Origin of the sequence: Streptomyces sp. NBC_01429, from assembly GCF_036231945.1 — a bacterium.
Taxonomy (GTDB): Bacteria; Actinomycetota; Actinomycetes; order Streptomycetales; family Streptomycetaceae; genus Streptomyces.
In genome coordinates this window covers 1-57,049 of record NZ_CP109599.1, presented here as the reverse complement: position 1 = coordinate 57,049, position 57,049 = coordinate 1, and the positions used below count along the sequence as shown (strand labels likewise).

Annotated in this window: 53 protein-coding genes and 5 pseudogenes (1 of these 58 cut by a window edge); 34 read left to right on the top strand and 24 right to left on the bottom strand. The window is 69.3% G+C overall.

What is annotated here, in order from left to right:
- The 3 genes from OG627_RS00285 to OG627_RS00275 form a co-directional block, all read left to right on the top strand.
- A protein-coding gene (locus OG627_RS00285; RefSeq protein ID WP_329060183.1) for an alpha/beta hydrolase family protein crosses the window boundary here: on the top strand, nt 1-359 show its 3' end. Its footprint begins 859 nt before the window's first position; the window shows 359 of its 1,218 coding nt (coding positions 860-1,218); its start codon lies beyond the left edge, outside the window; it ends in the stop codon at nt 357-359.
- Between the two features lie 180 nt (nt 360-539).
- Nucleotides 540-1,445 (top strand): aminoglycoside phosphotransferase family protein, encoded by a 906-nt coding sequence (locus OG627_RS00280; protein WP_329060181.1) that lies wholly within the window; start codon nt 540-542, stop codon nt 1,443-1,445.
- A gap of 164 nt (nt 1,446-1,609) precedes the next feature.
- Nucleotides 1,610-2,257 (top strand): HD domain-containing protein, encoded by a 648-nt coding sequence (locus OG627_RS00275; protein WP_329060179.1) that lies wholly within the window; start codon nt 1,610-1,612, stop codon nt 2,255-2,257.
- 140 nt (nt 2,258-2,397) lie between these two features.
- Here OG627_RS00275 and OG627_RS00270 read toward each other — a convergent pair whose 3' ends face one another.
- A complete protein-coding gene (locus tag OG627_RS00270) occupies nt 2,398-2,766 on the bottom strand; it encodes a VOC family protein (protein WP_329060177.1) in 369 nt (122 codons plus the stop codon).
- Nucleotides 2,767-2,801: 35 nt separating this feature from the next.
- Nucleotides 2,802-3,575, bottom strand: coding sequence for an oxidoreductase (locus OG627_RS00265; RefSeq protein ID WP_329060175.1), 774 nt, complete (start codon nt 3,573-3,575; stop codon nt 2,802-2,804).
- Between the two features lie 78 nt (nt 3,576-3,653).
- Here OG627_RS00265 and OG627_RS00260 point away from each other — a divergent pair, with 78 nt between their 5' ends.
- Nucleotides 3,654-4,232 carry a TetR/AcrR family transcriptional regulator gene (locus OG627_RS00260; protein ID WP_329060173.1) on the top strand — a complete coding sequence of 193 codons (579 nt, stop codon included), beginning with the start codon at nt 3,654-3,656 and terminating at the stop codon, nt 4,230-4,232.
- A gap of 165 nt (nt 4,233-4,397) precedes the next feature.
- The gene (locus tag OG627_RS00255; protein WP_329060171.1) at nt 4,398-4,667 is read left to right on the top strand and encodes a hypothetical protein; all 270 of its coding nucleotides are present in this window, start codon (nt 4,398-4,400) and stop codon (nt 4,665-4,667) included.
- Between the two features lie 21 nt (nt 4,668-4,688).
- Here the strand turns inward: OG627_RS00255 and OG627_RS00250 are convergent, their stop codons facing one another.
- Nucleotides 4,689-5,423, bottom strand: a complete 735-nt coding sequence (locus OG627_RS00250) for an SDR family oxidoreductase (protein ID WP_329060169.1) — start codon at nt 5,421-5,423, stop codon at nt 4,689-4,691.
- 90 nt (nt 5,424-5,513) lie between these two features.
- Here OG627_RS00250 and OG627_RS00245 point away from each other — a divergent pair, with 90 nt between their 5' ends.
- The 5 genes from OG627_RS00245 to OG627_RS00225 all read left to right on the top strand — a co-directional run bounded on the left by OG627_RS00245 (nt 5,514) and on the right by OG627_RS00225 (nt 11,481).
- Nucleotides 5,514-6,419, top strand: a complete 906-nt coding sequence (locus OG627_RS00245; RefSeq protein WP_329060167.1) for a LysR family transcriptional regulator — start codon at nt 5,514-5,516, stop codon at nt 6,417-6,419.
- A gap of 795 nt (nt 6,420-7,214) precedes the next feature.
- Entirely contained in the window at nt 7,215-7,826 is a 612-nt protein-coding gene (locus OG627_RS00240) for a TetR/AcrR family transcriptional regulator (protein WP_329060164.1), read from the top strand.
- Between the two features lie 184 nt (nt 7,827-8,010).
- Nucleotides 8,011-10,227, top strand: coding sequence for an MMPL family transporter (locus OG627_RS00235; RefSeq protein ID WP_329060162.1), 2,217 nt, complete (start codon nt 8,011-8,013; stop codon nt 10,225-10,227).
- A 70-nt stretch (nt 10,228-10,297) separates the two neighbouring features.
- Nucleotides 10,298-10,948 carry a response regulator transcription factor gene (locus OG627_RS00230; protein ID WP_329060160.1) on the top strand — a complete coding sequence of 217 codons (651 nt, stop codon included), beginning with the start codon at nt 10,298-10,300 and terminating at the stop codon, nt 10,946-10,948.
- Nucleotides 10,949-11,139: 191 nt separating this feature from the next.
- On the top strand, nt 11,140-11,481 hold the full coding sequence (locus OG627_RS00225; protein WP_329060159.1) for a hypothetical protein: 342 nt from the start codon (nt 11,140-11,142) through the stop codon (nt 11,479-11,481).
- A gap of 32 nt (nt 11,482-11,513) precedes the next feature.
- Here the strand turns inward: OG627_RS00225 and OG627_RS00220 are convergent, their stop codons facing one another.
- Nucleotides 11,514-12,080 carry a TetR/AcrR family transcriptional regulator gene (locus OG627_RS00220; protein ID WP_329060157.1) on the bottom strand — a complete coding sequence of 189 codons (567 nt, stop codon included), beginning with the start codon at nt 12,078-12,080 and terminating at the stop codon, nt 11,514-11,516.
- Between the two features lie 103 nt (nt 12,081-12,183).
- Between OG627_RS00220 and OG627_RS00215 the strand changes: the two genes are divergently transcribed.
- Together OG627_RS00215 and OG627_RS00210 are read left to right on the top strand one after the other, a co-directional pair.
- Nucleotides 12,184-13,122, top strand: coding sequence for an NADP-dependent oxidoreductase (locus tag OG627_RS00215; RefSeq protein ID WP_329060154.1), 939 nt, complete (start codon nt 12,184-12,186; stop codon nt 13,120-13,122).
- A gap of 429 nt (nt 13,123-13,551) precedes the next feature.
- On the top strand, nt 13,552-13,992 hold the full coding sequence (locus OG627_RS00210) for a VOC family protein (protein ID WP_329060152.1): 441 nt from the start codon (nt 13,552-13,554) through the stop codon (nt 13,990-13,992).
- 101 nt (nt 13,993-14,093) lie between these two features.
- Here OG627_RS00210 and OG627_RS00205 read toward each other — a convergent pair whose 3' ends face one another.
- Together OG627_RS00205 and OG627_RS00200 are read right to left on the bottom strand one after the other, a co-directional pair.
- Nucleotides 14,094-14,285, bottom strand: coding sequence for a hypothetical protein (locus OG627_RS00205; protein ID WP_329060150.1), 192 nt, complete (start codon nt 14,283-14,285; stop codon nt 14,094-14,096).
- Between the two features lie 252 nt (nt 14,286-14,537).
- Complete coding sequence (locus OG627_RS00200; protein WP_329072234.1) at nt 14,538-15,971, bottom strand: ABC transporter ATP-binding protein; 1,434 nt, start codon at nt 15,969-15,971, stop codon at nt 14,538-14,540.
- An 855-nt stretch (nt 15,972-16,826) separates the two neighbouring features.
- Between OG627_RS00200 and OG627_RS00195 the strand changes: the two genes are divergently transcribed.
- Complete coding sequence (locus tag OG627_RS00195; protein ID WP_329060147.1) at nt 16,827-17,222, top strand: hypothetical protein; 396 nt, start codon at nt 16,827-16,829, stop codon at nt 17,220-17,222.
- A gap of 318 nt (nt 17,223-17,540) precedes the next feature.
- Here the strand turns inward: OG627_RS00195 and OG627_RS00190 are convergent, their stop codons facing one another.
- Nucleotides 17,541-18,116: a CGNR zinc finger domain-containing protein gene (locus OG627_RS00190; RefSeq protein WP_329060145.1), complete on the bottom strand. Its 576-nt coding sequence runs from the start codon at nt 18,114-18,116 to the stop codon at nt 17,541-17,543.
- Between the two features lie 82 nt (nt 18,117-18,198).
- On the opposite strand from OG627_RS00190, the gene OG627_RS00185 reads away from it, so the two are divergent.
- Complete coding sequence (locus tag OG627_RS00185; RefSeq protein ID WP_329060143.1) at nt 18,199-19,371, top strand: epoxide hydrolase family protein; 1,173 nt, start codon at nt 18,199-18,201, stop codon at nt 19,369-19,371.
- 473 nt (nt 19,372-19,844) lie between these two features.
- On the opposite strand, the gene OG627_RS00180 is transcribed toward OG627_RS00185, so the two are convergent.
- The 3 genes from OG627_RS00180 to OG627_RS00170 all read right to left on the bottom strand — a co-directional run bounded on the left by OG627_RS00180 (nt 19,845) and on the right by OG627_RS00170 (nt 22,890).
- The gene (locus OG627_RS00180) at nt 19,845-21,320 is read right to left on the bottom strand and encodes a glycoside hydrolase family 76 protein (protein WP_329060141.1); all 1,476 of its coding nucleotides are present in this window, start codon (nt 21,318-21,320) and stop codon (nt 19,845-19,847) included.
- 326 nt (nt 21,321-21,646) lie between these two features.
- Nucleotides 21,647-22,486: a hypothetical protein gene (locus tag OG627_RS00175; RefSeq protein WP_329060139.1), complete on the bottom strand. Its 840-nt coding sequence runs from the start codon at nt 22,484-22,486 to the stop codon at nt 21,647-21,649.
- Nucleotides 22,487-22,512: 26 nt separating this feature from the next.
- Entirely contained in the window at nt 22,513-22,890 is a 378-nt protein-coding gene (locus OG627_RS00170) for a hypothetical protein (RefSeq protein WP_329060137.1), read from the bottom strand.
- A 195-nt stretch (nt 22,891-23,085) separates the two neighbouring features.
- On the opposite strand from OG627_RS00170, the gene OG627_RS00165 reads away from it, so the two are divergent.
- From OG627_RS00165 to OG627_RS00155, 3 genes and pseudogenes are all read left to right on the top strand, one after another.
- Nucleotides 23,086-27,126 (top strand): CHAT domain-containing protein, encoded by a 4,041-nt coding sequence (locus OG627_RS00165; RefSeq protein ID WP_329060135.1) that lies wholly within the window; start codon nt 23,086-23,088, stop codon nt 27,124-27,126.
- A 120-nt stretch (nt 27,127-27,246) separates the two neighbouring features.
- Nucleotides 27,247-27,459 (top strand): annotated as a pseudogene (locus OG627_RS00160) (aminoglycoside phosphotransferase); the annotation flags it as partial.
- 709 nt (nt 27,460-28,168) lie between these two features.
- Nucleotides 28,169-29,998 carry an eCIS core domain-containing protein gene (locus OG627_RS00155; protein ID WP_329060133.1) on the top strand — a complete coding sequence of 610 codons (1,830 nt, stop codon included), beginning with the start codon at nt 28,169-28,171 and terminating at the stop codon, nt 29,996-29,998.
- A 534-nt stretch (nt 29,999-30,532) separates the two neighbouring features.
- Here OG627_RS00155 and OG627_RS00150 read toward each other — a convergent pair.
- Nucleotides 30,533-31,627 carry a DUF4037 domain-containing protein gene (locus tag OG627_RS00150; RefSeq protein WP_329060131.1) on the bottom strand — a complete coding sequence of 365 codons (1,095 nt, stop codon included), beginning with the start codon at nt 31,625-31,627 and terminating at the stop codon, nt 30,533-30,535.
- A gap of 242 nt (nt 31,628-31,869) precedes the next feature.
- Entirely contained in the window at nt 31,870-32,205 is a 336-nt protein-coding gene (locus OG627_RS00145; RefSeq protein WP_329060129.1) for a hypothetical protein, read from the bottom strand.
- A gap of 131 nt (nt 32,206-32,336) precedes the next feature.
- Between OG627_RS00145 and OG627_RS00140 the strand changes: the two genes are divergently transcribed.
- A complete protein-coding gene (locus OG627_RS00140) occupies nt 32,337-33,005 on the top strand; it encodes a DUF4232 domain-containing protein (RefSeq protein ID WP_329060128.1) in 669 nt (222 codons plus the stop codon).
- A gap of 523 nt (nt 33,006-33,528) precedes the next feature.
- Here the strand turns inward: OG627_RS00140 and OG627_RS00135 are convergent.
- The 5 genes from OG627_RS00135 to OG627_RS00120 form a co-directional block, all read right to left on the bottom strand.
- On the bottom strand, nt 33,529-34,842 hold the full coding sequence (locus OG627_RS00135) for an acyltransferase family protein (protein WP_329060126.1): 1,314 nt from the start codon (nt 34,840-34,842) through the stop codon (nt 33,529-33,531).
- Nucleotides 34,843-35,366: 524 nt separating this feature from the next.
- A complete protein-coding gene (locus OG627_RS35395) occupies nt 35,367-35,699 on the bottom strand; it encodes a Tn3 family transposase (protein ID WP_443073598.1) in 333 nt (110 codons plus the stop codon).
- Between the two features lie 636 nt (nt 35,700-36,335).
- On the bottom strand, nt 36,336-37,421 hold the full coding sequence (locus tag OG627_RS00130; protein ID WP_329060124.1) for an alkene reductase: 1,086 nt from the start codon (nt 37,419-37,421) through the stop codon (nt 36,336-36,338).
- A 70-nt stretch (nt 37,422-37,491) separates the two neighbouring features.
- Nucleotides 37,492-38,094 carry an NADPH-dependent F420 reductase gene (locus tag OG627_RS00125; protein WP_329060122.1) on the bottom strand — a complete coding sequence of 201 codons (603 nt, stop codon included), beginning with the start codon at nt 38,092-38,094 and terminating at the stop codon, nt 37,492-37,494.
- A gap of 20 nt (nt 38,095-38,114) precedes the next feature.
- Nucleotides 38,115-39,122 (bottom strand): zinc-binding dehydrogenase, encoded by a 1,008-nt coding sequence (locus OG627_RS00120; protein ID WP_329060120.1) that lies wholly within the window; start codon nt 39,120-39,122, stop codon nt 38,115-38,117.
- Nucleotides 39,123-39,229: 107 nt separating this feature from the next.
- Here OG627_RS00120 and OG627_RS00115 point away from each other — a divergent pair, with 107 nt between their 5' ends.
- From OG627_RS00115 to OG627_RS00105, 3 genes are all read left to right on the top strand, one after another.
- Nucleotides 39,230-39,838: a TetR family transcriptional regulator gene (locus OG627_RS00115; RefSeq protein WP_329060119.1), complete on the top strand. Its 609-nt coding sequence runs from the start codon at nt 39,230-39,232 to the stop codon at nt 39,836-39,838.
- A 123-nt stretch (nt 39,839-39,961) separates the two neighbouring features.
- Nucleotides 39,962-40,225 (top strand): hypothetical protein, encoded by a 264-nt coding sequence (locus OG627_RS00110; RefSeq protein ID WP_329060117.1) that lies wholly within the window; start codon nt 39,962-39,964, stop codon nt 40,223-40,225.
- 335 nt (nt 40,226-40,560) lie between these two features.
- Entirely contained in the window at nt 40,561-40,704 is a 144-nt protein-coding gene (locus tag OG627_RS00105) for a hypothetical protein (RefSeq protein WP_329060115.1), read from the top strand.
- Nucleotides 40,705-40,716: 12 nt separating this feature from the next.
- Here the strand turns inward: OG627_RS00105 and OG627_RS00100 are convergent, their stop codons facing one another.
- Together OG627_RS00100 and OG627_RS00095 are read right to left on the bottom strand one after the other, a co-directional pair.
- Nucleotides 40,717-41,889, bottom strand: coding sequence for an IS3 family transposase (locus OG627_RS00100; RefSeq protein ID WP_329060113.1), 1,173 nt, complete (start codon nt 41,887-41,889; stop codon nt 40,717-40,719).
- Nucleotides 41,890-42,009: 120 nt separating this feature from the next.
- Nucleotides 42,010-42,259: pseudogene (locus OG627_RS00095) on the bottom strand (transposase); the annotation flags it as partial.
- Nucleotides 42,260-42,940: 681 nt separating this feature from the next.
- On the opposite strand from OG627_RS00095, the pseudogene OG627_RS00085 reads away from it, so the two are divergent.
- From OG627_RS00085 to OG627_RS00055, 7 genes and pseudogenes are all read left to right on the top strand, one after another.
- Nucleotides 42,941-45,223: pseudogene (locus OG627_RS00085) on the top strand (M4 family metallopeptidase).
- Nucleotides 45,224-45,659: 436 nt separating this feature from the next.
- The gene (locus OG627_RS35390) at nt 45,660-45,971 is read left to right on the top strand and encodes a transposase (protein ID WP_443073398.1); all 312 of its coding nucleotides are present in this window, start codon (nt 45,660-45,662) and stop codon (nt 45,969-45,971) included.
- A complete protein-coding gene (locus OG627_RS00075; RefSeq protein ID WP_329060108.1) occupies nt 45,890-46,555 on the top strand; it encodes an IS3 family transposase in 666 nt (221 codons plus the stop codon). Before OG627_RS35390 ends, OG627_RS00075 begins: the two co-directional genes overlap by 82 nt.
- Nucleotides 46,556-46,687: 132 nt before the next feature.
- Complete coding sequence (locus tag OG627_RS00070) at nt 46,688-46,852, top strand: integrase core domain-containing protein (RefSeq protein ID WP_443073597.1); 165 nt, start codon at nt 46,688-46,690, stop codon at nt 46,850-46,852.
- Between the two features lie 161 nt (nt 46,853-47,013).
- The gene (locus OG627_RS00065) at nt 47,014-47,298 is read left to right on the top strand and encodes a hypothetical protein (RefSeq protein ID WP_329060104.1); all 285 of its coding nucleotides are present in this window, start codon (nt 47,014-47,016) and stop codon (nt 47,296-47,298) included.
- Between the two features lie 42 nt (nt 47,299-47,340).
- Nucleotides 47,341-48,174, top strand: a complete 834-nt coding sequence (locus OG627_RS00060) for a hypothetical protein (RefSeq protein ID WP_329060102.1) — start codon at nt 47,341-47,343, stop codon at nt 48,172-48,174.
- Nucleotides 48,175-48,575: 401 nt separating this feature from the next.
- Nucleotides 48,576-49,300: pseudogene (locus OG627_RS00055) on the top strand (IS5 family transposase).
- A 15-nt stretch (nt 49,301-49,315) separates the two neighbouring features.
- On the opposite strand, the gene OG627_RS35385 reads toward OG627_RS00055, so the two are convergent.
- The 3 genes from OG627_RS35385 to OG627_RS00045 form a co-directional block, all read right to left on the bottom strand.
- Entirely contained in the window at nt 49,316-49,666 is a 351-nt protein-coding gene (locus tag OG627_RS35385; protein WP_443073397.1) for a hypothetical protein, read from the bottom strand.
- Nucleotides 49,663-49,854, bottom strand: a complete 192-nt coding sequence (locus OG627_RS00050; RefSeq protein ID WP_329073206.1) for a hypothetical protein — start codon at nt 49,852-49,854, stop codon at nt 49,663-49,665. The genes OG627_RS35385 and OG627_RS00050 overlap by 4 nt, the downstream gene beginning before the upstream one ends.
- A gap of 507 nt (nt 49,855-50,361) precedes the next feature.
- Nucleotides 50,362-51,591 carry an IS256 family transposase gene (locus OG627_RS00045; protein ID WP_329072232.1) on the bottom strand — a complete coding sequence of 410 codons (1,230 nt, stop codon included), beginning with the start codon at nt 51,589-51,591 and terminating at the stop codon, nt 50,362-50,364.
- Nucleotides 51,592-51,811: 220 nt separating this feature from the next.
- Between OG627_RS00045 and OG627_RS00040 the strand changes: the two genes are divergently transcribed.
- Entirely contained in the window at nt 51,812-52,042 is a 231-nt protein-coding gene (locus OG627_RS00040) for a hypothetical protein (RefSeq protein ID WP_329060100.1), read from the top strand.
- A gap of 68 nt (nt 52,043-52,110) precedes the next feature.
- On the opposite strand, the gene OG627_RS00035 is transcribed toward OG627_RS00040, so the two are convergent.
- Entirely contained in the window at nt 52,111-52,830 is a 720-nt protein-coding gene (locus OG627_RS00035; protein ID WP_329060098.1) for a TetR/AcrR family transcriptional regulator, read from the bottom strand.
- A gap of 90 nt (nt 52,831-52,920) precedes the next feature.
- On the opposite strand from OG627_RS00035, the gene OG627_RS00030 reads away from it, so the two are divergent.
- Nucleotides 52,921-53,670 carry an SDR family NAD(P)-dependent oxidoreductase gene (locus OG627_RS00030; protein WP_329060096.1) on the top strand — a complete coding sequence of 250 codons (750 nt, stop codon included), beginning with the start codon at nt 52,921-52,923 and terminating at the stop codon, nt 53,668-53,670.
- Nucleotides 53,671-53,707: 37 nt separating this feature from the next.
- Here OG627_RS00030 and OG627_RS00025 read toward each other — a convergent pair whose 3' ends face one another.
- Complete coding sequence (locus OG627_RS00025) at nt 53,708-53,899, bottom strand: hypothetical protein (protein ID WP_329060094.1); 192 nt, start codon at nt 53,897-53,899, stop codon at nt 53,708-53,710.
- Between the two features lie 209 nt (nt 53,900-54,108).
- Between OG627_RS00025 and OG627_RS00020 the strand changes: the two genes are divergently transcribed.
- The 4 genes and pseudogenes from OG627_RS00020 to OG627_RS00005 all read left to right on the top strand — a co-directional run bounded on the left by OG627_RS00020 (nt 54,109) and on the right by OG627_RS00005 (nt 56,519).
- Nucleotides 54,109-55,296: a hypothetical protein gene (locus OG627_RS00020; protein WP_329060092.1), complete on the top strand. Its 1,188-nt coding sequence runs from the start codon at nt 54,109-54,111 to the stop codon at nt 55,294-55,296.
- Between the two features lie 16 nt (nt 55,297-55,312).
- Nucleotides 55,313-56,080, top strand: a complete 768-nt coding sequence (locus OG627_RS00015; protein ID WP_329060090.1) for a hypothetical protein — start codon at nt 55,313-55,315, stop codon at nt 56,078-56,080.
- Nucleotides 56,081-56,109: 29 nt separating this feature from the next.
- Nucleotides 56,110-56,340 (top strand): annotated as a pseudogene (locus tag OG627_RS00010) (hypothetical protein); the annotation flags it as partial.
- Complete coding sequence (locus OG627_RS00005; RefSeq protein ID WP_329060087.1) at nt 56,337-56,519, top strand: hypothetical protein; 183 nt, start codon at nt 56,337-56,339, stop codon at nt 56,517-56,519. The pseudogene OG627_RS00010 and the gene OG627_RS00005, both read left to right, overlap by 4 nt.
- Nucleotides 56,520-57,049: the final 530 nt, after the last annotated feature.

Sequence of the window (57,049 nt, the reverse complement as noted above, 5' to 3'; positions counted from 1 at the left end):
TGGCCGGCGACCTGGACCGGCCGTTCATGATGATGTCCGCTGTCTTCACCCGGGCCACGGACCCCGAGGCCGCCGCGTTCTGGTCGCACCTGCGGGGCCGGCGGCTGAACATCGAGGCCCACGGTGCCGCCCACGTCTCCTACGGCGACAACGAGGCGCTGTTCCCACAGGTGGCGAAGCTGCTCGGATGGAGCAGGCAGCAGCTCCAGGACGTGATCGGCACCCTCGATCCCGACCAGGCGGTGAAGATCCAGCAGGCGTACCCGCTCGCGTTCTTCAACGAGCATCTGCGTCACCGCCGGGGGCACCTGCTCGACGGGCCATCCCCGGCTTTCCCGGCAGTGACGTTCCTCCCCTGAGTACCGGGATCGCAGCACTACGGCCCCTCGCAGGGCCTTGGGGGAGCAGGACGGCTCGGCTGAGCCCCACCCGAACCGCGTCGGTTTCCACGCGTTGTGAGGCGGCTCCTACGACTCGTAAGGTCGCGCGACAAAAAGAATGGGTTTGCGGCTGAAGATCGTGACGCGGATGCTTCCACCATGAAGATGCACGCCAATCAGCTAACCGTGTCACCTGAGATGGTGCGCGAGTTGGTGGAGCAGCAGTTCCCTGAGTGGCGGAACCTGCCAGTCAGGAGTATCGCGGAGCAGGGTACGGTCAACGCCATCTTCCGCATTGGCGATCGGTTCGCAGCCCGCTTCCCTCTTGAGTCCGCAGACGTCGAGCCGACTCGGCGCTGGCTGGAGTCCGAAGCGGAGGCGGCTCGCGAGCTGGCAAGCCGTACGCGTTTCCCCACGCCCGAGCCGGTCGCGTTTGGTGAACCCGGGGCAGGCTACCCGCTTCCGTGGTCGGTGCAGACGTGGCTGCCCGGGATCGTGGCCGCCAACGAGGACCCAGGTGAATCGTCCGCGTTTGCGCACGACTTGGCGGATCTCATCGGCGACCTGCGCGCGATCGACACGCATGGCCGCGCGTTCGCCGGCACAGGTCGAGGAGGCGATCTGCAATCCCATGACCCGTGGATGGAGACCTGTTTCAGACACAGTGAGCAACTCCTGGATGTCCCTCGGCTGCGCCGCATCTGGTCAACTCTGCGCGAGCAGCCGCGAGGTGAAGCTGAGGACGTCATGGCCCACGGCGATCTGATTCCTGGCAACGTGCTCGTGTCCGCCGGCCGGCTCGCGGGGATTCTCGACGTCGGCGGCTTCGGGCCGGCTGACCCTTCGCTGGATCTCGTGAGCGCGTGGCATTTGCTCGAGGCCGGCCCGCGACAGGTGCTCCGCGATCACCTGGGCAGCGACGGCCTTGAATGGGAGCGAGGCAAGGCGTGGGCGTTCGTTCAAGCGATGGGATTGGTCTGGTACTACGTCGAGAGCAACCCGGCCATGAGCCGGATGGGTCAACGATCCTTGGAACGTATCCTGGCGGACACGTCGCTCGCGTGACGTGAAGCAGCCGGTCGCGGGTGAGGAAATCCTGATGGGGCGGTGTGCGATCACTGCCTCTTTCGCAGTACTTCATCCGCACAGCCGTGGCGCGGCGATCTGGTGATGCGGAGACTGGAGGTGTTGCCGGAGCGACCGGTGGACGGAGAGACCAGGTGGTTTCGATGACGGGTGATTCCTCAGTACTGGCCGGGGTGCGTGTGCCGGATTCGAAGCTCGCGCGGGAGGCGACCGAGCTGGTACGGGACAGCACCAGTGAACTGATCTACCACCACTCACGTCGTGTGTACTTCTTCGGCAGCCTCCAGGGGGCCAACCGGGACCTCGGCTTCGACCCCGAGCTGCTCTACGTCGCGGCGATGTTCCACGACCTGGGCCTGAGCGAACCGTTCCACGGCAGTGGGCGACGCTTCGAGGTGGACAGCGCCGATGAAGCCCGTCGCTTCCTGCAAGCACGTCAGGTACCGGAGGACAGCATCCGACGGGTGTGGACCGCCATCGCGCTGCACACCACCCCGGGCATCCCCGCGTTCATGGAGCCGGAGGTGGCGTTGGTGACCGCAGGCGTGGAGTACGACGTCCTCGGCATCGGCTACCACGACCTCGACGAGGCGGACCGTGTCGCTGTCGTCGCCGCTCACCCGCGCCCCGGCTTCAAGCAGCGCATCCTGGACGCCTTCACCGACGGGATCCGTTCCAAGCCGCAGACCACGTTCGGCAATGTCAAAGCCGATGTGCTCGCGCACTATGTGCCCGGCTTCGAGCGCGGGGACTTCGTACGCACCATCCTGGACTCCCCGTGGGCCGAGTAGTCACCCGCACCCCAACGAGTCAGACGGTCGTGGTGGCCACCTTCGACGGCGTGCAGCCGCTGGACCCCACCGGCCCGCCGAGGTCTCAACACGGCTGCGGCGATCGGCGCCCTGCCGGGGTGCCGCTCAGTTCCGCGGAATCAGGCTGAGCGGAGACAGAAGGGATGACCGGCCGGGCTGGCATACACCCGGGAACCCTGCTGGGCGGAGGGGGCGACATCGTCCGTCGGCCGCAGCCGTCGACCGCCGGCGTCGAGCACCCGCTTGTCCGCGCTCCCCACGTCGTCCGTGGCGAGGTCGAAGTGCATCTGCTGGGAGGCGCCGTCGGGCCACCGCGGCGGCACATGTTCCGGAGCCTGCTGGATCACGATCACGGGGAAGCCGTCGAGCTGCAGGAAGTGGTGCGTTGCCGTCCTCGTGATCGAGCCGCCGAGCAGCCGGTGCCAGAACGAACTCTCGCTCTCCAGGTCTGCGGCGTCCACGATCAGTGACGTCAGGCTGAAGGTCATGATGTCTCTCCTGGAATTGCGTGTCGGGGTGCGGTTCAGACCACCGGGATGATGCCGCCGTCGACGCGGAACTGCGCACCGGTGAGCCATTTGGCGCGGCCGGAGGCAAGGAACGCGATCATCTCTGCGACGTCCTCGGGTTCGCCGGGGCGCCCCATCGGCACCTTCAGGTGATCCACGATCTGCTGCTTGATGTCATCGATGCCCACACCCTGGCTGTCGGCCATCTGCTGGAGATGGCCGACAGCTCCTTCGGTGACGACGAAGCCCGGCACAACGCACACCACGCGCACGCCGTGCTGTCCCACCGCCGTCGCCAGTTCGCGGCTGTAGGCGTTGAGCGCCGCCTTCGACGCGGCGTACGACGCCTCGGCGGGCTGGGGAAGGTGACTGGCGATGGAGGAGACGTGGACCACGACGCCGGAGCCGCGCTCGACCATCTGGGGAACCAGGGCCCGGTCGAGCCGGACCGCGCCGAGCAGGTTCATTTCCAGGTCGGCGAGCCAAGACGCGTCGGACCGCTCCAGGGTCGGCACCGGTCCGGTCGCGGATCCGGCGTTGTTGACCAGGACGTCGATGCCTCCGACGTGGTCCACCACTCGCCGGCCGAGTTCCGCTGCGCCTTCCTCGGATCGCAGGTCGGCGGTGATGAAGATGGCGGGCAGGTCGTCCGCGGGCGCGGTCCGCGAGGCGGTCAGCACGGTGGCGCCGGCTGCGGCGAGACGACGAACTGTCGCCTCTCCGATCCCTCGGCTACCGCCGGTCACGAGCACGCGCAGGCCGGCCAGCTCTTCGTTCACGATCGTCACGGCGAACTCCTCCAGTAAAGTGAACCCGACTCCGGTTACTGTACACAAACGGAGTCGGACTCACCTTATGGAGGACCGTTGCCGTCACCACGTCCACTGCGTGCCGATGCCCGCCGGAACCGCGAAGCGCTCCTGGCCGCGGCGCGCGAGGCATTCCTCACCGACGACGCCGAAGACACGCACGTGGAGGAGATCGCCCGCCGAGCCGGTGTGGCCGTCGGCACGCTCTACCGCCACTTCGAAACGCGCGAGGCGCTCATCGCGGAGGTGTACCGCCAAGAGGTCACCGAGCTCTGCGCGGCCCCCACCCGACTTCTCGCACAACACGCCCCGGACGAAGCCCTGCATGCCTTCCTGCTGCTGATCGTGGAGCACGCGGCAGTGGGCAGAGGGATGGGGGAGGCGCTGGAGAGCATCATGGCGACCGACTCGTCGACCTTCGACGACACGCGCGACGAGATGGAGCGCGCCCTGGACGAACTGCTCGCCGCAGGCGCTGCGGCTGGCCTCGTCCGCAGCGGCACTGGCGGACGCATCGTGCTGCGGGCCCTCGGCGGCATCTGCGGGCTGCGCGCCAACGGCTGGAAGGACGACGCGGTACGTATCGCCACGATCCTGTACGACGGGCTGCGCCATGGCGCAGCGGGCCACGGCTGACTCGACCGCGCCACGTCCGCGCAGCGCCAGCAGAGTCGCCCAGAGCCAGTTGGGCACCGTCGTCGCCCTTCCACCAGCCGGAGGCGGCCGACCAAGCCGACTGGCAGGTGGAGGTCGCCCACCACTCCGGCCGGTTCCCTATTCCCTGGTGCCCGACGGCGTGGTGTGCTCCTGGTCGACGGCCCCGACGCGTGCGTGAAGATCGACCGCACGATGTCCTACGCCCGCCCAACCGCCAAGGTGGAGCACTACGACGCCTACCGCAACGCGCCGCCGCCCGGGCGCGGTTACGCCGCCCATGCCCCCGCGCGATCCGAGCCTGCGCGCCTTGGCCGTGGCGCTCGAAGTCGGCTCTCCCGCAGCGCGCTCCGCCTCATCCTCACCGAACAGCGCATTCCCGATCCGGCGCGGAGCGTGAACACCTACCGATCCTGAACGGTGTTCACGTGGGCGGCCTCACAATTGGGTGCCGCCACCGTCCACCGCGAGCTCGGCCCCGGTGGTGTAGGTCGCGTCGAAGGCGAAGAAAATGGCAGCACGCGCGACCTCCTCCGGATTCCCTGTACGCAGCATCGGAATCTGGGCGGCGAAACCCGCCAGCATTTCATCCGCCACCTCTGCGGGCAGATTCTTGTGCAGAATTCCTGTGTCGATAGGCCCCGGGCTCACCGCGTTAACGCGCACACCGCGTGGCAGCAGTTCACGAGCCCAGGTTCGCGCCATCGACCGGAGGGCCGCCTTGCTCGCCGCGTAGACACTGTGGTCCGGCAGCCCCAACTCGTGGGCGACGGAGGTGGTCAGCACCACGCCGCTGCCCTCGGCAAGCAGCGGAAGCAGCCGCTGCAAGGTGAAATAGGGTCCCTTGGTGTTGGCCGCGAAGATGGCGTCGTACATCTGCTCGGTCGTCGCCTCGAACGACACCGAGTCGGTGATGCCCGCGTTCAGGAATACCGCGTCCAGTCGGCCGAAGGCATCCTCGACCTTCCTCGCCAGCGCGTCGATGTCGGCTTTTGAGGTGGCATCGCTGCGAACCGCGACGAACCCTTCTTGGCTCGCCGTTTCGAGTGCAGCTTCCTTGCGCCCCGTGACCATCACCCGAGCGCCCTCGGCCGCCAGCAGACGTGCGACCGACAGACCGATTCCGCTGCTGCCGCCGGTGACGAGGGCGCGTTTTCCGTTGTATTTTCCCATGCCTCAATTCAAATCCCGGACCGGCGACGGTGTCCAAGACCTGATCCGCAACCCGTCATGCGCGCACCGCATGTTGGTACGCTCGAAAGCGTGCGCGTTCCCGGATCGGACCTCGATATGCGGCTTGTCGGCTACTTCACCGTCGTTGCAGAGCACGCCAACTTCAGCCGCGCCGCCGCGGCGCTGCACGTCGCGCAGCCATCCCTGAGTCGTCAGATCCAGCGCCTCGAGGAACACCTGGGCGTGCGCCTCTTCGACCGCACCCCGCAGGGCAGCCGACTCACGGAAGCCGGTCGCGCCTTCCTGCCGCAGGCGCAGGCGCTGCTCCAAGCGGCCCATCAAGCCGAGCTCGCCGCCCGCGACGCCGCCACCCCGCGCGAGTTCACCATCGGTTACGTCGAGGACCTGGTAATCACTCAGGCCGTAGGCCAACTGCGGCATCGATACCCCGCGGCCCGCATCCGGACCCGCCATCTGGAGTGGAACGACGCCCACGCCCTTACCGACCGCCGCGTGGACGCCCTGGTCGCTCGCGCCCCGCTGCCCTTCCCCACCGACCGCCTGCGCCTCACCGAGTTGTGGGCCGAGCCACGGGTCCTGGTCGTCCCCCAAGGCCACCGCCTAGCAGGGAAGGAGTCGGTGAGCATCGAGGACCTCGGCGAAGAAGCTCTCCCGCAATGCCCGAGCGCGATACCCCAATGGAACGACTTCGCCCGCCTGGAGCCTCGCCCGGACGGCGTTCCGGCTCGCAGCGCGCCGATCGACTACGAATCGTTCGAGGACAAGCTCGACCTCGTCGCCGAGGAACGGACAGTACTGATTCTGGCCGCCGGCGACCGGCGGCCCCAACTGCGCCCCGACCTGATCACCGTGCCCATCGAGGGCATCGCCCCGGTCCGAGTCGTCCTGGCAACCCGCGCGGCCGATGACAACCCTCTGATCAACGATCTCCGCAACGCCTGGCCATCGGAAACCCCCGCTCCTCGGGGCCGGTGAGTAGAGCATTCAGGGGACTGCGGCCGAGGCACCGGGTCGGCGTCATCCGCGGAGGCTTTTACAGCAGGCCGGGCTACGAGCCCACCCTGCGGGCCGTTGCCACAGCCCCCGAGCGACTCCGCGGCCGGGGGGCGAGGGGTGACAGAGGACCTGGGTGCCGCGGCAGCTTGGATCTGTGAAGAGCCCCTTGTCCCGTCGATCCGATCGGATGGTGTGGTCGCAGGCCATCGGCATGGTGGCCTTCCCGGTCAACCCGGCGTGATGAAGGGTGCTGCTTCCGCTGGCGGCTGATCCGGACCGGACGATGCTGGTGATGATCAACAGGGAGGAAGCGCGCCTCGTCCGCGTTGGATCGACGGGGGTGCGGTCCTTCCGAGTGCGAGATGGCCGAGGCTTCCCGGCAGAATTCGGCCCCACTCTCCGGCACGACCTTCTGGCGGAAGGGCTCGACGCCCCTGCATCCGATGAGCCGTTCGTGACCCCAGCGTCCGTGGAACCCTCGGCTCGACTTCGTCGCCCGTTGGGGGCGATCGAGCAGGGTGGCGTCCGTCCCGCGCGCGTCAGGTGTGCGCGGGACGGACGAACCGCCGACCCGTCGCGGCTCCGGCGAGGAGGAACGAGCGCCCCGTACCCACACCCGCGCGGTCACCGCGTTCCAGGCGTGCCCCCGGGCCGGATCTCCGAACCCGGGATCGAAAATCGAAGTTTCGAAAATATGCGTTTCGAAAACTTGATTTTCGTTTCTTGGGGTGGCTACAGTTCTGTTGTCATCTACGGACCGGATCAGGAGCAGCCATGGCCGAGGTACCCGCGGCGTCGCGCCGCCGCAAGCTCACCGCGGAGCGGGAGCGTGAGCTGCTGCTGGTGACGGCCGAGCTTGTGGGCGAGGTCGGTTACGAGCAGGTGACCATGGCCGCGGTCGCGCAGCGGGCCAAGTGCAGCACGGCGACGCTCTACCGGCAGTGGGAGAGCAAGCCGCGGCTGGTGATCTCGGCGTGGAAGGCCCTCACGATGGAGGACGGGAACGACCTGTCCAGTATCGATACCGGCAGTCTGCGCGGCGACTTGATGGACGTGGCGCGGTACCTGGTGGCGGACGACCTGGTCAAGGACACCTTCACCTCGGTGCCGGCCGCCATCGTCCAGGACGCGGGCCTCATGGAGATCGTGCGCGAGATCCTGATCCATCCGATCCAGCGCGATCTGGCCCAGTTGTTCGACCGTGCGGTGGCCAGGGGAGAGATCGAAGCCGGAAACCCGGTCATCGACCTGGCGGACCAGATCCTGCTCGGCCCCTGGCTCGCACAGACCATCCTCCACGGGACCCCGGCGACCCAGAAACTGATGGAAACCGTTGTCGAGCTGGTGCTTCTGCCGGCTCTCACCGCACAGCCCGCCACCGTCTGACCCGACCCCAGCCGTCCTGCCTTCCGGCCGCGCCTTTCAGCACTACCGGCGCCCCCGCACGTCCTGACAACGGCGTAACGCCGCTCGTCCATCTCCGCACGCCCTCTTCGGGCCCGCACCAGTCACCGGCCGGGCTCAGGGCACCGCACGTCCAAAAACACCATCGATCCGGAGCGTCTCCCTCATGGCTACCTTCCTGCACAAGATCGGCGGGGCCGCGTTCAAGTGGCGCTGGCTGGTCGTCCTCCTCTGGGCGCTCGTCCTGGGCGCCGTGGGCATCGGCGCCTCCAACAGCTCGGGCCCCGCCAGTACCAGCATCACCCTGCCCGGCACAGAGGCCCAGCGCGCCTTCGACCTGCTGGGCGAGAAGTTCCCGGCGGCCAACGCCGACGGAGCCACCGCCCGCGTCGTGCTGCGCGCGCCCGACGGCGAGAAGATCAGCAGCCCGGAGAACAAGGCCGCCCTCGAAGCGATCCTGGCCGACGTCAAGGGTTCCTCCACCCGTATAGGGCAGGTCGGCGATCCCTTCGCGGCCAAGACAGTCAGCGCGGACGGCACCACCGCCTACGCCCAGGTCACCTACACCGCCTCGGACTCCGAACTCACCGACGGCGACCACACCGGCCTCGACAAGGCCCTCGAATCGGGCCGCGACCAGGGGCTGACGGTGGAAGCCGCCGGTAACGCGCAGACCGTCCCCGAGGAGAGCCACACAGCCGAGGTCATCGGCTTCGCCCTGGCCGCCGTCATCCTCCTCATCACCTTCGGTTCCCTCACCGCCGCCGGCCTGCCCCTCCTCACCGCGCTCGTCGGAGTGGGCGTGAGCATGGTCGCCATCACCGCTCTGAGCGGCCCGCTCGACCTCAACAGCAACGTCTCGGCTCTCGCCACGATGCTGGGCATCGCGGTCGGCATCGACTACGCCCTGTTCATCGTCTCCCGCTACCGCTCCGAACGCGCGGACGGCTACGACGCCCGCGAGGCCGCCGCTCGCGCCAACGGCACCGCGGGTTCCGCCGTGGTCTTCGCGGGACTGACCGTCGTCATCGCCCTCGCGGGCCTCGCGGTGGTGAACCTGCCCATCCTGACCGCGATGGGCCTCGCCGCCGCCGGCGCTGTTGTCATCGCCGTCCTCGTCGCCACCACCCTGGTTCCCGCCCTCCTCGGCTTCGCCGGCGAACGCGTCCGCGGCAGGACCCGCAAGAAGGCCGCCCCCGCGTCCGACACCGCCAAGCGGGGGCTGGGGCAGCGCTGGATCTCCTACGTCCTGCGCAAGCCGGCCCAGATGCTCCTGCTGGCCGTGGTCGCCCTCGGCGTGGTCGCGCTCCCGGCCACCCAGCTCGAACTCGGGCTGCCGGACGACGGTTCCAAGGCCGCCTCGTCCACCCAGCGCAAGGCGTACGACATGCTGTCCGAGTCCTTCGGGCCCGGCTTCAACGGTCCCCTCACCGTGACCGTCGACGATCAGGACCCGGCCGTCGCCCGCGGCGGTGCCGAGGACATGGGCAAGTCCCTCGCCGGCCTTCCGGACGTGGCCGCGGTGACCCCGGCCGCCTTCAACGAGAGCGGCGACACCGCGATCATCACCGTCGTCCCCAAGAGCGCGCCGGGCAGCGACGCCACCAAGAGCCTCGTCAACGACATCCGTGTCCTGGCCGGTGACCTCCAGTCCGACACCGGTGCCCGTTCCCTCGTGACCGGCACCACGGCACTCAACATCGACATCTCCGACAAGTTCAGTGCGGCCATCGTTCCCTACCTGGCGCTCGTCGTCGGTCTCGCCGTCCTCGTGCTGATCCTCGTCTTCCGGTCCATCCTCGTCCCCGTCAAGGCGGCCCTCGGGTTCCTGCTCTCCGTACTTGCCTCCCTCGGCGCCCTCGTCGCCGTCTTCCAGTGGGGCTGGCTGAAGGACCTCGTCGGCCTGGAACAGACCGGCCCCATCATGAGCCTGATGCCCGTCCTCATGGTCGGCATCGTGTTCGGCCTGGCGATGGACTACCAGGTGTTCCTGGTGACCCGCATGCGCGAGGCATACGTCCACGGAGCCGACGCCCGCACCGCGGTCGAGACGGGCTTCAAGCACAGCGCCACCGTCGTCACCGCCGCGGCCCTCATCATGATCAGCGTCTTCGCCGGTTTCGTCGGCTCCCACGACGCCATGATCAAGTCACTGGGCTTCGGCCTGGCCATCGCCGTCGTCTTCGACGCGTTCGTCGTCCGCATGACGATCGTCCCAGCAGCCCTCGCACTCCTGGGCAAGCGCGCCTGGGCTCTGCCCGCCTGGATCGACCGCATCCTGCCCAACGTCGACATCGAAGGCGAGAAGCTCGCCAAGCACACTCCCACCACTCACGCTGTCCGTGAACCCAGCTACGCCGGCCCCACGGACCTCAACCACTGACAACCCCGTCCCACGGGCCCGCGGTTGCCACGCCGCCGCGGGCCCGTCCCCCTGCCCGAAGGACGGGCTGATGCACCGAGTACTCCTCGCGGGCGGCCCCATCCTCGTCCGAGACGCCTACGCGCGCGTCATCGCCGCGTCCCCCGCCTATGTCCTCCAGGCCCAAATCGCAACCTTCGCCGAGGCCCTGGCCACCCTGACCTCCACGACCTGCGACCTCCTGCTCATCGAGGCCCACGAACTCACCCGCACCCCATCGGCCGCAGCCCAGGTGTCACTGCGTCACGCCGCCGTCTGCACTCGAATCGCCGTACTCGGCACGATCTCGCCGGCCGAACTCCCGCTCCTCACGGAAGCGGGCGTGACGGGCGTGCTCGGCCCCTGCCTCGAACCCGACGAATTCCTCACGGCACTGGACGTCATCTGCCGCGGCGCCATGGTCATCTCGCCCGCCCCCTCCCACGCGCCTTCCGTACCCACCGCGCCCGGGGCCCTGGCGCCACTCACCCAGCGGGAACGCGAAGTGCTCGCCCTCATCGCGACTCTTCCCGACAACACCGCCATCGCCCACGTGCTCGACCTGAGCCCCCTCACGGTCAAGTCACACGTCAACCGGATCATGCATAAGCTCGGAGTGTCCAGCAGATCCCAACTCGTCGCCCTCGCCTACGAAAACCGGCTGGTCGTCCCGGGCACTCGGACTGCCTCCGGCGCGAGCTGAGCGAGCACCGTACGCGCCCTACGCCGCTCCCCGTCTCAGGTGCCGCAGCAACCGAGAGGCTCCAGCCACAGGCCCGCGGCCCGCCGCGGACAAACACCCGGTACGGGCTGGTGTGCACAGGCGGCGCAAGCGGGGCGGCTGGCCGGTGGCGGGCGAGCGGGCCGTCGGAGGGGGGGGAGGGGGTGTCCGGGGTGCCGTGGACGACGAGGCAGCGGGCCTGCTGCCGTGGGGCGCCCGACCAGACGGCAGACCCGAAGAAATTCCCGGCCAACACCACGCTGGAGGAGGCCCCGTACGAGGGAAGGCGGGCCCGCAACCACGTCCTCTGCAACGGCCGGGCCTGCGGCTGTGGCCTTGCCCTCGCCGCCCGGGAGCAGTTCGCCACCGTGATCCTCGCGCGATCTTCCGCCAGCGCCTGGCAGCGGCTCGCCTCGAAGAGCAGCCCGCTCCCGGGCCGCGGCCACGCCGTCCAGGACGGCATCGCCGGTCCCGCGCGGGTACTGCTCAGGACCGGCGCCGAAGCCACCGACTGATTCACCACCTCGGCGGCCGGAGAGCGGGCGGTTCAGTGATCGGGTGTGTGCAGTCCCGCCAGAAGCAGCCCCAGCAGGGTACGGATCGCGTCGGGCCGTCGATCGACCCGCGTGGGGTGCAGTGAGGAGATCGCCATCAGGCCGACGCGGACGTCTGTGACGGAGGTCCCTTGCCGCAGGACCCTTTGCTGGTGTGCGCGGGCGACGAGTTGTTCCAGTGCTGCGGAGTGGGCCCGCCGGTCGTCGCGGAACGCGTCGCCTGCTGTGTGTGAGCCCAGCAGGGCCTCATTGAGGCCGGGGGACCGGATCTGGTGTTCCGCGAACTGGCGGATGACTCCGCTGAGCGCGGTCCAGGCGTCCGGCTCGGCCAGTGCGGCCTGCATGTCGGCCCGGCAGGCCGCCACATGCCCGGCAAGGGCCGCGCTGATCAAGTCCGTGCGGGTGGGGAAGTGCCGGTACAGCGTCGCGATGCCCAGACCGGCACGCCGCGCGATCTCGCGCATGGGAAGGTCCACGCCCTCCGTGGCGAAGGCATCGCGGGCGGTCGCGATGATGTGCTCATGGTTGCCGGTCGCGTCGGTCCTGGTTTTCCGAGTCACTTTTCTCCCCGTCCCTCTCATCTTCCCCCGATGTGGAACAGATGCTCCGGAACGATGTTCACCTGATTCAAGCACCCGGAGACTCCGGGTGGGAGAGGTGATCATGTTTGCTGTGCAGTTCGAGCGGTTCGGCCCGCCCGAGGTCCTGAAGCTGGGTACCGCGCCCGAGCCTCATCCCGGCCCTCACCAGGTCCGCGTCGCCGTCAGGGCCACGGCTGTCTCACCCGTCGATCTCGCACTGCGCGAAGGCTCGTCCCCTGCGAGCAAGGGGCTCGCCCTGCCGCACATTCCCGGTGTCGATGCTGCCGGGGTGATCGACGAGATCGGCGCAGGGGTAACGGACTACGCCGTCGGCGACAAGGTCTTCGGCGCGGTCGACGTGGCACGGCTGGGCGGGGCGAGCGCGCAGTACGCGGTCCTGGACTTCTGGACGCACAAACCGCACGGCATGACGTGGGCCGAGGCCGGCGCGGCGGGCACTGGCATCGAGACCGCGACCCGCGCCCTCGACCTGCTCGATATCCAGGACGACACGACACTGCTGGTCGACGGGGCGGCCGGCGGCGTCGGCAGCATTGTCGTGCAGCTTGCGATGGCACGGGGCGCCCGCGTGATCGGCACCGCACGCCCCGGCAGCCACCAGTTCCTCAGGAAGTTGGGGGTCGAACCCGTGGACTACGGGAGCGGTCTGCCCGCCCGGGTCCGCGCGCTGACCGCCGCTCCGGTCGACCGGGCGCTCGACGTCGCGGGGGCCGGGTCACTGAGCGAGCTGATCGAACTGGTCGGCACCGCGGACAGTGTCGTCACTCTGGCTGACTTCGGGGCATCCACGTACGGAGTTCGGCTGTCCACGGGCCGCTTCGGCGGCCAGCCGGACGGCGTCCACGGACTCACGTCGGCCACAGCACTCGCCGACTCGGGCCGTTTCCGTGTTCCAGTCCGGGACATCTACCCGGCCCATCAGGCAGCACAGGCGCACGAGACGGCCGCACGACCGCCCCGGCGGGGGAAAATCGTCCTGGACATGACTCATACCGGTTAGACGGCGACCGACACGACTGAGCGCTCTACTGGCAGCACCCTCTATCTCCTCTGGCGCTCGCTGGGGGCGAGCGGCACGGGGAACTCCACCGGCCAAGGGTGACCCGGCACCGTGAACTAATTTGGGGAAGCGGGGAAGCGGGGAAGCGGGGAAGCGCAATGCTCAAGCGCGCACGCTGCCAGTCATCGAGCAATCATGGAAAAGCGGGGACGGCACGCTGCGGCTGATCGTCTTCATGGGAGCGGCCACCTGCGCCGCACTCACCCTCGGTGGTGGCGCCTGGCTCGCGGTCTGCTGTAGCGATGCCGAGGCGCGAGCCAGTTTTTTTCGGAGTTCGGCGGTCTGAGAATGTCGAGAACGTGCCACCGGCTCTGGCCCAGGGACATCAGCAGCCATCACCGGCCGCACGAGGAAGAGGGAGAGACCAGCATGGCGATTCAGCGGATGGACAACGTCGGCATCGTCGTCGAGGACATGGATGCCGCCATCGCGTTCTTCGTGGAACTCGGTATGGAGCTGGAGGGCAGGGCGGAGGTCGAGGGCCTCTTCGCCGACCAGTGCACCGGACTCGACGGAGTCCGCTGTGACATCGCGATGGTCCGAACCCCGGACGGTCACAGCCGGATCGAGCTGTCGAAGTACCGCAGCCCCGCGGTGATCAGCACCGGGCCGCGCAACCGGCCGCACAATATTTTGGGCACACACCGCGTCATGTTCGCCGTCGACGACATCGAGGACACCGTTGCCCGCCTGCGCCCTCACGGCGCCGAACTCATCGGCCGGATCGCCCGGTTCGAGGACAGCTATCTGCTCTGCTACGTCCGTGGCCCGGAGGGCATCATCGTCGGACTGGCCGAGCAACTGGGCTGAGAAGGAGGAAGCGAACCACGCAGCTGAACGAGATCATCGAGGTTCTGAACCACCCGATCAGCCAGGAGCGCGCTGGCTGAATACCCGAGGCGGACCGTGCGTCAGTGCCGACCGCTGCGGCTGATCAGCCCGCGCCGCTCCAGCTGTATCAGTTGGAAGGCAATGGAACGGGTGCTCGATAAGCCGCCCCGTTCGCCGATCTGCCTGATCGACGGCCCTTCGCCAGACTCCGTGATCCACTTCCGGATCACGGACAGGATCTGGATCCGGCGCTCGCGCGGGTGATCTCTCACGATGCCGCTGACTCAGAGAGACGTGCGTGCGCGCGGGCCGCGCGGCGCAGCTCCACCCGGACAGCCGGCGACCGGGCGGGCCCGGCGGCGAGGTACGGATGGCGGGCGATGGCCTCGGACAGCCGCAGCAGCCGGCGCCGCAGCGCCGCCGTGTCACCGGCCCCTGACAGCGTCAACCTTTTCGGCCCGCCACATGACCTCAGCCGTCCGGCCCCGGCGGACCGGGGCCGGACGGCTGAGGCAGTCAGGGCGTCAGATAGCCCAATTCCGCCGCATTCTCAGGGTGAGATCGGCTGGGGTGCAGTCCTCGATGACGCGACCGTCGGCCAGTACCAATACACGGTCGGCGACTTGGATCGTCGCCGGCCGGTGAGCGATGACGAGTACCGTTCGCCCCCGGAATGCCGCGCGCATCGCGCTCTGCACTGCGCGCTCGTTCGGGATGTCGATGACCGCGGTGGCCTCGTCCAGCACGATCACGGAGGGGTTCACCAGGAAAACTCGGGCCAAGGCGATCAGCTGCCGTTCGCCCGACGAGAAGCGGCCACCCCGGCCGCCGACCTCGGTCTGGTAGCCGTCCGGGAGGGCGGAGACGAACGGATGGATCCCGGTCGTCTCGGCGGAGTGCCGGATCTCGTCGAGCGCGGCGTCGGGACGCGCCAAAGCGATGTTCTCGACAACGGTCCCGGAAAAGAGGAAGCCCTCCTGGGGAACCATGACCACGCCGTGGCGCAGCTCCGCCGTCGCGAGGGACCGCAGTTCGACACCGCCGAGGAGGATACGGCCGCCGGTCGGATCGTGGAACCGCGCCAGCAGCTTGGCCAGCGTGGACTTTCCGCCGCCTGATGGGCCGATCAGCGCGACCGTCTGGCCAGCTGGGATGTCGAGCGCGAAGCCGCGCAGTACCTCTGGGCCGTTGCCGTTGCCGTTGCCGTTGCCGTTGCCGCTGCCGTAGGCGAAGGAGACCTCCTCGTAGCACACTTGACGTCCGGCGCACCCTCCGGAGAGCGCGGGGAGGAGAGTGGGGCGGACAGGTTCGACGACGGTCGGCCGCATGGCCAGCAGCACCGCGATCTTGCCCAGTGACGCCGCCGCTGCCTGGTAGGCGTCGAGGACGCCCCCGAGTCTGAGCGGTTTGTCGAACAGATCCCGCAGGTACAGCACGACGCCGGCATAGGCGCCCAACTCCAGCGTGCCAGAAGCCACACGGTATCCGCCCCACAACACCAGTCCCGCCACGGCGATGTTGGCCACAAGGCGCGCGGAGGTCACGTATCGCGCCATTTCCAGTTCGGCCTGACGGTTCGCCTGCCGGTGCCGCCTGTTGAGCTGGGCGAACCGACGCTCGTTGACGTCTTCGCGGCCGAACGCCTGGACGGTACGGATGTCGGCGAAGGTCTCGCTCATGTCGACGGCCGCCGCGCCGGCCGCTGTCGAGCGCCGGTGGTACACCTGGAGCGAACGTCGGCGGAATGAGCGCATGGTCCAGTAGATCGGTGCCATCGCGGCCAGCGCAGCGGCGCCGAGTTGCCGGTCGAGCACCAGCAGGACCGAGGAGATGTACACCAGGGACACCGTCGTGGTGACGATCTGGTCGATCCCGCTCTCGAAGAACTCACGGACGGCCTCGACCTCACTGGATGCCAGCGTGCCGGAGGCGTGCTGGTCGTGGCGTACTGGGTGAATGCCGCATCGAGCATTCGCCCACCAGCGCCGGCAATTTGGCTTCGCTTCGACTTTTGTCCGGTGGAGCCAATGAGGACGAAGGTTTCGTGACTGGGCACGACGGTCTCCTGAGAGAGGTGCTCACCGATGCGCCGATACGGTGTCTCAAACGGTGAGCAGGGCGCAATGGACGGCTGGCTGCACGCATGTGTCAGTACTGGTCACAAGGGCGGAAGCCATCGACAACACCCCCTTCACTCCGGCAAGTTCAGATGTTCCCGTGGCAGCGCCTGAACCGCCTCCGGAAGAAGATCGCACGGCGAGCCGGAGAGGTCGTCCTGACCGACGACACCCTCATCTCGATGGGTGAGGACTCAGCTCGGAATCACGAGGCGGGCTGTGCGCCAGTGACGGCTGCTGCGGCTCATCAGCCCGCGCCGCTCCAGTTGCCTCACTCATCTCATGCGGCTCTTGGGCGTCGCGAACAGACCGCCATGCGCTGCGTCGGCACCGCCTGCCCTGAGCGAACCGCGAAACTGCCCCGGGTAGAGGGCCCGCCCCGAGCCCGATGCCGCAGCTGAAAGCCCGTGGCGGTGTGGCAGAGGGTCCGGCATCATCCTCGTGTGATTGTTATGCAACCCGTCCTGGAGATCATTGCTAGTGCCGCGACCGGCGATGTTTGCCCCGAAGGAGCGCCGTCCGGTGCGTGCGATCGCAAGGCGGCCGGAAGTCCTTGTAGCGGAGCTACCAGGGCTTTTGGCCAACGCGGCGAGCGTGCGTGCTGGACGGCGCGACGGGGCAAAGCTTGCCGGGAGGGGCACTAGCGACGACTTCGCGCTCCGGCCGGTTGGCGAGCACGGGTCGTATGGCTACCTCGTGCTGGACGGGGAGCTGACTCCGGCGGAGGTCGGCAGGGCGGTTATGCGGATCGCCGACTGCAACGACTTCGAGCCGGAGGAGGAGCACGGGTCGTGCCCGACCGACCCGATCGGCACATTCCTGCACGGGCTGCTCACCATGCCCGAGCTGTTCGCCGCCGGCGGGTTCCGGGTGATCGACAACGCCACCGACACCATCTTCGTCGAGCCGGGCTGCTGCGGTGGCCTGGAGACCTGGCGGGACTGGCTGGAGGTGCTCGACGGCACCGGCTGCTCCTACTTCGGCCACGACCCATCTTCGGTGGCCGAACGCGTCGGCGACAGCGTCCGGCTGCTCTCGACGCCCCCGAGATCCCGTACGGCTGGAACGAGATCTGCCAGCGGGCGTACATGAGCGATGACGGCAGGCCGAGCCCCCACTGGCCTGCGGGCTAGCCGGTCGGATGCGGCACAGCGAACGCTCGGCAGGCCAAAGCCCGTAGACCACGGCGAACCCACGCGCAGGACCACCACAGCCGTCAACTGACATGCTGGTTCCGGCCTCCCAACGCTCAGGATTGCGGGGACCCGCGCGCCTCCGGAGAGGCTGCAGCGTTGGTCACGCGCCTCGGTTCCGACGACTACTACGGAGTCGCCTGGGCACGTTGGGGCGCACTCAACGCGACAGATGTGTCGCAGGCGTGGGGCCCACTTGGATGTACCGAGGTAACGATCACTCCGCTGATGTGGGCTTTTTGCGCTGGCTGGCATTGAAGCGCGCCTTCTTCTGACGATTCCCGCAGGTGTTCATGTCACACCATTTGCGGGTACGGCTCTGGCTGGTGTCGAAGAAGGCGGCTTGGCAGGTGGGTGATGCGCACAAGGCCAGTTTTCCGTCTCGTTCGCCCGCGATGATGCTGATCGCGTCGGCGGCGATCACGCTGAGGGCATCTTCCACGCGGGAAGCCGAGCTGAGCCGCCATCGTCGCTTGCCCTCGGGCGTCAGAGCCGCCGCGGCCCGGCCCTGAGCGCTGTAGTCATTGATGACTTGGACGGCAGACGCAGGGAGAGCGTCCTGGGTCGCGGCCGCTGTCGCGGCGGCGTGAATCGACTCCCTCAGTTCCCGAGCGAGGCCGAGCTGGGCCGTGGTGCAGGAGTCCACAGCGAGGCCGTAGACCGCCAGCCAGTCGATGAGTCGGTGCGGCGTGGGAATGCGCTCCACCGCGTTGCCATGACGTTCCGACAGAGTCCCCGTGAAGCTGGTCGCCAGCACGGAACCGAGGCGGAAGTCAGGGAATCCAGCACGCATGGAACCACCTTAGGGGGTTGCAGCGTGGCTCGGAGAACTGCTAGAACCGCCTTAGCCGGTTCCACGATGGCCAGGAGGTCTCATGCCCCGTCCAACCAGCGACGTGCAAGCATTTGAAGCCCACGCGACTGACGCCGACCTCGACGATCTGCGCGCGCGGCTGGCCGCGGCGCGACTGCCGGAGGCGGAGACGGTCCATCGCGCCGCGCCCGACCCCCGCCGATGGGAACAGGGCGTTCCTCTCGCCGACCTAGTCGATGTCGTGAACTACTGGCGCACCGGATACAACTGGCGGTCGTTCGAAGAGCGCCTTGACCGGATCGGCCAGTTCCGCACGACCATTGACGATCTGGGAATCCACTTCCTGCACCGCCGATCCGCGCGCGCAGATGCCATTCCTCTGATCTTGACGCATGGCTGGCCAGGAAGCATTGCTGAGTTCGTCGATGTAATGGATGAGCTGGCAGATCCGAAAGATGCAGAGGCGCCGGCGTTCCACGTCGTGGTCCCGTCGCTGCCAGGCTTTGGCTACAGCGACAAACCGGCCACCACCGGGTGGGGAACCGAAAAGATCGCGGCCGCATGGGTGGAACTGATGGGAAGGCTCGGCTACGGCAAGTTCGCAGCCCACGGCGGCGACTGGGGAGGTAATATCACCACGGTTCTTGGCGGCAGGTTCCCAGCGCACGTTCTCGGCATCCATACAACGTTCGCGGAGGCACCACCCGGGTTGACAACGGACGGGCTGACGGCGGTCGAGCGCAAGTGGACCGAGGAGACCCGCGATTTCTGGCGCAACCGCGCGGCCTACGCGAAGCAGCAGGCGACCCGACCGCAGACCATCGGCTACTCGCTCGTCGACTCACCGGTCGGTCTTCTTGCCTGGATCCTCGACAAGTTCGCCGAGTGGTCAGACACCGAAGACAGCCCGTTCGAGACGATTTCCATAGACAGCGTTCTTGACGACGTCACCCTGTATTGGCTGACGCGGACCGGCGCATCGGCGGCCCGCATTTACTACGAGAGTCACAATTCGCTGGACCCCGAACTTCGGGTCGACGTCCCGTCAGCAATCACTATGTATCCCCGCGACATCGAGAAATGTCCGCGCGCCTGGTCGCAGGAACGGTACCGACAGATCGTCCGATGGGGGTCGCCCGAAAGCGGGGGACATTTCCCATCACTGGAGAACCCCGAGTATTTCGTCAAAGATCTACAAGAGGGCCTCGCGGCAGTGCTGGCCGCCAATAGGTGAACACGGCTCGGCGATTCAGCGCTTGATCACCGCCTGATCCGGCGCAAGGCGTTTCCCGACGGATTCCAGATCGAGCTCATCGAGACGGCAGAACGTGGTCAGGCAGGGCGCGGCGAAGATAGCGTGCGGCATGCCGAGGTTTTCGGATGGTAGGCCTCGACGCCGATCCGCCAACACCCCCGACTGCACCCTCAACTGCGAGGAGCCGGCCTTCTGGCTGTGGGAGCGGCTGTCCGGCCGGCAGCAGGACCAAGTGGAGGCGGTCGCGAAGGCGGAACTGGCGAGCCTGGAGAGTCTGCTGGTACAGCAGGGGGGGGCGAGCTGCGACGGATGACGCCGGCCGCGAGCGGCGCGGGCCGTGAGGCTGAGCCCGTGCGCCGGCCTCACGGCCCGCGCTGCTCTTCGGGCGCTCTTCCACCGGCCCTTCGCCTCGGCACGAGGTCCTTCCTGAATCGGCGTTCAGGAGCGGGCGGTCAGGGTGCCGCGTTCAGCAGGTCGAGTGCGCTGTGCTGGCGGGCGGCGTCCGTCGTGTCGAGCGGCCCGTTCCAGCGCAGCCCGTACTGGCCGAGCGGATTGCGGTCACGGGCATACGCGGCGTCTGCCTGCCTGGACAGGTACGCCGTGTAGGGGTGGTCGGCGAGGGCCGCGTTGAGCTTGCCGAGCCCGCGTACGTGCGCGCCCTTGAAGGACGGGCCGTCGGCCCCGCAGTCACCGCCCTCGCACGGGTCGCGCAGGATGCCGTCGGTGTTCAGGGGCGGGGAGGTGGTGGCCGCGTCGGCAATCTGTCGGGCCGTGGTGAGGAGTGCGGCGTCCTGGGTGGCGCGGTTCAGCTCCGTGAGCGCGCCGAGCAGCACACCCTGGTTGTACGACCAGACGGCGGCGCCGTTGTTGCGACAGGTGGACAGATCGATGCCGTCGTTCACCAGGTGCGAACCGTTGACCATCCCGGTCCCCTGGAACCACGTCCAGCCGGCGCGGGCCCGGCCCAGATAGGCGGTGTCGCCGGAGACGCGGTTGTGCAGGGCCGCGTTGAGCTGGATGTAGAGGGAGTTGGCGATGGCGTTCTTGTAGGTCTTCGCGGTGCTCCACCACACACCGCCGCCACAGACACCGTCCCAGTAGGAGGCCATGTGATCGGCGTCCGCGCGTGCGGTGTTCAGATAACGGCTGTCACCGGTCGCGTCGTACGCGGCGATCCAGGCGAGCCCCCACCACCCGGTGTCGTCGATGTATTCGTTGCGGAACTGGCCCCCCTGCGCGTTCAGTTGGCGATTGTAGGTGTTGGCGATGGCGTAGCGGTAGCTGGTCATTCCCGAGACGCGGATGTTGTCGATGACCGCGGTGAGCGCGTTGGCCGAGTTCCACCAGCCGGTGGTGTCGAACAGTCCGGTGCCGTTGTTGTAGAACTGCATCTGCGCCGTGGCCGCGGCCGTCCGGCGGTCCCACGCGTTCCAGGTCGTACGCGCCCAGGGTGTGCAGGCGATGTCCGTACGGTCGCCGGCCTTGCCGCAGGCGCGCAGGGCGCCGACCCCGTTGGTGTTCCAGTCGTCCACGTTGTACATGAGGGTGCGCCAGCCGCGCTGTCCGGCGGGCACGACGGTGGCGCCGAGGCGGCTGCCGGAGCTCCAGGTGCGCCCGCCGTCGAAGGACCGGTCGAGCCAGACCTCGTCACCGGGGCTGCCGTTGTCCGTCGAGGCCCAGCCCATCGCGTCCTGGTCGTCGAAGTGGAGGACGATCGAGCGGGAGAAGAGCGTGGTGGAGACGGGGCTACGGTCCTGCGGCGAGAGTCCGGGGTCGCGGGCGTCGCAGTACGCGTTGCAGATGGCTGCGGTCGGGGCGGCGGCCGCGGCCGCCGCCGGGGCCACGGCTTGTGGGTTCAGGGCGGCGAGGAGCGCCACGGCGAGTGGCGCCACCAGATGACGCGTCCGGACTGACAACGTTGTCCACATGGGCGACTCCGCGATCGACGGGGGTGGCTGAGAGCGCTCCCAGAACGTATGACCAATGACGCGTCCACGTCAATGCGCTGTGAACTCCGCGAACTCCGCGGCTCCCCGGCTCTGCGACTGCCTCGCCCTCCGTGTCCACCCGGGACAGGACGCGGTCCAGTCAACGGGGCGCGAATGATACGCCGGTCGCACAGATGTGGGCGCCACATACCCCGAATCCGCTGAGCCGACTTCCACGCCGTGGGACGGCCGAATGGACACCTTCTCAGCCCGCAGGCTCGGCTTCCAGACCCGAACCCCGGGTTGACCGCGACTCCATACCCGCCCTAGTCGCCCTTGTGCAGGATGTCGTCGACCAACGCGCCCTCGGCAGAGGTGATCCGTCCCGACGACAGTGCCACGCCCAGGGACTCGCAGAGCGCCCGCACTCGGACGTCCACCAGGGACTCCACGAGCGTGGCGAACTCCTCCAGGCGGACGCGCGCGCGGTACAGCGCGACCGCGTAGGCCGCCCCGCCGATCGCCAGGGCCGGCCACCACAGCAGCCCTACCAACGCGTAGCACTCGGCCCAGCCGGCCAGGACGACAGCGCCCCCGAACCGCCGGCTCGCGCTCTGCACGGGCGCGCGGGCCGTCTCATCGGCCAGGAGCCACACACGAGGCCAGGCCAGCGTCACGCTGATCCAGTGCTGGGCCCGCACCCGGGCCTCGATCAGCCGGACGCGGTCGCTCATCCACGTGGGCCGCTGGGGGAGGTAGTCGGCGACAGGTACCACTCCGGCCCGCCGCGCGGCCCGCTCGGCCCGGTCCCGGCGGGAGGGCACGAACCGGCGCACGGCCCGGCGCAGCCCCGGCAGCGGGATCAGCCGCCGACTGCGCAGCCAGCAGCGTCCGGTCGCCCATCCGCACCCCTGGGCCGCCAAGCCCAGTACGCACGCCGCGGCGACCAGCAGCAGCACGTCGACGACGGCCCGCACGAACTCGTGGCGCCACTGCCGCACCAGGTGGTCGATTCCGGTGACCAGGTGCTCCGCGTCGAGGGCGTGGGCGTGCCCGAGCCGCAGCGCGCACCCGAGCACGGCCAGCAGGAGGCAGCCCGGCAGCAGCAGTTCGGTGAACCACCGGTCCGCTATTCGTTTCGTGGCCTCGGTGAGGAATCCGATCATCGGGGTGTCAGCCGCCTATCGGGGGCTCAGCCGGCGACCCGCATCGCCGTGCCCAGGACGGCGCACGTCGGCGGGTGACCCTGCGGATCGCGGCCCGACCGACGCGTACACGCGTCGGTCGGGCAGACGTACGCGCCGACGCCGGTGCGGCGGACCTCCTGCCGCCCCGGCAGGGCGACGAACGGGGTGCCGGACTCGCCGGACCAGGAGCGGGTGGCCCCCGATACGTCGTCGGGCAGCCACTTCCGGCAGGCGCGCAGGGCCGAACCGCTGTCCCGGACCCGGCCGATGTCGCGCTCCAGCCTGGCCGTGGCGCCGGTGCGCGCGGCCATCTCCCGTAACGAGGGGAGCTGGTCACACCAGAGGGCAAGGGCTTCGTGCTCGGTCAGTTCGCCGTCCGGCATACCGGTCCTCCTCGGGTGTCGTGGGGGCTCCTCCGGTCCCGGCCCGCCAGCGCAGGCAAGGAGCGTACAGCGCGGGGCGGCGCGCGACGACGGTCCGTCCGGCGGAACCAGAACGAGGTCTGCCGCGTTGTTCTCCACAGAGCCCCAGGCGGCGGACGGGGCGTCAACAGCCGAGCGAGCGGGGGTGGTCGGCTCATGTCGGCCGACGACAACAACGTGCTGCGGGGCAGGCTGCTGGCGCGGGTGCGGCGGTACGTCGACCACGCGGACACCGCCGCCGTGCACTCGGACGAGGCATGGGACGAGACCGCCCGGCTCGGTCGCCTCCTCCTCACCCAAGTGGGGGAGGAGGGCTTCGCACCCGGATTACAGCTTGTGGGCTGGCTGCTGGCGTGCCGTACAGGTGTTCTCGAACCGGGGCGGTCCCTGCCCGACATGGCCACGACGGCGCGCCTGCTGGCGCCCGTCCACCGCTCGGAGCCGATGCGCCTGACCTGGTGGGGCCGTAGCCTCGTCGAATCGTTCGGCATGGGGGCGCCGGACCGGGTGGCCGAGGAGCTGTTCGCGGAGGCGAACCGGCTGATGGGCCTCGCGGGCGGCGCGGGCGGCGACGAGTCGCTGGAGCGCGCGGTCGCTGTGTTCCGCGAGTGCGCGCGGGCCGCCGCCCCCGACCACCCGGACTACGCGAGCATCGTCCACAACCTCGGCTGCGCGCTGCGCGTCCTGTTCGAGCGCCGGGGCAGGGCGGCGGACCTCGACGCGGCGGTACGGGCGGGGGCGGAGGCCGTAGCGCTCGGCCCCCGTGAGGTATCCGAGCGGCCGATGTTCCTGTACAACCTCGCCCTGGCCCAGGCCCTGCGGTACGACGCCTCCCGGCTGCCCGGGGACCGGCAGGCCGTGCTGGGGACCTTACGGGAGGTGGAGGCCACGTCCCTGGCCGTCGCCCCCGGGGACGAGGGGGCCCGGCAGAGCGTGCGGGCGCTGCGGGACTGGGTCGGCGCGCGCCCGCCCCGCGCCGAGGCGGCGCCACGGCAACCGGCCGCCGACGCCGGGCCCGGGTACGGGCCGGGGGACTTGGAGGCGGGGCGGCGCGGGACGGGCGGTGCGCTGCGGCAGCCGGGCCACGAGGCCGCTCGTGGGCGGGACGGTGAGGGGGCGTCCGAGCGGGAAGGTGAGCGTGGGGCACGGTGGTGGCGCCGGCGCAACAGCCCGGCGGCGTCGGACCCGGAGTCCGCAGGGGCCGCCGGCAACGGGCCCGACTCCTTCCGTGACGCCGCCCAGACTGCCACGGAACGGATGAGCGCCGTGCTCCGCGGCGACGCGAGCGCGCTGGACGAGGCCATCGAGCACTACCGCCGCGCCATCGGCATCGCCGCCGCCACCGGCCGGGACCACGCCACCCACGCGATGAACCTGGGCGCCGCCCTGGCCATGCGCTTCCAGCAGCGCGGCGACCCCGCCGACCTGGACGCGGCGGTGGACGCCACCCGGCGCGCCGTGGAGCTCGCCCCCGGCCATTCCGGCAGCCACGCCAACCTGCTGAACTGCTTGCTGGAGCGCCACTCGGTGGCCGGCGACCCGGCCGATCTGGACACGGCCGTGACGGCCGGGCGCCGGGCCCTGGAGCTGCTGCCGCCCGACAACTCGGACCGGGCGGAGTGCGGGTGGCTGCTGGCCACCGCCCTCACCCACCGCGTCGAGCGCACCGGCGACAGCAACGACGCCGTGGAGGCGGCCCAGTTGCTCGCGCTGCTGCCGTCCGCAGGCCCGGACGGAGCCCCCGCCCATGACTACGCCGGCCAAGTGCGGAGCCTCGCGGAGGCGCTGAGCGGCCACTTCCTCAAGACGGGCGACCGCCGCTGCCTCGACACGGCCGTGAACATCCTGCGGCTCGGCCCGCCCAGAGCCTCCGACGTCGCTCGGCGGGCAATGATGAAAGGGCAGTTGGCGCAGATCCTGAAGTTGCGCCACGGGGCGACGAATAACGACGGCGATCTCCACGACGCGGTCCTGGCCGCCCGCGAGGGCGCCGCCGAGGACACCGCGCACACGGACATGTACGGGGCTCGGCTGGGCATCCTCGCCGATGTCCTCGTGACCCGTCACCAGTGGACCGGTGACCCCGCCGACATCGACGAGGCCGTCACCGTCGCCCGCCGGGCCGTCGACGCGGAGGACGACGACGGCCCCAACCGGGCGGCCGTCCTGGAGAAGCTCGCCACCGCGCTGCGCCACCGCTTCGACCAGCACGGCGACCGGGCCGACCTCGACGCCGCCGTCACCGCGATCCGCCGGTCCATCGCGGCCCTGCCCGCCGAAGCACCCGCAGGCGCCCGGGCCGGCGCCCTCCAGGTGTACGGCCACATCCTGAGGACCAGGTTCGGCGCGTCCGGCGACCGGGCCGACCTCGACGAGGCCGTAGCGGCCGCACGCCGCTCGGTCCAGGAGTCCAGCGACCACGACGGCAGGTTCAACGGCGAGCGGCTGATGAACCTCGCGCTCTCCCTCGACCGGCGCCACGAGCTGACCGGCGGCGAGCAGGACCTGCGCGAGGCTGTCACGGCGGCGCGGGCGGCGGCGACGTCGAGGGCTTGCCCGCCCCGCATGCGCCTGCTGGCCGCCCAGCAGTGGGCCCAGCTGCTCGCGCGGACCGGGGACTGGAACGGCGCCCTCCACGCCCAGCGCCTGGCCGTGGAACTGCTGACCGTCATCCCCTCGCCCGGCATCGAGCGCGCGGCGCAGGAGCACGTCCTGTCCGGCTGTTACGGAACGGCGGCCGACGCCGCCGCGTGCGCGATCGCGGCCGGACGCCCCGAGGAGGCGCTGGAGCTCCTGGAACAGGGCCGTTCCGTGCTGTGGTCGCAGGCATCGGCCTTCCGAACCGACCTCGCGGCCCTGCGCCGGGCACACCCGGACATCGCCGCCCGTCTCGAACAGCTCCAGGACGAGTTCGGCCGGCCGCACCCCACGACGGGCCGGCCGGTGACCACGGAGCCGGAGCACGGGCGGCTCTCCCTCGGCCTCGCCTGGGCAGCCGAGGAGTGGGAACGGACAGTCGCCCACGTCCGGAGCCTCGACGGATTCGCCGGCTTCCTGCGGCCCGCCCGCTTCGCGGAGCTGTCCCGCGCGGCCGGGCGCGGCCCGGTGGCCGTGGTCAACTTCAGCCGGTACCGGTGCGACGCCCTCCTGGTCCGGCCCGGCGCCGTGCGGGTGGTGGCGCTCCCGGGCCTGACGGTCGAGCACACGCTGGCACGCAACCACGCGTATCTCGAAGCAGTCCTCGCCCTCGCCGGCGACGACCAAGCCGGGAACCCCGACCGGGGGATGGCCCGCCAGACCATCCTGAGCACCCTGGAGTGGCTGTGGGACACCGTGGCGGAGCCGGTCCTGGACGCGCTGGGACGGACCGAGCCGCTCTCCGGTCCGCCGGCGGACCGGCCACGCCTGTGGTGGTGCCCCACCAGCGCGATGGTCACCCTGCCGCTCCACGCGGCCGGGTACCACGACCCCGACGACGCTGAGCCGGGCCGCGCGCCGGCGACGGTCATGGACCGGGTGGTCTCCTCCTACACCACCACCCTCGGCGCCCTGCGCCGTGCGCTGGACCGCCCGCCCGCTCCAGCAGGCGGCGGGCGACTGCTGGTCGTCGCCCAGCCGGGTCCCCTGCCGTACGCGCGCGGAAAGCCGCTGCTGCCCGGGGCGGTGCGGGAGATGGAGCTCCTGCGCCACAGGTTCCCCACCGGGCTCACCGGGCTCTGCGGCGCCGAGGCGACCCGTGCGGCCGTGCTCGATGCGCTGCCCGGGCACCCCTGCGCCCACTTCGCCTGCCACGGCGTCAACGCCCCGGACAACCCGGGAAACAGCTCGCTCTTCCTGCATGACCGCAACCTGACGGTGACCGACATCGCCCGGCTGGAGCTGCGCGACGCCGAACTGGCCTACCTGTCCGCCTGCGAGAGCGCCCACGGCGGCTTCACTCTCGCCGACGAGGGCGTGCACCTCGCGGCCGGCTTCCAGTTCGCCGGCTACCGGCACGTCGTGGCCTCGACGTGGTCGGTGCACGACGCCCGCGCCGGCGAGATCGCCGACCAGGTGTACGGCGCTCTCGCCGAGGACACCGCGCTCCCCGACCCGTCCCGCGTCGCCGTGGCGCTTCACCGGGCGGTGCGCGCCGAGCGGGACGCCGCACCCTACGACCCCGCGCGGTGGGCGTTCATCACCCACACCGGCCCGTAGCGGCACCGGCCCGCGATCGTGTGACGACTGGGACTGCGGGCATCCAATGAACACGGACATTCCGAGGCACGGGGACGACACCGGTCCCATCGGATCCGATACCGACTGTGGTCGCTCCGCATGACTCACAGCGAGATCGAGATCACCGCGGAGTCGGTCAGGGATCTGCCGCGCGACCAGCACCCCGACCTGGCCGATCGTCCGGTGAGGCTCGGCGCGCGCGGTTGGGACAACGAGCTGTGGCGGCTCGGCGACGGCCTCGCCGTCCGGTTGCCCTGGGCAACGCGGTCCGCCGATGCGCTGCTGCGCAAGGAGCATGCCCAGCTCCCCGCGCCACTCGTCACCACCGGCCGCCGCTCCCTCCGCCTCGCTGCGCACCGGCCCAACGTGAACACCGCAGCCGCCGACCGGCTCCAAGCCCTGCCGAACCCCGGCTGACCAGCACCTTCGAGTCCCTGCCGACAGCATCACCCCACCCGAGCGGGAGAACCCGGCGCACACCCGACGCGACAGCCGGGCCACCACCATTCCCACCACCAACCCGCACCAACCCGCAACAACCCGCAAACAAAGAAATGGCCCGCCGGAGAAAATGACGGACCGTCACGCAGGATCGACGCTGAGTTCGTCTGGCGCGACCTGCCGTCAGTGGATCAACGTCTCAGACTGCGGCGACTGTTGTCGATTGATCGACTACGCTCCGACTTTTACGGCAGATCCCACTTCGACGTGTGCGGGAGCGGACATGGTCACCAGACCTCTGGGGAACAAGGAGGCTGAGCGCGGTCGCGTGCCCCATGCGGCCGGAGAGTCTTCGGCCAGGACCGCCAGTCGAGGCAATCTCGGATTCGCGGCCGGCGCCGGGAACGCTGCGGTCGTTCAGATGCTCCGCCAGGCCGGGCATCCATGGGCCCAAGGCCGACATCAGCACAGTCCTGCGTGCGGACATCAAGGGGAGGGATCCCAGGTCCAGCGTTCCGCACAGGGTGGGGCCGTCGAGCGGGCCCCTGAGGGCGAGGAGCACGCCCACGGGAGCGATCCCGTGGCGGCGGCCCCCAGCCCGGCCGATCAGGCCGCCCTGCTCGGCGACGCCATGGCGTCGCCGAGCAGGGCGCTTCCCGCACCGCTGCTCGCGGCGGCGGTGCCGTATTTCCAGAACCCGAACCTGTCCGCCGTTCAGCTCCACGACACCCCGGTCGCCCAGCGGGCCACCGAGGCTCTGGGGGCCCAGGCCATGACGGTCGGCCACCACATCTTCGCTCCCCCGGAAACTGTCGGGAACATGAGGATCATGGGTCACGAGCTGAGCCATGCCAACGAAAACCTCAACGGCACCCCCGAGACCGGTATCAGCAACGGTGCCGGACTCACGGTCACCGACCCCAAGCAGCGCTCCGAACAGAAGGCGGACAAGGACGGGGTCTTCTTCGGCGCCGGCGCGACGACCGCTCCGTCCGTCGTCGCCCAACGGGCGGTCACGCAGGACGCCGGCTCCGCGGCCGTCGACGAGGATGCGTCGACGGCGGGCGGAGCCGTGCAGCGCGCGGCTCAGGCGCCTACCGTGCAGCGCGTGGAGGGCTCGTCGCGGGGCCATCGGGACAACTACGAGGCCGACGCCTCCTCCTCGGGATCGGACTACGACCGGCGGGCCGACAGTTCCCCGGAGCGAGGGGTCTCCAGCTCGCAGGCCGGTGCCGGCAGCGCCGCGCAGTCCTTCATGGACGGCCCGTCGAATCCGTATCGGCCACAGGGATACGGGCGCTTCGAGTTCGAGTCGTCGTCCTCGTCCAGCGGCGAGGAGGGCCGACGCCCTGCCTCTCCTGCTCCTGCCCCCGCTCCGGTGCAAAGTTCACCTTTGGCGGACACGGTGTACGGCTTCGTGCACGGGCACATCACGCAAATCCTCACCGAGGGCGCCGAGGAGGAAGGGGACGTCACCCCCGACACCCCGGCGATGATCGACGGGTGGGCCACCTACGCGGCCGCGGCCGCCTCCGCCGTCCTGGACGGAACCGAGGCCGCCCAGCACGCCGAGGGCAGCGATGAACACGCTGACTTCATGTACCGCTATCCGCAGGTGTTCCAGGAAGTCTTCACGGAACACAGCGACCTCCTGTTCGGGCAGCAGGCGGAGCGCCTCGCGGGGACGGTCATGAACCGGCTCCAGCAGGAACAGCGCCAGAACCGGAGGGCGGACCGGCAAGGGATCAATCTGCCGGAGAACCCCGCCCTGAGGCCGCTGCGCGCCCTGCTCCTGCGAGAACGACTTGAGGACACCAGCAGGCTGAAGGTCACGCTCAAGGTGGACGCGGGAAACCTCCTTCAGGGCGACGTCGGTCACGCCTGGATCGAGATCACCGGATCGGACGGGAAGAAGGTCTCCTTCGGCTTCTATCCGGAGGGCGAGGACCTCCCCTTGCTCAACAACGTGCCGGGCGGAGTCATGTGCCCCGACTCGCATAGGGCCGTCACCCAACGGGAGTCGAAGAAGGCCAGCCTGCGGCGCATTCTCGACGGCTACCAGATTGCCTACCAAAAAGCCAACGAAGCCTACAACCTCACCCAGTACAACTGCACGAGCTTCGCGGGCCAGGTGTGGACGGCCATGACCGGTGAAAGCATCCCCCGAAACCTGCTCACCACGGCGGGTTTGATCAACATGGTCGCCCCGAACCCCGCCGCCGCAGGTGCCGGCCTCGACCGACACCAGGCGCCGCGGCTGGATCGCAGGCGTGAGCGCATCCGCACGAACATACAAGGCCCCATGCGCGGTGTACTTCCCGGTGGCAACGAGGACGAGTTGGCCGACCGGATGGCTCGCGTGGGGCTCTCCCAGAGCAGCGACTCCCAGTCCTCCGAGGAGGTGGACTGACCAACACGGCGGTTGGCGCCCGCCGGGCCACCGGCGGCCCCGCGGGCACCAACCGCCGACCGGCCCGGCGGGCCTGGTGCTGGGAACACGGCGGCCGCCACCTCCGCGGAGGACGACGCGCTCGTCGAACGCCTCGCTCGCGGCGAGGACATCGGCGCCACGGACGCCGGCGTCACCGGCTCGGAGGTGGCGTGAGCCGCTACCGCCTCCAGTACGCACCACCCGCTGCCCCCCGGTCACTCAACTGTGGTTCGCCGCGCACCATCCCGCCCACCCCGCGCCAGGGAGAACCGTCGAGGCGTTCGACGCCCCGCGCGGTGCCGCCCGGCCGGTCTGCGCGGAGTACGACTACGAGCTGCGCGAGTTCGCGGACGAGTCCCGGCTGCCGTTTGATGTCCGGCTGCCCGAGCGTCCCAAGCCGCGGCGGCTGGTGTCGGCTCGGCGTACGGTCTCGGCTCCCCAGCGGCGCACAGATAAGCGTCCCCGGTCGTCAGGCCGTTCTGCTCCCTCCCTCTCCTGCTGTGAGACGGAGACTCAGGGGGCGAGCAGACCGTTGGTGGCGGCGCGCGTCAGTTCCGGACGGCTGAGGACGTCCGTGCTGTCGATGAACTGGTCGACGGCGCCGATAGTGGGCAGGGAGCTGATGTCCGGGTCGGTGATGCGGACTCTCAGCGCCGCGGTGAAGCGTTCGGCGTGCAGGACCTGGAATGGTCTGGTGTGGTAGGGCCGCGTGGCGGGGTCGACGGGGTCGGTGAGGCCGAGCTGGTTGTGTGTGGCCGCGACGGCTTCGTAGGCGCGGGCCAGGTGGTGCTCGCGGGTGTGCCAGTCGGTGGCGGCGAGGGCGTCGGTGAGGACCGGGGTGAGGGCGGGTGCCTGGGCGGTGCGGGCGAAGGCGCTGCCGAGCCATTTGCTGTAGGGAGGATATCGGCGCTCCATGAGCAGGCAGAGCCGCATCAGATCGCGTACCAGGCGGGCGGCGACGACGGCGGAACCGAGTTCGTCGCCCACTTCGCCGCAGCGGCCGACGAAGGCTTCCTCCTGGGAGATGCGCTGCCACTGGCAGGCGAGCAGGTGGAGCCAGAGGTCGTGGGGGTACCAGTCGAGGTTGGCGCGGATCGGTGCGAGTTGGCCGAGTCCGTCGTGGAGGACGGCACCGGCGGTGACCTCGGCGAGGAGCTGAGTGGGGGTGGCCAGCCAGTCCGACAGGGTGATGTCGGTACGCGGGTCGAAGCCCAGTTGCGTGGTGAACCAGGACCCTGGGTCCGTGACTTCGACCCGGTGGTGGACTGGCCCGTCAGTGGTCCGCATGACCCGGATGTCCGCCTCGCCGGCGGAGGCGAAGTGCGTCGGGTAGCCGCGGAAGGTTTTCGGCAAGCGTTCGGAGAGCAGTGCCGTGATTCTCGCGCCGTGGCGTGTGAGGTCCCGCGAGCGCAGGAAGATCTGCAGGCGGGGTCCCCATTCGTGGTCGGCGGAGCGTGCGGTGTCGAATCCGAGGACTTCCGAACCGCCGCCGAGACGAGCGGCGGAGTGCGTAACCCCGGGGGCGGCCTCGTCCAGCAAAGGCCGTACGGCTTCGCAGTAGAAGCGGTGGGAGAGTTCCAGTCCGGGGATGAAGGACGGCGTGGTCATGCTGGAGAGGTTGCCGGATCGTCCCCCGGCCGGTCGAAGGCATTTCCCCGTCCGGCAGGTTGCGCCTGACCGTGGTTACGGCCGGTCCGACCGCCACTTGCGTCCATGGTCGGCCGCCGCCAGGCATCGGCCAGCCGCAGGCGGCCGGACAACACCCGTCAGTGCGTGCCCAAGAGCCGTCCGCGTTCATCCGTACGCACCTCCGCGTATACAGGCTCTGGCAAGATCTTCGTAGGCGGAGATCATCTGGGTGCCGTGGTCGTCCGGCCCGCGTAACCGCGCCGGAGGTAGGCGGTCAGGGCGACACGGTGGCGCGGGAGCGGGACGCCGGCGCGTCCTGCCATCAGGCGTTTCTGGAGTTCGACGTCGGCGCTGCGGCCTTTGTTGACGCCGGAGTTGTTGGTGGTGATGACCCCCTGGGGGACGGCGTGCTGGTCTTCGCGTAGAGCTCCGGCGATACCGGCAAGTGGTGGCGGTCCGCCGTGCGTGAGGCGAGGCTGGTGAGCGCGTAACTCGCTGATCGCCCGCAGCTCCGGCTCGGATGTGCGGGCCTTCTGCCGCCGTCCCTGCTGGCTCATGTCGAGCGTTGACGGACCGTGAGGTCAATACGCCTGTGACAGAACGAAGACGTCGCGGGGGCCGCCGGTAACTCGATGCTAGATGCAAATACTTTCGACCACATGCACCGCGCCACTCCCGGGGAAACACCGTGAAGTACACCCGCATCGCTACTCTCGCCGCCCTCGGCGTCGCCGCCACCCTTTCGCTCACGGTCTGTGACAGTGACGACTCAGGGATGGACTCGTCCTCCAAGAGCTCCTCGTCGTCGTCCTCTTCGTCCTCGGACGGTGATTCGAAGTCGGAGGGCGGGTCGGGCTCCGACGGATCGGAGGCCGGCAACGCGAAGTCAGGCTCCGGTGAGGGCACTGACGCCCGCGCGAACGCCGCGAACGGCACGGAGACCGGCGGCAAGGTCACGTTCTGCAAGACGGAGGACCTGGCCATCGACGCCACGGACGCCGCGCCCGACGTGGACTCCGGCAGGATCGACATCATCATGATCAACCGGGGTTCGACCACCTGCTCGGCGACGGGCTTCGCGGGCGTCGACATCAAGGACGCCGACAACACCTCGACCCCCATTGAGCGCGGCCACGCCCAGCCGCGTGTCACCATCCCGAAGCCCGGCGACGCCGCTGTCTTCAACCTCGCCTACGACATCGACCACACCGGCGACAGCCCCGCCTCCCCGACCGACATCGAGGTGACGCCCCCGAACGAGACCCACACCGTGAGCCTGAAGTGGCCTGCGGGCGCGGGGGAGAGCAAGGGCGCCTACCCCGACGTTGAGGTCGACCCCACGCACACGACCAGGTAGGGGCGGGCTTCATGCCCACTTGGACCGCCGCGAACCCGAATGTGCGAAGTGGCGGCGCATCGTACGGCTGCTCGCAGCGATCGGAGGACCGTACGCCCCGGACGCCGACGCGGTCGTCCAGGCGGAGCTTGCCGCCGACCGGTGCCGTGAGAAAGCCGAACAGGCGCAGCTCGGGCGGACGAGCTGGTGCGGCTGAGGGGGTGGGTCGGCGGCCTCGATGCCGTGGTGGCGAGCCGGCGGCCCGTACCGCAGCCGTCGCCCTGCTTCCCGCGAAGGCGCGCCCCCGCGCCGCGCTGCTCGCTGCCCTCACCGGCCCGGCACCCTGGTGGCTGACGGCGAGCTGGAGTTCGCCGTCAGCCGCCTCGTCCAGCCAGGCCTGGCCGCCACGACCGCGCTCGCCGGTGCGCGACAGCGAGCGCGGTCGGGCCGTCTGTTACGTGGCGGATCGCGGGGTCCACCGCCCCGAGCCGACCCGCCCCGACCCGCACCGCACTCGCGCCGTCGCCTCGGTGAACTCCCTTGCTCAGGCCGCTTCTTCGAGGGCGGCCCAGCTCTGCCGCTTGGTGGGCCGTGCAGTGCGCCGCCGGTGCAACAGCACCAGCGCCGTGCCCGCCGCGAGGCCCAGCGTGGGCAGGGCGGGGAACCGGCCGTGCTCGGCGAACCCGTGGGCGGCGAAGCGGGACAGCGCGACTGCGCTCACGGCGAGGCCCGGCCAGAGCAGCCACGGCCGGTAGCGGCCGACGTCGGGCCTGGCTCGTTCGTAGCGGCTGACCAGCGCGGCCTCCACCGGCCGTACCACCGCCGTGACCGCCGCCATGAGCACGGCGAGCAGCAGTAGCCACGGCACCCGCAGCGCCCACCAGGCGGGGGAGCCGAGGGCGGGTTCGGGGGCGAGACCGGTCAGGTAGAGGGCCGCTGCGACGACGAGGACGGGCAGCATGTGCCACAGGTAGAGGGTCATGCTGACCCCGCCGACCGGCCCCGCCAGCCGCTGGACGCGGTCATGTGCGAGCAGGCGGCGCAGGCCGGGTCCGGCGAGCAGGCAGAGGCCGCACTGCGTGAGCACCCAGGCGAGCATCGCCACCGAGGGCGGATCGGTGTTGGAGACGGGCTCGCCGGTCACCAGGATCAGGCTGACCGGGAACGGGCCGAGGGCGACCAGCGCCGCGAAAGCCGCGCCGCCGCCCAGCGCGAGGGCCGGCGGGCGGCGGCCTTCCAGCAGGCCGTCGCGCCAGCAGAAGCCGAGCTGGTAGGCGACGGCCCAGACCAGGAGGTAGTTGAGGAGCCCCACGCGGGGCAGGTCGGCGGCGAGCGCGAGGGTGCCGACGGCCACGGCGAGCGCCCCGAGTGCGGCGGGGACGGCGAGACCCCATCGCCCGTGCGCCGCGTACAGGACTGGCGTCAGGGCGCTGACCAGCAGATACACCGGCAGGAACCAGAACTGCATGGCCATCGCCCAGCCGACGAGAGCGAGGGTGTCCGGGGCGACGCCGACCGCGGCGCTCACCGCGACGGCGAGCAGGACGGGAGCGCTGTACGCGGCGGTCGGCAGCAGCAGCCGGACCGCGCGCCGGCCCACCCAGCCGGTGGCCGTTCCGCCATCGGCCCGCGCCCTGTCCCAGGAGCCGCCGGCCGCGTGGCCACCCGCCAGGAAGAACAGCGGCATGATCTGGAACAGCAGGGTCAGCCACCGCGTCCAGGGGACGTCGGCGAGCAGTTCGGGCGCGGTGATCCCGCCGTCCGAACCGTGTTCCAGGGCGGTGATCAGCCAGTGGCCGGCCACGACCGAGACGATCGCCCACGCGCGCAGGAAGTCGACACAGCGGTCTCTGGTCATACGCGGTGATGCTGCCGCACGCGGCCGTCCCGCGACGACGGAGCGTCCGGCCCGCAACCGATCCGTGGCCGGTACGGGATCCGTCCCGCCGCACGGACACCGGCAACCGTCACCGGCGCGCGCCTCACCCCGGGCTGTCGCCCGAGGCCCGGCCGGCAGGGCATCAGCCGCGTTCGGTCCGCGGCCACCCCCGCCGACCGTCTCTTCGACCACGTCCTCGCCGTTGCCCCGGAACCGCAACTGGGCAGGGAACCGGGGTCCAGTCGGCAACACACTGCTCTCGAAACGATCGAGCACCTGGCCACCCGGCGGGGCAGCCTCAGCATTCGGCAGTAGAGTCGATGGCGGCGTCGGTGCCCTGTTCGGCCAAGCCTCACTGGTGGGGCAGGGGCACCGCGTTTCTCCCCCGCAGTGGTCACCGCCGCTGGTTCGGTGATGGCGGAGCGGTTGATCGTAGGGGATCACCGACGGCAGCGGCCCGGTGTCCGCAGGAAGGTGCGCGAGCCGCCGCTCGTGCGGGGACGTCACCGTCGCCGACGGCTTGACGGAGCCCATCGGGCCGACGGTCTCGGCGCCTCCGTGCCTGAAGTGCTTCGGTTCGGTCGCGCGTGCACGCTGGGGACGGGCACGAGGAACCGCGTCCCGTCGACCGCGCGGCCGGATCCCTGCCCCGTGCCGGTACGAGGCCGATGGACGCCTGGTGGTCGATTGAGGGCGGGGTTCGCGGTCCGGTGGGTCGCCGGCCGCGGATGAGTCTGGTCGCCGGGGGACGGCCGCCGGTACTTCAGTGTGTGCACGCTGCCCAGGGCCGGGGTGTACCCGACGTTGCAGCCGTGGGCGACCAGCAGCGCGGCGATGCTGATCGACCCTGGCGTCGAGCCAGCCTTGGATCACCTTCCCTGTCCGTGACGGCGGGCACGTGACCATCCCGCTTCCCGTTACCGCCGCGCGTCTGGCGCTTGCCGCCACTCCCGTCGAAGTCGCACCTCCAATCTGCACGAGGCCCCCGGCCGGGCTGACCGCGACCGGGGCGCCGGCCTCGCCCGGACCGCGCACAGCGCTTTCATCGCGCCCGCCGGGACTCTCGTACGGGCCTGACCGATGCCCCGTCCGCATGGCCCCGTATCCGGAGGAACACGGCTACGCCAAGGGCCGCCTGGTCGAGGACCGGCATCGTCCGCGCTCATGCCCTTGGACCGTTCCTCGGCTCTCGGCCAATGCGGTTGGGGAAGAGGTGCCATCGCGGCGGATGTGTGCGCGGCGGCTCGGCACTCTCCTGGTACGGGACATGGCGGCGCGGGGCGGGCACCTTGATCTCGCGGGCGTCGGCGAGGGCGGCCTCGTACTTCGGCCGGATCCGTACCCGGGCCATGGTCCTCGGTCTCCGTGTCCCCGGCCGGGTCCTGGTGGAGAAGGATTGCGTCTTCGGGGTTCTCTGCTTCGGCGTTTGCGATCGTTGCTCGGATGCTGCTGCCGACGGGGATCTTCCCTGCTCAGTTGGCGGTGAAGGCGGGGTAGTCGGTGTAGCCCTCGGTGTGACCGGCGTAGTAGGTGTCCCGGTCGCCGTCGGCCAGCGGGTGGCCCTGCGCGAAGCGCTCGACCAGGTCGGGGTTGGCGATGAAGGGGGCGCCGAAGGAGACGGCGTTGACGGTCCCGTGGCCGAGGATCTCGTTGCCGAGGGCCTGGGTGAAGCCGAGGTTGGCGACGATGTTGCCCTGGTAGTGGGCGCGGTAGCGGGAGAAGAGGGCGTTGCGTTCCTCGATGGTGTCGGGGGTGCCCAGGAGGTGCAGGTAGGCGAGGTTGCTGTCGTTGAGTTTCTTGAGCAGCTGGTCGTAGTCCGCGAGTGTCTCCTCGTCCGCGGTGAACGCGGTTCCGCTGGTCCAGCCCGGGGACATTTTCACGCTGATGCGGTCGCTGCCCCACACGTCACTGACGGCGTCGAGGGTGTCGAGGAGGAACTGGGCCCGCTTCTCGCTGCTGCCTCCGTAGGCGTCGGTGCGCTGGTTGAGACGGGGGTTGAGGAACTGCGGGATCAAGTGGGATCCCTGGGCGTGGAGTTCCACGCCGTCGAAGCCGGCGCGGCGGGCGTTCTCGGCAGCGTGGCGGTAGTCGGCGATGGTGTCGGCGATCTCGGCGGCGGTGTAGGCGCGCGGGGTGAGGGTGTCCTGCGGGCCGGAGGGGGTGAAGGACTTCTCGCCGGGGTTGATGGCCGAGGGGCCGACGGGCAGGCGGCCGCCGAGGTGGTCGGGGTGGGAGGCGGCGCCGACGTGGCCGAACTGGGAGATGATCCGCCCGCCCGCCTCGTGGACGGCTTCGGTGACCTTCGCCCAGCCGGCGGTCTGTGTGTCGGTGTAGATGCCGGGGACGTTGATGAAGCCGATCGCGTCGGGGCTGACCCAGGTTCCCTCGGTGACGATCAGGCCGGCGCCGGCGCGCTGCGCGTAGTAGGTAGCGTGCAGGTCGGTGGGGGCCAGTTCGGTGTTCTGAGCGCGGGCGCGGGTCATGGGTGCCATGACGACGCTGTTGGGGAGGTCCAGTGCGCCGAGGCGGACGGGCTGCAGCAGGGGCTGGGTAAGCATCAGCAATTTCCTTGTTTCGAGGGGTGGATGAGGATGAGGAGGGGAGCGAGGAATGGGCGGGGGCCCCGGCTCAGTCCTGTTTGAGGGCGTGGAGGGCGGAGAGCGGGCCGCCGAGCTGCATGAGGCGTCCGCCCTCGCGCAAGGAGCCGAGGTCGACGGGGGCGAAGCCGAAGGCGGCGGTGAGGTCCTTCACGGTCGTCTTGGCGTCGGCGTCGTCACCGGCGAGGAACAGCAGCTGGCGCCCGGCCTGGTGACGCGGGTCGGCGGCGATGTACTGGCCGTGGAGGGTGTTGAACGCCTTGACGACGCGGGCTCCGGGCAGCAGTGAGGCGACGTGTTCGCTGCCGGTCAGCTCGCCGAGGTCGGCGATCTTCGCATGCGGGGACGGGGAGAGGAACTGGTTGGTGGCGTCGATGACGATGCGCCCGTCGAAGGGTGGCAGGCCGGCTACCGCGTCCGGGATCTGGGGCCAGCCGACCGCGAGCACCACGAGTTCCGCCGCTGCGGCTTCCTCCGGGGTGCCGGCCTTGGCGAGCGGTCCGAGTTCGTCGGCGATCCCGGCCAGGGAGGCGGGGCCGCGGCTGTTGCTCAGTACGACTTGACACCCGTGGGCCACGGCGTGGCGGGCGATGGCCCGGGCGACGGTTCCGGCGCCGAGGGTTCCGATCTTCATAGCAGTGCCCTTCGTGGGGTTCAGGATGCGGGGCTGGTGAGCAGGACGGTTCCGCTCTTGCCGGGGCGGCGGCCATGGTCGATGGCCTTCGCGAAGTCGGCGAGGTCGTAGCTGGCTGCGACCTCGAGGAGTTCCGGGGAGGTCGCGGCCAGACGGGCGGCGAAGGCGACGTCCTCGGCCCGTTCCTCGGGCGTGCGGGTCATCCACTGGCCGATGGACACGCCCCGCACGGTCAGGGCCCGCGGGGTCAGCGCGAGCGACTCCAGCGGTGTGCTGCCGGAACCGAGCTGTCCGTAGGTGATCAGCGTGCCGCCGTCGGCGAGCAGCCCGGCCAGCTCACCGGTCAGGGATCCGCCCACCGCGTCCAGTACGACCTGGGCACCCCGGCCGCCGGTCGCGTCCTGGACCTGAGTGCGCCAGTCGGCGTCGGCCGTCGAGATGGCCGGCAGTGCGGGGAAGCGCTGCCGCAAGGTCTGCGCCCCCGGAGTATTGCGTACCAGGTTGACCAGCGGGATCCCGTGCTTGAGTGCTGCGGCGCTGACCAGTTTTCCTACCGACGAACCGGCGGCCGTCTGCACCACCGGACCTGCCTGGCCGTGCTGGGCGTCCTCGACCGCCCGCAGCAAGGTGAGCAGGGTGAGCGGGTTGACCAGCATCAAGGCCGCGGTCTCGTCGCTGAGGCCCTCGGGCACCGGCACCACCAGATCGGTCGGCGCCGTGACGAGTTCGCTCCACGCGGCCGGCGCCGGGAAGAAAGCCACCCGTTGACCGGGCCGCAGATCCCGCACGGCCTCGCCGACGGTCTCGATGACGCCCATTCCCTCCACGCCGGGAATCCGTGGCGTGGCGAACCGCTGCCGCGGCCCGCCCAAAAGGCCCTCCACTCCCGCCAGGTCGCCGGGGTGGATCGGCCGGGACAGGACCCGCACCCGCACCTGCCCGGCCGAGGGCGCGGCAGGTACCGGCTGCTCGCTCAGGCGTAGTACCTGCCCGGCTTCTCCGTGCTGGTCGTAGGTGATGGCACGCATGACGCTCCCCTTCCACGAACTATTGATGATGGGCATCATTGGAACTCCTGTTATAATGAGAGGCATCATTAAAAAGGTCAAGTCGAGAGTGACGGGAGAGGACGGCAATGCCGCGGATCACCAAGGAGGACAAGGCCCGCAACCGGCAGAACATCCTCGAAGCGGCGGGCCGCATGTTTCGCTCGCAGGGCATCGACGCGGTCGGCATCGCCGAGCTGATGAACGAAGCGGGACTCACGCACGGCGGCTTCTACAACCACTTCGCCTCCAAGAACGACCTGGCCGTGGAGGTGTGCGGCGCCTCCTTCGCCGCCTCGCTCGGGAGCCTGGCCCGGACGATCGAGGACGGTCCGGACCAGGGCGGCTCTCCGCTGGAGCGGGTCACGGCCGGGTACCTGTCCACCGCGCACCGTGACGACCCGGACGGCGGTTGCCCCTCCGCCTCCCTGGTCACCGACGCCGGACGGCACAGCGAAGACGTGCAGAGCGTGTACGCCGAAGGCGTCGAGGGTTATCTCACCGGCTTCGCCGCCGAGTTCCTGCGCGAAGCCGAGGAGAAGGGCCACGAGCTCGATTCGGGCGAGGCCCGCCGCAGGGCCATCCGTCTGCTCAGTGAAATGGTCGGGGCGCTGATGCTCGCCCGCGCCGTACGCCACGTCGAGCCCGAGCTCTCCGACGAGATCCTGCGGGCCGGCCGCGGCCCCGCCCGCGACTGATGCGACTCAGGGCGCCGCCGGACCGAGTCGCTGTTCGTGCTCGTCGAGCCAGGTCAGGAATTTGGAGTTCGCCGGGCGCGTCAGCGCCGTGTCGTACGACGCGGGCTCCGGCCGGTTGGTCGTGTGTCCGCAGGCGAGTCGTCGGCCTGGGTGTCGAAGGCCCGGCTGGAGCAGCCCCGGGTCGTCGTGGCCGCTCACAAGTCAGCCGGCCGCACGGTTGTCCGTTCCCCGAGTATCCGGGCGCCGGGCGCGGTGCCGGTGCCCGAGCCGGCGGCTGCCGGTCCGGCGCCCTCGACCGTGCCCGCCGGGCCGGTGCGCCCCCGGGAGACTGCCTCGGACGGCCACCACCGCGCGCTCGCCGCGCACCGTCAGGCCGCGCCGCAGTGAACCGGGTCGTCGAAGCCCCCGAGACCGGCGTCCTGCTGCGTGCGATGTGCCGGGTTGGTGTCGGTGGGTGGGTGTCAGTGACGGCATGTCAGGTTGAGGTTGTTTCGCTGGTCGGGTGTTGAGGCAGAGCGCGGTCACTGACACGGGACGGTACCTGGGGCGGGCGTGGCTGTCATGGGGCGGTGCACCCCGCTCCGCTCGGCTGTCTCGGGAACAGTACTTCTGATCCTTCCGAGGTCTGCGCGGCTGCACCGTGGTGGGTGTTGGTGTCCGCGGCGGAAGGGTGTGGGGTGGGCGAGCCGGGTGTGTGGGGTGAGGTCACGGCGGGGCTGAGGGTGTCCAGACTGGTGCTGGTCGCGCGGCTGCTGGAGCTTGAGGCGGCCGGGGCGTTGACTACGGCGCATGTGCGTGCGGGTGCCCAGGTCGGCGGGGTGAATGTGCGCACGGTGTGGCGCTGGCTGGATGTGGCGCGGACCTAGTGTCCTGAGCCGTTAGCTGGTCAGCAGGGGTTGACGGGTGTTCAGGTTCGTTGGTTCGGCCGTGGCCTGCTTGGCGTAGTACTTCTCTTCGAACTCGATCGGGCTGAGGAAACCGAGCCGTTCCTGGGTGCGGCGGGAGTTATAGAAGCCGTCGATGTACTCGAAGAGCGCGAGATTCGTCTCGGCCCTTGTCGTGTAGGTGCGGCCACGGATGCATTCGGTTTGGATGAGCATCGAGAGGTTCTCCGCGAGGGCGTTGTCGCAGGAGTCGCCGACGGAGCCCATGGATGCCTCGACTCCCGCCTGCATGAGCCGGGTTGTGAGCTTGGTGGACGTGTACTGGCAGCCGTGGTCGGTGTGGTGAATGAGCTTGCCCGGCTCGACCTCGCGGGACGCGAGCGCGTACTCCAGCGTGGCCAGGACCAGGTCGGCGTCCGCGCGGGCGGAGGTCTCCCACGCGACCACCCGGCGGGAGAACGCGTCCCGGATCGCGGAGAGCCACAACGGTCCCTCGCCGGTGGAGACCATCGTGAGGCCGGTGACCCACAACCGGTTCGGCGCCGGTGCGGTGAAGTCCCGGTTGACCAGGTCCGGGGCGAGGCCGGTCTTGGGATCGCGGCGCGTGAAGCCCTTCCGTCGCGGGCTGGTCCCCGCGATGCCGGCCTCGCGCATCAGGCGCTCGACCCGCTTGCGGCCCACGTGTGTGCCCTCGCGTCTGAGGACGGCGTGCACGCGCGGCGAGCCGTAATTGCCGCCGGATTCCGCGTGGATCTCCTTGATCCGCTCGGCCAGTTCGACGTCGCGGCGTCGCCGTTCGCACGGTTCCTTCTCCGCACGGCGCCATCGGTAGCAGGTGGAGGAGGGGATGCGCAGTTCCCACAGGACGCACTCGGCTCCCAGGCGGGGATGCTCGTCAACGAGCGCTGTCAACCTGGGCCGGGTCGGGGCGAGTTGCGCCGCGAAAAAAGCCGAGGCCGTCCGCAGGACGTCATTCGCCCGCTTGAGCTGGGAGTTCTCCTTGCGCAGGGCCGTGAGCCCGGCACGTTCGCCGGTGCTGAGACAGTCGTCGCGCTCGCCGGCGTCCGCCTCGGCCCGGCGGATCCAGCCGCGCAGGGCCTCTGGGTGCACGCCGAGGTCGACGGCCAGCTTCTTGGTCCGCGGCTTCGGCTCGGTGGTGCGGTACATCCGTACCGCTCACTCACGCAACTCGAGCGAGAGTTTCCGAGGTGCAGCCACGGACACAGGTCCTCTCATGAGTCCCACCTGACCTACTGTCAGCTTCCTCCGCATCTCGGGGGAACCTCACGAGAACGTCGACTCGATGGGATGCGTCGTGCGCAGGTGGACCCAGTGCTCCGCCGGAAAGTCGTAGAACGCCGGCCAATTCGTCCGCGTCGTCGGTGATCTTCGCGACGGCCTTGGGCCACTTGGCGCTGTAGGTCTTTGTGATCGCCTCGATCGCCTTCTCGGCGTGCGCGCGATCCTCTGCCTTGTAGATCTCTTGCATGGCCTTCGTCGCGCCCGGCCGTGCGGACTTCGGCAGAGCGTTCGAGACCTTGGGGTCGCGGCGCGTGAAGCCGCTCCGGCGCGGGCTGATCTCCGCGATGTTGGCCTCACGCATCAGTCGCTCCACGTGGACGCTCTCGCGCTTGAGTACGGCGTGCACGCGCGGCGAGCCGTGGATCCCACCGGGGTCGGCGTGGATCTCCTTGATCTACATGACGGCGGCCCTCGATGCCAGCCTGCCACGGCACCGCCATCTCCTCGACCAGGCGCGCGAGATGACGCCGAGAGATTCCTGTGAACAGCCGTTGCGTCAGCACCGCCCGATTGACCACGATCGCCACAGTCGGACCATGCCACCGACCAGGCACGACGCCTTACCCGCTATCACGCACCAACTCGTAACCCTCGTTGATGTGATGTTGGGCTTGTTGTCCGAGTCGCGTGGTTGCGCATCGAACATTTTTGCAATGTACCTGACAAGAATACTCTGTTTATGGGAAGATCTTCAATCGAGCGGGACAGGTCCGGGCCTTGGGCTCCCTTGCGGGCCGAGGCCCGTTCCCGCGTGCGCGTCCCGGCGCCACAACCGTGCTGTCCGGGTTCATCAGGCAGCACCGCCACGGCCGCATCGGAAGGATCTTCATTGCGCCCCCCGACGTTTAGCCGAAACACCGAAGGTCAACACGGCACCCAAGGCACCAGGACCACCCGAGGAAACGGAGCTGAATCGCTGAGGCCGACGGTGACCGGACGGCGCCTGCCCGCCGCCGGAGCGCTGGTCACCGTGGCTGCTCTGCTCGCCGCCGGCGTGCAGACGAGTCCTGCCGCTGCGCAGCCATTGACGGCACCCCCGAAGAAGATCGTCGCCACGCCCCGGCCCGGCGCCGCCCAGGTGGAGCTGACTCCGGCCAGGCGTGCGGCGCTGCTCCAGCGGGCTTCGGTGTCCGCGACCGCCACCGCGAGCGCCCTGGACCTCGGCAGCACCGAGAAGCTGCTCGTGAAGGATGTCGTCAAGGACGCCGACGGGACCGTACACACGCGTTACGAGCGGACCCTGGCCGGTCTTCCCGTCCTCGGCGGCGACCTGGTGGTCCATGAGGGCTCCGACGAGGAGACCGTCACCAAGGCCACCGATGCCCCGTTGACGGTCCCGACGACGAAGGCCGGGATCCTGGCCGACACGGCGCGGGAGGCGGCGGTCGAGACCGCCGCCTCCGAGGGCGTGCAGAAGGCGAAGGTCGAGGAAGCCCCGAGGCTGGTCGTCTGGGCCGCGACCGGGAGACCCGCCCTCGCCTGGGAAGCCGTGGCCACCGGCCTACAGGACGACGGCACCCCCAGCGCACTGCACGTCGTCACCGACGCCCGGACGGGTGAGGCCCTGTCGCAGTTCGAGACCATTGCGACCGGCACCGGCCACGGCCGGTACAACGGCACCGTCCCGATCGGCACCACGCAGTCGGGCGACACGTACGAGCTGACCGACAACACGCGCGGGGGCCACAAGACGTACGACCTCGCCCACGGCGTCACCGACGACGGCGCTCTCTACACCGACGACGACGACGTCTGGGGCGACGGCACCAACACCGACGGCCAGACAGCCGCTGTGGACGCCGCCTTCGGAGCCCAGGAGACCTGGGACTTCTACCAGGACGCCTTCGGCCGCAACGGCATACGCAACGACGGCGTCGCCGCCCACACCAACGTCCACTACGGCACCAATTACGCCAACGCCTTCTGGGACGACGGCTGTTTCTGCATGACCTACGGCGACGGGGCCAACAACGCAAAGCCGTTGACCTCGCTGGACGTCGCCGGTCACGAGATGACCCACGGAGTCACCTCCGTCACGGCTGGCCTCGTGTACAGCGGCGAGTCCGGCGGCCTGAACGAGGCCACCAGCGACATCATGGGCACAGCGACGGAGTTCCACGCCGACAACCCCGCGGATGTGCCCGACTAGCTCATCGGCGAGAAGATCGACTTCCGCGGCAACGGCACGCCGCTGCGCTACATGGACCAGCCCTCCAAGGACGGCGCCTCAAGGGACTACTGGTCCGTCACCCTCGCCAACGCGGACGTCCACTACTCCTCGGGCCCGGCGAACCACTTCTTCTACCTGCTGGCCGAAGGCAGCGGCACCAAGACCGTCAACGGTGTCTCGTACGACAGCGCCACCTATGACGGCCTGCCGGTCTCCGGCATAGGCATCGACAACGCCGCGCAGATCTGGTACCGCGCGCTTACCACCTACATGACTTCCTCCACCGACTACGCGGGTGCCCGCGTCGCCACTCTCAAGGCCGCCAAGGACCAGTTCGGCGTCGATACCGGGGTCTTCGAGTCAGTGGCCAACGCCTGGGCCGCGGTCAACGTCGGCGACCGCGTGGTGAACGGCATCCTGCTCACCCGCGCCGGTTACCAGCCGGCCGTCACCAGGACCCGCACCGCCGTGCAGATCGAGGCCGTGACCACCCGCACCGGCGCCAGGCTGACCTACGCGGCCGCCGATCTGCCCGAGGGCCTGCGCATCAAACGGTCCACCGGGCTCATCTCCGGCGTCCCGCGCGACGCCGGGTACTCCACCTCCACGGTCACCGTGACGGACTCCGGCGGCGGTTCGGCCTCCACGTCCATCGACTGGAACGTCACCGCCTACGGGGCGGACGTCTGGGAGAACCCCACGGACTACAGCATCCCCGACGGCAGCAGGACGTACATCGAGTCCCCCGCCACCGTCGTCGGCCGCAGCGGCAACGCGCCGAGCACACTTCAGGTCTACGTGAAGATCGTGCACCCCTTCCGGGGTGACCTGATCATCGACCTGGTGGGTCCCGACGGCTCCACCTACCGTCTGAAGGGCTCCAACGCGTTCGACTACGTTGCCGACGTGGACACCACGTACACGGTCGACGCCTCCGCGCAGCCGGCCCACGGAACATGGAAGCTCCGCGTCCGTGACGAGATCAGCCACTTCGTCGGCTACCTGGACAGCTGGAAACTGACCTTCTGACGCGCCTCTGACGTGCACCGGAGTACGGCCCCGCAGCCGGACGGCTGCGGGGCCGCCGCACATCCGCACGACCGCGCCCGTCCGGGGCCCGCAGAGCGCCGTGACCGCCCGCGCTTGAGTGTTGGTTATCGGCGTACGGGAAGCGCGGCAGGCCAGCGCAGTTCGGCCGTCACCGCGTCATTGACGCCCCGGCCACTTCCGCGTCGTACGGATTGTCGTCGTACCAGACTGGCTCAGGCCACGGATCGGGGCCGGACTCCCACTGCTCGCCCTGGACCAGGATCTTGCCCTCGGGCGCTCCCGCTTGGCGATGACGATCACCTTGCCGACAAGGCAACCCATCTTCTCGGACTCGGCGTCCCCTGCGTGAGCTGCACTGAGATTCGTGGAGTCCCTGATGCCAGGGTTCCGATCCTGGTGAAGGGGAACGACATCAGTGCCGGCACCACGGAAATACCCCGATGAGCTGCGTGTGCGGGCGGTCCGCGAGGTCCGCGCCACGGGCCGTCCCGTCGCGCACGTTGCGAAGGGCCTCGGCATCCGCGAGGAAGCCTTGCGCGGCTGGGTCCGCCAGGCCGAGGCGGATGCCGGTGAACGCGACGGCCGGCTGAGTACGGCCGGGCTCGACGAACTCAAGCAACTCCGCGAGGAGAACGCTGCGTTGAGGTGGGCCAATGGGATCCTGAAGGCCGCTTCGGTGTTTTGTGCCCAGGGGATCGACCGTTCCCGGACGAGGCCGTGCAGGTGATGGACCACCTGCGCGAGAAGGGCTTCGGGGGCGATGCCGTCTGCCGGGAGCTGGACCTGTCGCCGTCGACGTACTTCGCCCGCGAGAAGCGCCCGAAGTCCGCCCGCCGACCGCGGGAGGAACAGCTCATGCCCATGATCGAGCAGACCCACGCCGAGTCCGGCGGGAGTTACGGAGCCCGAAGGATCACCCGCGCGCTGCGGCGCGGTGGCATCGAGGTGGCCCGCTGCACGATCGAGCGGCTGATGGCCGAGCTCGGCATCGAGGGCGTCGTCCGCGGCCGGCGCCGGCGAACCACCGTCAGCGAGCCGTCGGCGCCGAGGCCGCCGGACCTGGTCGACCGGGACTTCACCGCCGACGGCCCCGACCGGCTCTGGGTCGCCGACATGACCTATGTCAGAACCTGGTCCGGCTGGGCTTACGTCGTCTTCGTCCTGGACGTGTTCTCCCGCATGATCGTCGGCTGGCGGATCGCGAGCCATATGCGGACCGAACTCCCTCTGGAAGCACTGGAGATGGCGCTGCGGCGTCGGCGGATCAAGAAGGACTCCGGCCTGGTCCACCACTCCGACAGGGGGTCGTAATACGTATCAATTCGCTACACGGACCGGCTGTCGGACACCGGCGCCTCCGCGTCGGTCGGTTCCGTCGCGGACTCGTACGACAACGCCATGGCCGAGGCGCTGAACGGCACCTTCAAAGCTTAGTTGATCGAAATGCAGGGTCCCTGGCGGGACGTCGGCCAGGTCGAGCGAGCGATCTTCCAATGGGTCACGTGGTACAACGAAGAGCGTCTCCACTCCGCTCTCGATTACGTACCGCCCGCCGAGTACGAACGGGACTTCTGGCAGAGCCTGGGACAAGCCCCGCAGTCCGCCTGAAACAAGATCATCGGACTCCACGAAACTCAGTACAGCTCATCTTCGCCCTTGCAGGGGCGGCGAGCCTTGCCGACTCGCTCTGAGCCGTACGCGGCGCGACGGCGACCGTACGGTTCCGTGACAGCCTTCCCGCACTGACTTCGCCGCGATGCGCCGGTTTGGTGTCGGTCGTGATCGCTTGCCATCTCGCCGCCGACGTCACCGCCACGCTCTCCGGCCTGCCCCGAAAGCTGACGGAGCTGTCCCGACGACAGTCCGCTTCGCCCACCTCGCGAAGGCCCGCCCGCGAGGGCCGCTTCCCCGGCCTGGTCGACACCCTGCGCGTCTTCGGTTTCGGCGCGGATGTTGGCGGCGAGGGTGCGCAGGTCCTTCTGGTGTGCCTGCCGCCAGGCGGTATCCGCTGCCCGCATCGAGGGATCTGGGAGCGGGCATGGCCACGTCATTGATAGCCTGTCGCCTTTCTTATCGGTTCCTCTGAAGAGGTGTGAATGAAGTCAGGCAGACGAAGAACCGCCGCAGGGGCCGCGTTCGTGGGGGCGCTGGGACTTTTGGTTCTCAGTGCTCCGGTGGCCCATGCGGCGGACACCGGCATCACTGTGTCGGACATCGTCATCAACAACGGCAAGCCGATCGTGGTCGGCACGTCGAAGGCGGTGGAGCCACCCCTCACCTTCAACATCGCTCTGCCGTCCGGGTACAGCACAGCCGACCCCTACCGCTACGACGCGGATCCTTTCCTCTACCGCGGCAGCCGAAAGACGGCGGCCGACACTGGAAAAAACTTCATCGGGCCGGGCGGCTACACCTGTTACGAGATCAGCTCCAAGCGCGCCCGCTGCGAGGGCGACCTCTACATCGACCCGCACTCGAGCCGGAAGCAAGTCGGCTCCAACAGTGACGCCACTACGTGGAAAGTCGCCGTGTCGCTCCGCCTGTTCAAGGCCAGCGGCGCTGTCAAGGCGCAGGAGTACGAGACGAGGTCCCAGACCGTCCGTCTCAAGCGTGCCGCCAAGGTCACCACTGCCGACGCCACGCCGGAGCCGGTCACCAAAGGCAAGAAGATCACCGTCACGGGCAAGCTGACCCGGGCGAACTGGAGCACGAAGAAGTACAACGCCTACAGCGACCGCACGGTCAGTCTCCAGTTCCGCGCCAAGGGCACGGACTCGTACAAGACGGTCAAGAAGGCCACTACCAGCAGCACCGGTGCGCTCAAAGCCACCGTCACGGCCTCCACCGACGGTTTCTACCGGTGGAAGTACAACGGCAACACCACGACCGGCACCGCCGTCGGCGCGGCGGACTACGTCGACGTGCGCTGACGGCGTCCCCTCTGGCGCCCTTGGCCCTGGCAAGGCGAAACGCCACGAACACTGCGAAGGCCCTCGCCCAAGCTTGCGCTGGACGGGGGCCTTCGCGCGGGATCGAGCACCGCGGGCCCTACGAGCCGGCCCGCGCAGTCTGCTGCCCACGTCGGTGACTGGCACGTCTCCATCGACGACCCCGACCCGTGATCTTCCCGTTGTACGCGCATGAAGACAGGGCCTCTCGGTAGCTCGGGGATGCGAATCTGACCGAGCAGTGCCGGGAGGCCCTGGTGTCCTTGTTGTACGTGTCCGAGCCTGTCCAGTTCAACTCGGCTGCTCCATCGTGTGATTGCCTCGCGCACGTGTACGGCAATGCGGCCGATCATCCCGATCGGGTGCGCCGGTATCCGTCGGACATGACGGACGCGGAGTGGGCGGCCGTGCGGCTGTTGCTGCCGGTGCCGGCCTGGCTGAATGGGCGGGGTGGACGCCCCGAGGGCTACTGCCACCGCCAGCTGCTGGACGCGATCCGCTACCTGGTCGCGGGCGGGATCTCCTGGCGGGCGATGCCCGCGGACTTCCCTGGCTGGCGCCGGGTCTACGCCTTCTTCCGCCGCTGGCGCGAGCACGGGCTGATCACCGAGTTCCATGACCGGCTGCGCGGGAAGGTCCGGGAGCGCGACGGCCGCAAGGCCGAGCCCACTGCGGGGATCATCGACGCGCAGTCGGTGCGGGCCGCCGCGACGGTGCCGGCCGCCTCACGGGGCTACGACGGCGGGAAGAAGGTGCCGGGCCGCAAACGGCACATCGTGACCGACACTCTCGGCCTGCTCCTGGTCGTCGCGGTCACCGCCGCGAACATCGGCGACCGCGCGGTGCGGCGGGTCTGCTGGCCCGGCTGCGCCGCCTGCACCGCGACATCACCCTCGTCTGGGCCGACAGCGGCTACACCGGCTCCCTCGTCGGCTGGTGCCGGGACAAGCTCGATCTGACCCTGGAGATCGTCAAGCGCACCGACGACATGACAGCGTTCGTGGTGCTGCCGAGACGCTGGGTGGCGGAGCGCACGTTCGCGTGGCTGATGAACTCCCGCCGCTTGGCCCGGGACTACGAGACCCTGCCGCCACCAGCGAGACGGTGATCCGGTGGTCGATGGTCACGCGGATGAGCCGGCGTCTGGCACGGCCACGGGCCGCCGGCCGGCATTGAATGCCCCCGACGCCTCCAGGAGGAGCCTGCCGCGCTCCGCCAGACGCCGGGCTTTCGACCGCACCCCCTCGACCTTCGCCGGCGTGGCGTCAAGGCCCAGTTCCACCGCGATCTCCTCGGCCCGAAGCGGCCCGTGCCCCGTGGACCGCTGCTGTTCCAGCACGCCCAGAATCCGCTGATAGTCCGGTGCCAGAACCGTCACCGGCAGCCCTTCCCGCCAGGGCGGCACCGTTGAGCCCGGCACCGGCGCGAGCGACAGCACCGCTTCCTCCTCGGCCCCGGCCTCGGTCCCGGTCACGGCGGTGGTCTCGGCCGCCGAGGCTGCCAGGGCCTCGACCAGTTCTTCCGCGCGATCACCCGCCGGTCCAGCTCGATCTCGGCGGCCTCCAACAGCTCAGCCAACCGGGCGACTTCCTCCCGCAGACCTTCCACCCGCACACGGGCCGCTGTCTCCCGCTCCTCCAGCATTCCCAGCACCGACGCCATCGCGCACCCCTCGCTCACGGAGCGGAAACAAGACGTCGGATGCCTCTCTCATTCCGATCTACACCATGCCTGACCAGCAAAAATCAACGGATCACGTTCGGTTGAGATACGGCCTCTGACGTCAGCCCACTGCCGCCGCAGCTTGACATCACGGCCGGACACGAGGACCTGCGCGCCGAACTGGCGACGGCAGGCCGTGAAGCCGCTGTTGCGCGCGCCAGGGACAGGATCACGGCTGCTGTTGCCCGTTCCAGTCTCGTCGAGGTCCTCGCTCCTTCACTGGAAGGACCCGAGGCATAAACGGTCCAGGTATGGCTCGCCTCGCTGGACGACCAGGCGGTCCTGGACCGAACTGTCCGCCTGGGGCTTGTACGCGACCAGCCGCATGAACTGGTCGAGCTGTACCGCGAACTGATCGCCGATTCCCTCAGCCACCAGGATCGGAACGCGGAGACCACCCCAGCGGGGGGTCTGTCAAACGAGCGGTGTAACTCGGGTTGTTGAGGGTTACTGGCGGGCTGCGGAGAGTCGGCCGTCGAAGGCGATGTAGAAGGCGTTCAGAGCGGTTTTCCAGCGCATGGTCCAGCGGGCCTGGCCCTTGCCGGTCGGGTCGAGCGACATGATCGCCATGTAGACGCGCTTCAGGGCGGCCTGCTCGTTCGGGAAGCGGCCGCGGGCCTTGACCGCCCGGCGGATCCTGGCGTTGACGGACTCGATCGCGTTCGTGGTGCAGACGATGCGGCGGATCTCGGTCTCGAAGCGGAGGAACGGGGTGAACTCCTCCCACGCGTTCTCCCAGAGCCGCACGATCGCCGGATACTTCTTGCCCCACGCGTCGGCGAACTCCGCGAACCGCTCGAGGGCAGCGTCCTCTTCGGTCGCCGCGGTGTAGACGGGCTTGAGCACCTTCGCGATCTTGTCCCAGTCCTGGCGGGCGGCATAGCGGAAGGAGTTCCGCAGCAGGTGGACCACGCAGGTCTGCACGACGGTGCGGGGCCAGACGGCCTCGACCGCGTCGGGCAGCCCCTTGCGCCCGTCGCAGACCAGCACGAGGACGTCGTTCACGCCGCGGTTCTTGATCTCGGTGAGGATGTGCATCCAGTGCTTGGCACCCTCGCCGCCATCACCGGCCCACAGCCCCAGGATGTCCCGTCGGCCCTCGGTCGTGACGGCCAGGGCCACGTAGATGGGCCGGTTGGCAACCGCGCCGTCGCGGATCTTCACGTGGATGGCGTCGATGAAGACCACCGGATAGACGGCGTCCAGGGGCCGGTTCTGCCATTCGGCCATGCCTTCGAGGACCTTGTCGGTGATCGTGGAGATCGTCTGGCGCGACACCTCGGCGCCATAGACCTCGGCCAGGTGAGCTTGGACCTCACCAGTCGTCAGGCCCTTCGCGGCGAGCGAGATGACCATCTCGTCGACACCGGAAAGGTGCTTCTGCCGCTTCTTGACGATCTTCGGTTCGAAGGAGCCCTCGCGGTCGCGGGGCACGGTTATCTCCACCGGGCCGACGTCGGTCAGTACGGTCCTGGCTCGGGTGCCGTTGCGTGAGTTGCCGCCGTTTTTCCCGGCAGGATCGTGCTTGTCATAGCCGAGGTGGTCGGTGATCTCGCCCTCGAGAGCGGATTCCAGGAGCCGCTTGGTCAGCTGCCGGAGCAGCCCGCCTTCGCCGGTCAGCTGCACGCCCTCGGCCTGAGCCCGGCCCACGAGCTCGTCGATCAGCCGGTCGTCCATGGACTTCGGTACCACGGCCTCAGACGGCTCGACGGTCTCGGCCTCGGTCACGTTGTTGCTGGTCATCGATGCATCTTCCATGATCGGGAGTTACACCGAACGTTTTATAGTCCCGGATGGTGGTTCGAGCCGAAGTTGTGGACAGGGTTTTGGTCTGTCCGTTGTCCACTGAGTTTGGGATGTGGAGCCCTGAGTATCGCTGGTCTGGCAACGTGCTCCTATGGCGACTTCTCAGTCGAACACGACGTACAGCGCGCCCGTGGGTTCGGTGGATCTCGCGGCGATGAACGATGAAGGCGAGCCGTACGAGATCTGGCCGTGCGGTAGCTGCTTGCCCTGGCACGCCGAAGTCGTGCAGGCCGATCGAAGTGGGTCCTACTTCTCGACGGTCGACTGGTCGGCGATGGTGTGCAGTTCGCGGCCGAGAAGTTTCGCCCAGCAGGGGGTCTGACCCGGCGAAGCGGCCTTCGCGGGCGGCCTGGGAGGTGCTGAGCGTCATCCGGGCCACCTCATCGGGAATCAGTGCCGCCCGGCCGAGATGGGGTCACGGTGCTGTGTCGGCTCAGTCGCGTAGGTTCGGATGTGGGCCAGGACGGCGTCGAGACCGGTGCGCAGGGGGGTGGTGTCGCGACGGGTCTGAGTAAGGAGGAGTCCGCCCTGGAGTGCAACGAGCAGGGCGAGGGCGAGGGCGTCGGTGTCGGTGTCAGGGCGCAGGTCGCCTCGGGTGCGCATGCGGGCCAGGCCCTCGCGGATCGGAGCCTCCCAGCGTTCGAAGCCGTCGACGAGGTCCGCTCGTGCGTGGGGGTCGTTGTCGGCCAGCTCGGCCGCGATCGATCCGATGGGGCAGCCGCCGACGCAGTTGCGCTGCTCTTGCAGGTCGACGAGCAGGTCACGCCAGCGGTAGAGGTTGTCGAAGCTGTCGAGTTCGTCGAGGACGGGTCGTTGGGCGGCCAGGATGCCGTCGGTCTGGTGGGCGATCACGGCCCGGATCAGGTCGTCCTTGTCGGTGAAGTAGTGGTAGAGCTGCGACGCGCTGACACCCGCTCGACGCTGGACGTCCTCGATGCCGGTGCGGGCCACGCCGTGGGCGAACACCAGCTCGGCGGCGGCGGTGACGATGCGAGCCCGGGTTGCCAGACCCTTCGTCGTGAATTTCCGCACCGGCCTGGGTGTGGCCTCGACGACCGCACCGGTCCGATATGTGCGGTCCGTCCGGCTTTCGGGTGTTGACTGGTCCATGGGTTCAGCATACCCCGATTTTGGAGTTGACACTCCAAAAATAGCCGGGCATGGTTTGGAGCGTTTGCTCCACTAGCTGAGGGGTTTCTCATGACCACCGATCTGACCGGTTCCACCGCCCTGATCACGGGCTCCACCAGCGGCATCGGCAAAGCCACCGCCGACCGTCTGGCCGCCCTGGGGGCGCACGTCATCGTGTCCGGCCGGGACAAGACCCGCGGCGAGGCCGTCGTCGCCGGCATCCGCGCCGCCGGCGGGACGGCGGACTTCGTCGCGGCCGACCTGGGCGACGAGCGCAGCGTGCGGGAACTCGCCGCCCGCGCCGCCCAGGCGGGCGGCGGCCACGTCGACATCCTCGTCAACGGCGGCGGCGTCTTCCCCTTCGGCCCCACCGCCGACACCCCGGCCGATCAGATCGACGAGGTCTTCGCCGTCAACGTCAAGGCGCCCTACCTGCTGGTGGCCGCATTGGCCCCCGCGATGGCCGAACGCGGCCACGGGGCGATCGTCAACATCACGACCATGGTGTCGGAGTTCGGCATGAACGGGATGGGCCTGTATGGCTCCAGCAAGGCCGCTCTCATGCTGCTGACCAAGTCCTGGGCTGCCGAATTCGGCCCCGCCGGGGTCCGCGTGAACGCCGTCAGCCCCGGCCCCACCCGCACCGAAGGCACCATTCCCATGGGCGACGCGCTGGATCAGCTCGCGAAGGGCGCGCCGGCCGGGCGCGTCGGGAAGCCCGAAGAGATCGCCGCCGCCATCGCCTACCTCGCCACCGAGGAGGCCAGCTTCATCCATGGCGTGCTGCTGCCGGTCGACGGCGGCCGCCTCGCGGTCTGACATTCTCGCCCGCGAAGCAGCAAACGCCGAAGCTCGGTCACGCGAACCGGCCGACTCCGCTCCGCCCGGAACACGGACCCGGGCGGAGCGGAGTCGGCCGGCTCGCGAAGTCCACGCCCGGGGTCGACGGCAGCACCATCTGCGCCATCCACCAGGCCACCACCGACGCGGCGCACCGACGCACCATCCGCACCAGGCCGTTGCCCTCGTCACCATCGATCTCACGCACTCCGACATGTGTGGCCACCGACCCAATCCCACGGATCGCAGCCGAAGCCGCCCGCCCGGGCGAACGCGACCACCCTCGGGGGTAGGTGCGAAATGCCTTCGCGGACCGCTCAGATTTTGTAGTTGACACTCCAATTTTGGAGCGCAGAGTGGAGTGATCCCTACAAAACATGTGGGCGGTACGCCACTGAGAGCGGCCAGGAGACCATCGTGAACACGATTGACCAAGTCACCCCGCGGTCGGCGGGAGCTTTGACCTTCAACCCCGACGGGGTTCTCTTCGTGGGCGACAGCAAGTCGGGGGCCGTCTTCGCCTTCGAAACGGGCCGGGGCCAGGCTCCGGCCTCGCTCGATCCCTTCCTCTTCGAGTCGATCGACGAGAAGATCGCCGCGGCGCTGGGCGTGACGGCGAAGAGACTGGTGATGAACGGGATGGCCGTCCATCCCCTGACGCGCGAGCCGTACCTGTCAGTCGGGGTGCGCAACGGCGATCGCCTGGCCCCCGCGGTCGTGAGCGTCTCGCTGGCCGGCGAGGTTTGCCTTTTCGACCTCTCCTCGTCGAACGTGACGGTGCACCAGCTGTCCGACGCTCCCGACGAGGGCAAGACCTTCAAGTCCCGGGCCGGCACTTTCCCCATGCCACCGGCGTCCTACTTCGACGAGAAGGCGCGGACGCCGCTGCGGTCCATGACGATCGTGGACCTGAAGTTCCACGCCGGAGAGGTGTTTGTCGCCGGCGTCTCGAACCAGGAGTTCTCCTCCACGCTGCGGCGGATCCCGTACCCGTTCACCGGGGAGGCCAGCGAGACCCAAGTGGAGATCTACCACCTCGCGCACGGCATGTATGAAACGCGTGCGCCGATCCGGGCCATGCAGTTCGCCACCATTGACGGTGAGGACACCCTCGTCGCCGCCTACGCCTGCAGCCCGCTGGTCACCATCCCGGTCGCAGAGCTCAAGCACGGAGCGACGGTGCGGGGCAAGACGATCGGCGACATGGGCAACGGCCAGCCCATCAGCATGGTCGCCTACCGCGAGGGGGACGAGGAGAAGCTGTTCATCACCAACCTCAGCCGCGGCCCCGTCGTGGTCCCGCTCTCCGGCATCCGCTCCGCCGAGGGATTCACCCCCGAGAACCGGCCGACCCAGGGCCCGATGCTCGACCAGTCCCCCTTCATGCCGGCCGGGCCGGTCGGCAAGCAGGTGCTGTTCGTCGGATCATCGCTGCGGGCGGACCTGTTCAGCGACCGCTTCTTCGTCTCGCTGACCCGCTACGCGGACACCGGCGACCTGACGCTGGAGACCCTGATGGTCGCCCCGCTCCCCGGGCGGCTGGACAAGATCTGGGTGGAGATGGATTTCCCGGGCGTCGAGAGCCCGCACAAGGTGACGGCGTGAACGGCAGGCGTCAACGTTGAGTGCGCCACAGACGCCGATCCCGACTTCACCAGAGCTGCCCATCCGCATCTCTCCCCAAGCCGAGGTCCTGCCCGCCAACACCCTGCGTTTCTACCTACATTTTCCCAGGCAGGGAGAGGCGCACTTCGATCGTGACCGCCTCTGGCTGGTGGATGAGGAGGAACAGGTGGTGCCTGAGCCCTTCCTCGTCCTGCCGCAGGAGCTCTGGTCCGTCGACGGGCGCCGCCTGACGGTCCTGATGGAGCCAGGAAGGATCAAACGCGGTCTGGGAACAGACCCGTCACACGAGGCGGCGCTGGTCGTCGGGCGCACGTACAGCCTCGCCGTCACGGCGCTCGGGCAAACAGCACGCCATACCTTCCGCGTCAGCGATCCAGTGCTGGAGGCGGTCGACGAGACCCGCTGGCGTCTCGTCTCCCCGACAGCGGGGAGCCTTGATCCCGTCGTCGTGCACTTCGACAGGGTGATGGACGCCGTCCTCTGCCAGGACGAGATCGCAGTCCTGGCCCCTTCCGGAGAAGCCGTTCGGACGCGTGCGTCACTCGCGCCGAACGGAACCGCGGCACGGCTCGTCCCGAGTCACCCGTGGCGCGCCGGGGAGCACCGCCTCCTGGTCTCCGAACGACTCGAAGACGTCTGCGACAACAGACTGGGCGAAGCCCTGGACCACGACCTGGGAGCCGAAGGAGCACCACGGGCCGGAATGATCAACTTCACTACGCGCAGCGCCGCCGCGGCCCCGTCCGCTCAGGCGGTGCGCTGATGCGGCCGGTACGCGGAAGGCGGGCCCGGGCTCCGACCATCCGCACGAGCATTCCCGGGGTGTTCGCCGCCTGCGACGTCGTCGACCACACCTACCGCCAGGCCATCACCACCGCCGACACCGGCTGCGCCGCAGTCCTGGACGCCGAACGCCACTTAGCCGCCCTCGCCGACCACACCCCGGAAAGCAGGCCCGTCCGGCAAGACCCCGTGCTCGCTTCCGCATGCCCTGATCCTCCGCGCCGATGGTCAGCGGCATGATCATGAGGACATGGAGCGTCAAAGATCGGGTATGCGGATGGAAGTTCGTCGACGGAAAGCCGGAGCCCCTCACTAAGGCTAAGCTGTTCGATGCCTATTGCTACGACCCCGACACCGGAGAATACGGCGACCCCTATTCGGATGCCGAATTCACAGAGGCCCCGAACATTGAGTTCTGAGAGCACGCGCACGCGCCCTGAATGATCACAGAGGGCCAGAGGGAGCGCCTCGGATCGAACTCGATCCGAGGCGCTCCCATTTGACTGGTAGAGCAGACAGGCGCGCCTTGGGTATAGAGAGAAGGTGTAAGTGAAATCACCAACACCTACCCAGGTATGCGACACGATGCACTGGTTGGCGTTTAGTCCAGATGGCAGTGAGGTGGAATCTCAATCGGCACCCCAGTTCCAGGCAGTGATGCACGGGGAAGGTTCGGCCCATATGATCCGCCTGACGCAGGATCACGACGCCCCTCATCTCCGTAGCCAGCCGCCCGCGCAGCGGGCCAACAGGAACTCCAATTAGCGGAAGAGTAAGTGACGACCGGTTGATCAAGGCCGTGGCCCGTAGCGGAGCGGAGGGGCGTTCAGGCCGCTTGCGGCCTATTGAATTCCGGAGGAATTTTAATTGTAATTCCGGAGGAATTACATAAAGCCCGTAGGGCTTTATCGTCTTTACGGTCCGTAGGACCGTGCGTCGTTCCTCCGGG

Coding starts and splice junctions, on each gene's coding strand:
- OG627_RS00280 (WP_329060181.1), top strand. CDS start 540: ATGAAGATGCACGCCAATCAGCTAACCGTGTCACCTGAGATGGTGCGC.
- OG627_RS00275 (WP_329060179.1), top strand. CDS start 1,610: ATGACGGGTGATTCCTCAGTACTGGCCGGGGTGCGTGTGCCGGATTCG.
- OG627_RS00270 (WP_329060177.1), bottom strand. CDS start 2,766: ATGACCTTCAGCCTGACGTCACTGATCGTGGACGCCGCAGACCTGGAG.
- OG627_RS00250 (WP_329060169.1), bottom strand. CDS start 5,423: ATGGGAAAATACAACGGAAAACGCGCCCTCGTCACCGGCGGCAGCAGC.
- OG627_RS00240 (WP_329060164.1), top strand. CDS start 7,215: ATGGCCGAGGTACCCGCGGCGTCGCGCCGCCGCAAGCTCACCGCGGAG.
- OG627_RS00235 (WP_329060162.1), top strand. CDS start 8,011: ATGGCTACCTTCCTGCACAAGATCGGCGGGGCCGCGTTCAAGTGGCGC.
- OG627_RS00230 (WP_329060160.1), top strand. CDS start 10,298: ATGCACCGAGTACTCCTCGCGGGCGGCCCCATCCTCGTCCGAGACGCC.
- OG627_RS00215 (WP_329060154.1), top strand. CDS start 12,184: ATGTTTGCTGTGCAGTTCGAGCGGTTCGGCCCGCCCGAGGTCCTGAAG.
- OG627_RS00210 (WP_329060152.1), top strand. CDS start 13,552: ATGGCGATTCAGCGGATGGACAACGTCGGCATCGTCGTCGAGGACATG.
- OG627_RS00190 (WP_329060145.1), bottom strand. CDS start 18,116: ATGCGTGCTGGATTCCCTGACTTCCGCCTCGGTTCCGTGCTGGCGACC.
- OG627_RS00185 (WP_329060143.1), top strand. CDS start 18,199: ATGCCCCGTCCAACCAGCGACGTGCAAGCATTTGAAGCCCACGCGACT.
- OG627_RS00180 (WP_329060141.1), bottom strand. CDS start 21,320: ATGTGGACAACGTTGTCAGTCCGGACGCGTCATCTGGTGGCGCCACTC.
- OG627_RS00175 (WP_329060139.1), bottom strand. CDS start 22,486: ATGATCGGATTCCTCACCGAGGCCACGAAACGAATAGCGGACCGGTGG.
- OG627_RS00170 (WP_329060137.1), bottom strand. CDS start 22,890: ATGCCGGACGGCGAACTGACCGAGCACGAAGCCCTTGCCCTCTGGTGT.
- OG627_RS00165 (WP_329060135.1), top strand. CDS start 23,086: ATGTCGGCCGACGACAACAACGTGCTGCGGGGCAGGCTGCTGGCGCGG.
- OG627_RS00150 (WP_329060131.1), bottom strand. CDS start 31,627: ATGACCACGCCGTCCTTCATCCCCGGACTGGAACTCTCCCACCGCTTC.
- OG627_RS00145 (WP_329060129.1), bottom strand. CDS start 32,205: ATGAGCCAGCAGGGACGGCGGCAGAAGGCCCGCACATCCGAGCCGGAG.
- OG627_RS00135 (WP_329060126.1), bottom strand. CDS start 34,842: ATGACCAGAGACCGCTGTGTCGACTTCCTGCGCGCGTGGGCGATCGTC.
- OG627_RS00130 (WP_329060124.1), bottom strand. CDS start 37,421: ATGCTTACCCAGCCCCTGCTGCAGCCCGTCCGCCTCGGCGCACTGGAC.
- OG627_RS00125 (WP_329060122.1), bottom strand. CDS start 38,094: ATGAAGATCGGAACCCTCGGCGCCGGAACCGTCGCCCGGGCCATCGCC.
- OG627_RS00120 (WP_329060120.1), bottom strand. CDS start 39,122: ATGCGTGCCATCACCTACGACCAGCACGGAGAAGCCGGGCAGGTACTA.
- OG627_RS00115 (WP_329060119.1), top strand. CDS start 39,230: ATGCCGCGGATCACCAAGGAGGACAAGGCCCGCAACCGGCAGAACATC.
- OG627_RS00100 (WP_329060113.1), bottom strand. CDS start 41,889: ATGTACCGCACCACCGAGCCGAAGCCGCGGACCAAGAAGCTGGCCGTC.
- OG627_RS00070 (WP_443073597.1), top strand. CDS start 46,688: ATGCAGGGTCCCTGGCGGGACGTCGGCCAGGTCGAGCGAGCGATCTTC.
- OG627_RS00060 (WP_329060102.1), top strand. CDS start 47,341: ATGAAGTCAGGCAGACGAAGAACCGCCGCAGGGGCCGCGTTCGTGGGG.
- OG627_RS00050 (WP_329073206.1), bottom strand. CDS start 49,854: ATGGCGTCGGTGCTGGGAATGCTGGAGGAGCGGGAGACAGCGGCCCGT.
- OG627_RS00045 (WP_329072232.1), bottom strand. CDS start 51,591: ATGGACGACCGGCTGATCGACGAGCTCGTGGGCCGGGCTCAGGCCGAG.
- OG627_RS00040 (WP_329060100.1), top strand. CDS start 51,812: ATGGCGACTTCTCAGTCGAACACGACGTACAGCGCGCCCGTGGGTTCG.
- OG627_RS00035 (WP_329060098.1), bottom strand. CDS start 52,830: ATGGACCAGTCAACACCCGAAAGCCGGACGGACCGCACATATCGGACC.
- OG627_RS00030 (WP_329060096.1), top strand. CDS start 52,921: ATGACCACCGATCTGACCGGTTCCACCGCCCTGATCACGGGCTCCACC.
- OG627_RS00005 (WP_329060087.1), top strand. CDS start 56,337: ATGATCATGAGGACATGGAGCGTCAAAGATCGGGTATGCGGATGGAAG.